General features: G+C 42.1%; 62 protein-coding genes and 1 pseudogene (1 of these 63 cut by a window edge). 32 read left to right on the forward strand and 31 right to left on the reverse strand.

The window, feature by feature from the left end:
• Nucleotides 1-197, forward strand: a 197-nt coding sequence (locus tag LC586_RS09540) for a hypothetical protein (protein WP_229484325.1), incomplete at its 5' end; no start/stop codon positions are given.
• Between the two features lie 2 nt (nt 198-199).
• Nucleotides 200-1,102: an ABC transporter ATP-binding protein gene (locus tag LC586_RS09545; RefSeq protein ID WP_229484326.1), complete on the forward strand. Its 903-nt coding sequence runs from the start codon at nt 200-202 to the stop codon at nt 1,100-1,102.
• A gap of 2 nt (nt 1,103-1,104) precedes the next feature.
• On the opposite strand, the gene LC586_RS09550 is transcribed toward LC586_RS09545, so the two are convergent.
• Entirely contained in the window at nt 1,105-1,785 is a 681-nt protein-coding gene (locus LC586_RS09550) for a tetratricopeptide repeat protein (RefSeq protein WP_229484327.1), read from the reverse strand.
• Between the two features lie 632 nt (nt 1,786-2,417).
• On the opposite strand from LC586_RS09550, the gene LC586_RS09555 reads away from it, so the two are divergent.
• The gene (locus tag LC586_RS09555; RefSeq protein WP_100900674.1) at nt 2,418-2,744 is read left to right on the forward strand and encodes a YbjQ family protein; all 327 of its coding nucleotides are present in this window, start codon (nt 2,418-2,420) and stop codon (nt 2,742-2,744) included.
• A 333-nt stretch (nt 2,745-3,077) separates the two neighbouring features.
• Complete coding sequence (locus LC586_RS09560) at nt 3,078-3,710, forward strand: hypothetical protein (RefSeq protein WP_229484328.1); 633 nt, start codon at nt 3,078-3,080, stop codon at nt 3,708-3,710.
• Nucleotides 3,711-4,089: 379 nt separating this feature from the next.
• Here the strand turns inward: LC586_RS09560 and LC586_RS09565 are convergent, their stop codons facing one another.
• Together LC586_RS09565 and sufR are read right to left on the reverse strand one after the other, a co-directional pair.
• Nucleotides 4,090-4,350 (reverse strand): NDH complex assembly factor CRR9, encoded by a 261-nt coding sequence (locus tag LC586_RS09565; protein WP_229484329.1) that lies wholly within the window; start codon nt 4,348-4,350, stop codon nt 4,090-4,092.
• 64 nt (nt 4,351-4,414) lie between these two features.
• Nucleotides 4,415-5,098 (reverse strand): iron-sulfur cluster biosynthesis transcriptional regulator SufR, encoded by a 684-nt coding sequence (sufR, locus tag LC586_RS09570; protein WP_229484330.1) that lies wholly within the window; start codon nt 5,096-5,098, stop codon nt 4,415-4,417.
• Between the two features lie 247 nt (nt 5,099-5,345).
• Here sufR and sufB point away from each other — a divergent pair, with 247 nt between their 5' ends.
• From sufB to LC586_RS09605, 7 genes are all read left to right on the forward strand, one after another.
• Nucleotides 5,346-6,785, forward strand: coding sequence for a Fe-S cluster assembly protein SufB (sufB, locus tag LC586_RS09575; RefSeq protein WP_109009508.1), 1,440 nt, complete (start codon nt 5,346-5,348; stop codon nt 6,783-6,785).
• Between the two features lie 141 nt (nt 6,786-6,926).
• The gene (sufC, locus tag LC586_RS09580) at nt 6,927-7,718 is read left to right on the forward strand and encodes a Fe-S cluster assembly ATPase SufC (protein ID WP_229484331.1); all 792 of its coding nucleotides are present in this window, start codon (nt 6,927-6,929) and stop codon (nt 7,716-7,718) included.
• Nucleotides 7,719-7,789: 71 nt separating this feature from the next.
• Nucleotides 7,790-9,163: a Fe-S cluster assembly protein SufD gene (gene sufD / locus LC586_RS09585; protein ID WP_229484332.1), complete on the forward strand. Its 1,374-nt coding sequence runs from the start codon at nt 7,790-7,792 to the stop codon at nt 9,161-9,163.
• Between the two features lie 14 nt (nt 9,164-9,177).
• Nucleotides 9,178-10,440, forward strand: coding sequence for a cysteine desulfurase (locus tag LC586_RS09590; RefSeq protein ID WP_229484333.1), 1,263 nt, complete (start codon nt 9,178-9,180; stop codon nt 10,438-10,440).
• Nucleotides 10,441-10,705: 265 nt separating this feature from the next.
• Nucleotides 10,706-11,338 (forward strand): Uma2 family endonuclease, encoded by a 633-nt coding sequence (locus LC586_RS09595; protein ID WP_229484334.1) that lies wholly within the window; start codon nt 10,706-10,708, stop codon nt 11,336-11,338.
• A 164-nt stretch (nt 11,339-11,502) separates the two neighbouring features.
• Complete coding sequence (locus tag LC586_RS09600; protein ID WP_229484335.1) at nt 11,503-12,135, forward strand: Uma2 family endonuclease; 633 nt, start codon at nt 11,503-11,505, stop codon at nt 12,133-12,135.
• Nucleotides 12,136-12,251: 116 nt separating this feature from the next.
• On the forward strand, nt 12,252-12,392 hold the full coding sequence (locus LC586_RS09605; protein ID WP_309143369.1) for a hypothetical protein: 141 nt from the start codon (nt 12,252-12,254) through the stop codon (nt 12,390-12,392).
• Nucleotides 12,393-12,427: 35 nt separating this feature from the next.
• On the opposite strand, the gene LC586_RS09610 is transcribed toward LC586_RS09605, so the two are convergent.
• Nucleotides 12,428-13,126 carry a Uma2 family endonuclease gene (locus LC586_RS09610; protein WP_229484443.1) on the reverse strand — a complete coding sequence of 233 codons (699 nt, stop codon included), beginning with the start codon at nt 13,124-13,126 and terminating at the stop codon, nt 12,428-12,430.
• Nucleotides 13,127-13,239: 113 nt separating this feature from the next.
• On the opposite strand from LC586_RS09610, the gene LC586_RS09615 reads away from it, so the two are divergent.
• The 5 genes from LC586_RS09615 (at nt 13,240) to LC586_RS09635 (ending at nt 19,419) form a co-directional block, all read left to right on the forward strand.
• Nucleotides 13,240-14,814, forward strand: coding sequence for a CPBP family intramembrane glutamic endopeptidase (locus LC586_RS09615; protein ID WP_229484336.1), 1,575 nt, complete (start codon nt 13,240-13,242; stop codon nt 14,812-14,814).
• Between the two features lie 475 nt (nt 14,815-15,289).
• Nucleotides 15,290-15,565: a TM2 domain-containing protein gene (locus LC586_RS09620; protein WP_229484337.1), complete on the forward strand. Its 276-nt coding sequence runs from the start codon at nt 15,290-15,292 to the stop codon at nt 15,563-15,565.
• A gap of 191 nt (nt 15,566-15,756) precedes the next feature.
• Complete coding sequence (locus LC586_RS09625; protein WP_229484338.1) at nt 15,757-15,966, forward strand: hypothetical protein; 210 nt, start codon at nt 15,757-15,759, stop codon at nt 15,964-15,966.
• Nucleotides 15,967-16,101: 135 nt separating this feature from the next.
• On the forward strand, nt 16,102-18,729 hold the full coding sequence (locus tag LC586_RS09630; RefSeq protein WP_229484339.1) for a heavy metal translocating P-type ATPase: 2,628 nt from the start codon (nt 16,102-16,104) through the stop codon (nt 18,727-18,729).
• A 249-nt stretch (nt 18,730-18,978) separates the two neighbouring features.
• Nucleotides 18,979-19,419: an FHA domain-containing protein gene (locus tag LC586_RS09635; RefSeq protein WP_438822884.1), complete on the forward strand. Its 441-nt coding sequence runs from the start codon at nt 18,979-18,981 to the stop codon at nt 19,417-19,419.
• Between the two features lie 72 nt (nt 19,420-19,491).
• Here the strand turns inward: LC586_RS09635 and LC586_RS09640 are convergent, their stop codons facing one another.
• On the reverse strand, nt 19,492-19,839 hold the full coding sequence (locus LC586_RS09640; RefSeq protein ID WP_229484341.1) for a hypothetical protein: 348 nt from the start codon (nt 19,837-19,839) through the stop codon (nt 19,492-19,494).
• A gap of 195 nt (nt 19,840-20,034) precedes the next feature.
• On the opposite strand from LC586_RS09640, the gene thyD reads away from it, so the two are divergent.
• Complete coding sequence (gene thyD, locus LC586_RS09645) at nt 20,035-21,000, forward strand: thylakoid membrane protein ThyD (RefSeq protein WP_229484342.1); 966 nt, start codon at nt 20,035-20,037, stop codon at nt 20,998-21,000.
• A 131-nt stretch (nt 21,001-21,131) separates the two neighbouring features.
• Here the strand turns inward: thyD and LC586_RS09650 are convergent, their stop codons facing one another.
• The 3 genes from LC586_RS09650 to LC586_RS09660 form a co-directional block, all read right to left on the reverse strand.
• A complete protein-coding gene (locus LC586_RS09650; RefSeq protein ID WP_100900656.1) occupies nt 21,132-21,377 on the reverse strand; it encodes a DUF8620 family protein in 246 nt (81 codons plus the stop codon).
• 122 nt (nt 21,378-21,499) lie between these two features.
• Nucleotides 21,500-21,922 carry a tetratricopeptide repeat protein gene (locus LC586_RS09655; protein ID WP_229484343.1) on the reverse strand — a complete coding sequence of 141 codons (423 nt, stop codon included), beginning with the start codon at nt 21,920-21,922 and terminating at the stop codon, nt 21,500-21,502.
• Nucleotides 21,923-22,056: 134 nt separating this feature from the next.
• A complete protein-coding gene (locus tag LC586_RS09660; protein WP_229484344.1) occupies nt 22,057-22,413 on the reverse strand; it encodes an iron-sulfur cluster assembly accessory protein in 357 nt (118 codons plus the stop codon).
• Nucleotides 22,414-22,741: 328 nt separating this feature from the next.
• On the opposite strand from LC586_RS09660, the gene LC586_RS09665 reads away from it, so the two are divergent.
• The 4 genes from LC586_RS09665 (at nt 22,742) to LC586_RS09680 (ending at nt 28,944) form a co-directional block, all read left to right on the forward strand.
• A complete protein-coding gene (locus LC586_RS09665) occupies nt 22,742-24,382 on the forward strand; it encodes a DUF6930 domain-containing protein (RefSeq protein WP_229484345.1) in 1,641 nt (546 codons plus the stop codon).
• Nucleotides 24,383-26,543: 2,161 nt separating this feature from the next.
• Nucleotides 26,544-26,720, forward strand: a complete 177-nt coding sequence (locus LC586_RS09670; protein ID WP_181985004.1) for a ribbon-helix-helix domain-containing protein — start codon at nt 26,544-26,546, stop codon at nt 26,718-26,720.
• A gap of 274 nt (nt 26,721-26,994) precedes the next feature.
• Nucleotides 26,995-28,434 (forward strand): 9,9'-di-cis-zeta-carotene desaturase, encoded by a 1,440-nt coding sequence (gene zds, locus LC586_RS09675; protein ID WP_229484346.1) that lies wholly within the window; start codon nt 26,995-26,997, stop codon nt 28,432-28,434.
• A gap of 66 nt (nt 28,435-28,500) precedes the next feature.
• Nucleotides 28,501-28,944, forward strand: coding sequence for an SRPBCC family protein (locus LC586_RS09680; RefSeq protein ID WP_229484347.1), 444 nt, complete (start codon nt 28,501-28,503; stop codon nt 28,942-28,944).
• A 124-nt stretch (nt 28,945-29,068) separates the two neighbouring features.
• On the opposite strand, the gene LC586_RS09685 is transcribed toward LC586_RS09680, so the two are convergent.
• The 7 genes from LC586_RS09685 to LC586_RS09715 all read right to left on the reverse strand — a co-directional run bounded on the left by LC586_RS09685 (nt 29,069) and on the right by LC586_RS09715 (nt 32,907).
• Nucleotides 29,069-29,287: a type II toxin-antitoxin system HicB family antitoxin gene (locus LC586_RS09685; RefSeq protein WP_229484348.1), complete on the reverse strand. Its 219-nt coding sequence runs from the start codon at nt 29,285-29,287 to the stop codon at nt 29,069-29,071.
• On the reverse strand, nt 29,280-29,492 hold the full coding sequence (locus tag LC586_RS09690) for a type II toxin-antitoxin system HicA family toxin (RefSeq protein ID WP_229484349.1): 213 nt from the start codon (nt 29,490-29,492) through the stop codon (nt 29,280-29,282). Before LC586_RS09690 ends, LC586_RS09685 begins: the two co-directional genes overlap by 8 nt.
• A gap of 144 nt (nt 29,493-29,636) precedes the next feature.
• Nucleotides 29,637-29,948 (reverse strand): HigA family addiction module antitoxin, encoded by a 312-nt coding sequence (locus LC586_RS09695; protein WP_229484350.1) that lies wholly within the window; start codon nt 29,946-29,948, stop codon nt 29,637-29,639.
• An 11-nt stretch (nt 29,949-29,959) separates the two neighbouring features.
• Entirely contained in the window at nt 29,960-30,262 is a 303-nt protein-coding gene (locus LC586_RS09700) for a type II toxin-antitoxin system RelE/ParE family toxin (protein ID WP_229484351.1), read from the reverse strand.
• Nucleotides 30,263-30,362: 100 nt separating this feature from the next.
• Nucleotides 30,363-30,599, reverse strand: a complete 237-nt coding sequence (locus LC586_RS09705; protein WP_069073076.1) for a 2Fe-2S iron-sulfur cluster-binding protein — start codon at nt 30,597-30,599, stop codon at nt 30,363-30,365.
• 96 nt (nt 30,600-30,695) lie between these two features.
• A complete protein-coding gene (gene cobQ, locus LC586_RS09710) occupies nt 30,696-32,174 on the reverse strand; it encodes a cobyric acid synthase CobQ (protein WP_229484352.1) in 1,479 nt (492 codons plus the stop codon).
• A gap of 328 nt (nt 32,175-32,502) precedes the next feature.
• The gene (locus tag LC586_RS09715; RefSeq protein ID WP_229484353.1) at nt 32,503-32,907 is read right to left on the reverse strand and encodes an Npun_F0494 family protein; all 405 of its coding nucleotides are present in this window, start codon (nt 32,905-32,907) and stop codon (nt 32,503-32,505) included.
• Nucleotides 32,908-33,102: 195 nt separating this feature from the next.
• On the opposite strand from LC586_RS09715, the gene LC586_RS09720 reads away from it, so the two are divergent.
• Nucleotides 33,103-33,540, forward strand: a complete 438-nt coding sequence (locus tag LC586_RS09720) for a peroxiredoxin (protein ID WP_229484354.1) — start codon at nt 33,103-33,105, stop codon at nt 33,538-33,540.
• A gap of 202 nt (nt 33,541-33,742) precedes the next feature.
• Here LC586_RS09720 and LC586_RS09725 read toward each other — a convergent pair whose 3' ends face one another.
• From LC586_RS09725 to LC586_RS09740, 4 genes are all read right to left on the reverse strand, one after another.
• Nucleotides 33,743-34,141: a hypothetical protein gene (locus tag LC586_RS09725; RefSeq protein ID WP_229484355.1), complete on the reverse strand. Its 399-nt coding sequence runs from the start codon at nt 34,139-34,141 to the stop codon at nt 33,743-33,745.
• Between the two features lie 36 nt (nt 34,142-34,177).
• Nucleotides 34,178-35,065, reverse strand: a complete 888-nt coding sequence (locus LC586_RS09730; protein WP_229484356.1) for an ABC transporter permease — start codon at nt 35,063-35,065, stop codon at nt 34,178-34,180.
• 123 nt (nt 35,066-35,188) lie between these two features.
• The gene (locus LC586_RS09735; protein WP_229484357.1) at nt 35,189-36,208 is read right to left on the reverse strand and encodes an ABC transporter ATP-binding protein; all 1,020 of its coding nucleotides are present in this window, start codon (nt 36,206-36,208) and stop codon (nt 35,189-35,191) included.
• A gap of 444 nt (nt 36,209-36,652) precedes the next feature.
• Nucleotides 36,653-38,122 carry an aminotransferase class I/II-fold pyridoxal phosphate-dependent enzyme gene (locus LC586_RS09740; protein ID WP_229484358.1) on the reverse strand — a complete coding sequence of 490 codons (1,470 nt, stop codon included), beginning with the start codon at nt 38,120-38,122 and terminating at the stop codon, nt 36,653-36,655.
• 141 nt (nt 38,123-38,263) lie between these two features.
• On the opposite strand from LC586_RS09740, the gene LC586_RS09745 reads away from it, so the two are divergent.
• Nucleotides 38,264-39,187 carry a hypothetical protein gene (locus LC586_RS09745; protein ID WP_229484359.1) on the forward strand — a complete coding sequence of 308 codons (924 nt, stop codon included), beginning with the start codon at nt 38,264-38,266 and terminating at the stop codon, nt 39,185-39,187.
• 103 nt (nt 39,188-39,290) lie between these two features.
• Nucleotides 39,291-39,998: a M15 family metallopeptidase gene (locus LC586_RS09750; protein ID WP_229484360.1), complete on the forward strand. Its 708-nt coding sequence runs from the start codon at nt 39,291-39,293 to the stop codon at nt 39,996-39,998.
• Between the two features lie 153 nt (nt 39,999-40,151).
• Here the strand turns inward: LC586_RS09750 and LC586_RS09755 are convergent, their stop codons facing one another.
• Nucleotides 40,152-40,625, reverse strand: a complete 474-nt coding sequence (locus LC586_RS09755; protein WP_229484361.1) for a TspO/MBR family protein — start codon at nt 40,623-40,625, stop codon at nt 40,152-40,154.
• A 90-nt stretch (nt 40,626-40,715) separates the two neighbouring features.
• Nucleotides 40,716-41,189 carry a TspO/MBR family protein gene (locus LC586_RS09760; protein ID WP_229484362.1) on the reverse strand — a complete coding sequence of 158 codons (474 nt, stop codon included), beginning with the start codon at nt 41,187-41,189 and terminating at the stop codon, nt 40,716-40,718.
• A 688-nt stretch (nt 41,190-41,877) separates the two neighbouring features.
• Between LC586_RS09760 and LC586_RS09765 the strand changes: the two genes are divergently transcribed.
• Entirely contained in the window at nt 41,878-42,447 is a 570-nt protein-coding gene (locus LC586_RS09765) for a DUF3611 family protein (protein WP_229484363.1), read from the forward strand.
• Nucleotides 42,448-42,625: 178 nt separating this feature from the next.
• On the opposite strand, the gene LC586_RS09770 is transcribed toward LC586_RS09765, so the two are convergent.
• Entirely contained in the window at nt 42,626-43,924 is a 1,299-nt protein-coding gene (locus LC586_RS09770; RefSeq protein WP_229484364.1) for an RNA-guided endonuclease InsQ/TnpB family protein, read from the reverse strand.
• Nucleotides 43,925-43,986: 62 nt separating this feature from the next.
• Here LC586_RS09770 and LC586_RS09775 point away from each other — a divergent pair, with 62 nt between their 5' ends.
• Nucleotides 43,987-44,169, forward strand: a complete 183-nt coding sequence (locus LC586_RS09775; RefSeq protein WP_229484365.1) for a hypothetical protein — start codon at nt 43,987-43,989, stop codon at nt 44,167-44,169.
• 400 nt (nt 44,170-44,569) lie between these two features.
• Entirely contained in the window at nt 44,570-44,809 is a 240-nt protein-coding gene (locus LC586_RS09780; RefSeq protein WP_229484366.1) for a hypothetical protein, read from the forward strand.
• Nucleotides 44,810-45,243: 434 nt separating this feature from the next.
• Here LC586_RS09780 and LC586_RS09785 read toward each other — a convergent pair whose 3' ends face one another.
• Both LC586_RS09785 and era read right to left on the reverse strand, forming a co-directional pair.
• The gene (locus LC586_RS09785) at nt 45,244-45,921 is read right to left on the reverse strand and encodes a response regulator (protein WP_229484367.1); all 678 of its coding nucleotides are present in this window, start codon (nt 45,919-45,921) and stop codon (nt 45,244-45,246) included.
• 288 nt (nt 45,922-46,209) lie between these two features.
• Complete coding sequence (gene era, locus LC586_RS09790; protein ID WP_229484368.1) at nt 46,210-47,184, reverse strand: GTPase Era; 975 nt, start codon at nt 47,182-47,184, stop codon at nt 46,210-46,212.
• Nucleotides 47,185-47,464: 280 nt separating this feature from the next.
• On the opposite strand from era, the gene LC586_RS09795 reads away from it, so the two are divergent.
• Both LC586_RS09795 and LC586_RS09800 read left to right on the forward strand, forming a co-directional pair.
• A complete protein-coding gene (locus LC586_RS09795; protein ID WP_229484369.1) occupies nt 47,465-48,547 on the forward strand; it encodes an ATP-dependent 6-phosphofructokinase in 1,083 nt (360 codons plus the stop codon).
• A 150-nt stretch (nt 48,548-48,697) separates the two neighbouring features.
• The gene (locus tag LC586_RS09800) at nt 48,698-49,534 is read left to right on the forward strand and encodes a DUF4351 domain-containing protein (protein ID WP_229484370.1); all 837 of its coding nucleotides are present in this window, start codon (nt 48,698-48,700) and stop codon (nt 49,532-49,534) included.
• Between the two features lie 191 nt (nt 49,535-49,725).
• Here LC586_RS09800 and LC586_RS09805 read toward each other — a convergent pair whose 3' ends face one another.
• From LC586_RS09805 to LC586_RS09820, 4 genes and pseudogenes are all read right to left on the reverse strand, one after another.
• Nucleotides 49,726-50,136 carry a type II toxin-antitoxin system VapC family toxin gene (locus tag LC586_RS09805; protein ID WP_229484371.1) on the reverse strand — a complete coding sequence of 137 codons (411 nt, stop codon included), beginning with the start codon at nt 50,134-50,136 and terminating at the stop codon, nt 49,726-49,728.
• Nucleotides 50,108-50,335 (reverse strand): hypothetical protein, encoded by a 228-nt coding sequence (locus LC586_RS09810; protein ID WP_229484372.1) that lies wholly within the window; start codon nt 50,333-50,335, stop codon nt 50,108-50,110. The genes LC586_RS09805 and LC586_RS09810 overlap by 29 nt, the downstream gene beginning before the upstream one ends.
• A gap of 109 nt (nt 50,336-50,444) precedes the next feature.
• Nucleotides 50,445-50,651 (reverse strand): annotated as a pseudogene (locus LC586_RS42575) (tetratricopeptide repeat protein); the annotation flags it as partial.
• Nucleotides 50,652-50,812: 161 nt separating this feature from the next.
• Nucleotides 50,813-51,940, reverse strand: coding sequence for a succinylglutamate desuccinylase/aspartoacylase family protein (locus tag LC586_RS09820; RefSeq protein ID WP_229484373.1), 1,128 nt, complete (start codon nt 51,938-51,940; stop codon nt 50,813-50,815).
• Between the two features lie 328 nt (nt 51,941-52,268).
• Between LC586_RS09820 and LC586_RS09825 the strand changes: the two genes are divergently transcribed.
• Nucleotides 52,269-52,580 (forward strand): hypothetical protein, encoded by a 312-nt coding sequence (locus tag LC586_RS09825; protein ID WP_229484374.1) that lies wholly within the window; start codon nt 52,269-52,271, stop codon nt 52,578-52,580.
• A gap of 165 nt (nt 52,581-52,745) precedes the next feature.
• Here LC586_RS09825 and LC586_RS09830 read toward each other — a convergent pair whose 3' ends face one another.
• Both LC586_RS09830 and LC586_RS09835 read right to left on the reverse strand, forming a co-directional pair.
• The gene (locus LC586_RS09830; protein WP_229484375.1) at nt 52,746-52,985 is read right to left on the reverse strand and encodes a hypothetical protein; all 240 of its coding nucleotides are present in this window, start codon (nt 52,983-52,985) and stop codon (nt 52,746-52,748) included.
• 186 nt (nt 52,986-53,171) lie between these two features.
• Entirely contained in the window at nt 53,172-54,065 is an 894-nt protein-coding gene (locus tag LC586_RS09835) for a helix-turn-helix domain-containing protein (protein ID WP_229484376.1), read from the reverse strand.
• An 899-nt stretch (nt 54,066-54,964) separates the two neighbouring features.
• On the opposite strand from LC586_RS09835, the gene LC586_RS09840 reads away from it, so the two are divergent.
• On the forward strand, nt 54,965-55,246 hold the full coding sequence (locus LC586_RS09840; RefSeq protein ID WP_229484377.1) for a hypothetical protein: 282 nt from the start codon (nt 54,965-54,967) through the stop codon (nt 55,244-55,246).
• 47 nt (nt 55,247-55,293) lie between these two features.
• Entirely contained in the window at nt 55,294-55,584 is a 291-nt protein-coding gene (locus tag LC586_RS09845) for a hypothetical protein (RefSeq protein ID WP_229484378.1), read from the forward strand.
• Nucleotides 55,585-55,737: 153 nt separating this feature from the next.
• Here LC586_RS09845 and LC586_RS09850 read toward each other — a convergent pair whose 3' ends face one another.
• A protein-coding gene (locus tag LC586_RS09850) for a histidine phosphatase family protein (protein ID WP_229484379.1) crosses the window boundary here: on the reverse strand, nt 55,738-56,359 show its 3' portion. Its footprint extends 17 nt past the window's final position; the window shows 622 of its 639 coding nt (coding positions 18-639); its start codon lies off the right edge, out of view; its stop codon occupies nt 55,738-55,740.

Genomic DNA, 56,359 nt, shown 5'->3' on the forward strand with positions numbered 1-56,359 from the left:
GTCTCGGCGTTTTTTTGTGCCTTTTTTGCTCATTCTCAATCAATTTTAGCGATCGCAACACCTGTCTAGTTTCTCATGTTTCATATCTAGCAAGCTTTTTGCCGTTTTCTATCCGTCGAACTCACGTCTCGCAGGGTTGGTTGGCTTGTGACCATCAAAACTTTGGTGATTTTAAATTTTTTATTGGAGCAAAATAACTATGACTGCTGCTGTCTTTCTAGAAAACGTCTACAAGTTTTACAACAATGTACCTGTAGTCAATGACCTGTCATTCCAAATTGAAGCGGGGGAAATATTTGCTTTACTTGGCCCGAATGGTGCGGGTAAATCAACCACGATTCGGATGCTGACTACACTAACAAAACCCTCCCAAGGACGGATAGAAGTAGGTGGATATGATGTGATGAGCCAAGCAATGTTGGCAAAACAGAGTATTGGCGTAGTCTTGCAGCAAACCAGTGTGGATAACGATTTAAGCGTTTGGGAAAATATGGAACTGCATGGGAGGCTACATCACATTAGCAACCCACAACGACAAAAACTAATTAATCAATGGCTAGAGTATGTTGAGCTAGCAGAAAAACGTAATGATTTGGTAAAAACCCTGTCTGGGGGTATGAAACGACGATTGCAAATTGCGAGAGCTTTATTGCATCAACCGCAAATTCTGTTTTTGGATGAACCAACGGTAGGACTAGACCCCCAAACTAGGCGACGCCTCTGGGAAATTATTCGAGATTTGAATAAGCAGGGAATGACGATGTTACTGACAACCCATTATATGGATGAGGTCGAATTTTTGTGCGATGCTTTTGGTTCTACCAAGCCAGGACGCATCGGTATTATGGATAGCGGTAAGCTGATTTCTTTAGGAACTTTACAACAGCTGCGTTCTGCTCACGGTGAAGGTTTGGTGATGAAACAATTAGGTGTATCTGAAGTGGGAAGTGATAGCGCCCGTAGTTGGGAATATCTGTTTTTCCCATCCTTGGAAGCAGCAAATATTTACTTGAATGAACAGCCCGATAAAACCGGAATGATGGTGCGTCCCTCTAACCTAGAAGATATTTTTGTGGAATTAACGGGACGCCAGTTAGATTAACCTCATCCTCCTAACTGTCGCAGCATGGCTTCTACCCTGTTGACGCCATCTGAGTCATTGCGCCGCTTGTACAAGTCACGGGCTTTCTGAAGCAAGCTGTTGGCTTGTTTAGTTTGTCGTCGCTGTTTATACATCGAACCCATTAACTCATAAGTCTGGGCGTTGTTCTTATCCAAGTCGATTGCTTGTTGGTATGCCCAGCTAGCAGCAGTATAGTCTCCCATCCGAGATTGCGTCACAGCCAATCCTAAATAGGCATTAACGTTGTTACGGTTCAGCTGTATGGCCCGACGGTAGCCTTCTTTTGCCCCACGCGTGTCGCCCAAATTCGCTTTGATGTAACCCACCGCGTAATAAAAATCACTATTGTTAGGGTTGATAGCGATCGCACGACGATAAGCTGTTAATGCCGCCTGGTAATTTCCCTGTTGAGCGTATAAGTAGCCAATACCTGAATGAATTTTAGCATTTTTGGCATCTAGCCTAGCTGCTCGCTGATAAACTGCGATCGCACCACCATAATCGCCCGTATCCACTAACCTCCGTCCTTCTTCTAATAGTTGCTTTAACTCTGGGTTTTTGCCTTGCGCTACTAATACCTGAGCCTGAGCCACTGAAGGTATAGTCAAAGAAAAACATCCTAATAACACCACACTCAGCACAAATGATGTTGGCTTGTACACAGTAAATTTCCTGAAATTTTAGAGGACTTTTTTCTTGTACATTAAAACAAAAATATGGACTTTTGAAAACTGTATTTCTTCGTATTAATTAAGATGTTAATAATTCATTCACTCTTTCCTTTACAATCAGCAGTAGATTACAGAGTTTTTACTGAATGAGAAAGTGTAAGATATCAAGTTTAGATGAAGTTACTTACATATAAATCAGTAGGCTAGCAAAATAACACTTTTTTGTCAGTAGTTATACGTGTCACTCAGAATAACCCAACAGGCGTCTAGCTTAATTTTAGAGAGCGATACGCCAATTTCAGAGGATTTAAGATTCATTACTGTTTGTTATTTTATTTAATAATTTGCAGATGTATCCAATTATTCACACTTTTATACTACCCTTTAAGAAGGCGCCATCCAGGCGTTTATATCCTTTTTTGGACATTATACGGTAAGATAAATTTAACAAGCTAAATGTTTTTTAAAATGTTAGTTTTTAGCCAGCAATTAAGAGCGTAAATGCACTCGCAATCTAAAATTGTGTGAGAGGATGTTTATGAAGCTTGTATCAAGACAAAGTAGTTTTGTATGTGTATTTTAATAAAAAATATCAATTTGTATGCCATTTAGGAGGCTAATTTATGATTATAACTACCACTGATGTGATTCAAGGTGCCGTTATTGAGTCATACTTAGGCATTGTGACAGCAGAAGTAGTCTACGGCAGCAATTTCTTGCGGGATTTTTTGGCGGGTATTCGAGATATTATTGGTGGACGCACTGGTAGCTATGAGCGTCTATTTGAGCAGGGTCAACGCAAGGCATTAGAAGAATTAGAACAACGAGCACAACGTTTAGGAGCAAATGCTGTGATTGGGATTGAAATTGATACTGGCACAATCAATCTTGACCAGTCAGGAGTTCTTTTGCTGATTACTGCCACAGGCACTGCTGTGAGGATGCGTTAATTTTTGATTGATTATTCTTACTTTTGACAATCGTTACAAAGTTTTGTCTTGAGTCTAATTGCATACACAATTAAAGCTGTTTTTTCAGAAATTTTAATAATTAATTGTGTTTTAATTTCAAAATATTAATTAAATTTTATTTACTAAAAAATTATTCAGATATTTAATATTAAAATTTGTTAAAAAAATCTGCTTTTTCTCACTAAAGATATACCTATTAACTCTTTCTATTGATAGATATAAAAGTAGATGATTTAGCTATTTAATTTTAAGCATAAACATGAATATACCTAAGCAGCAACTTTGCTGAAACAGGACTGGAGAACATAAGCTATGTCATACGTAAATCGGACAGGTAATGAAGGTATTGCTACTGAGCCTGTGGTAGCAGGCCGAGTAGCTGAGTATCATGATCTTGTTCGCTGGGGGCCAATTATTTCTGGTTTATTGGTTGCTTTAGCCACTCAATTAATTTTGAGTGCTATGATTGGTGCGTTTGCGGCAGGCACAGTTGAAGGTTCAGGTGCACCGAGATCAATTGCCCCTAACGCCGCGGGTAATGCGGGGCTTTGGTCAACTATCGCTTTACTAATTTCCCTATTTACTGGTGGTTGGGTTACAGCCCGTGCTTGTGGCCCGATGAACCGCAATACAGCTCTTCTTAACGGCGCAATTCTTTGGGCAACGACTTTGGCTGTTAGCTCATGGCTGTTAGCAAATGGAGTATCTGGTGCTTTTGGTGTTGCTGCTTCTAACGCTGGGGAAGTCATAAACCAGGTACAACAGCAAGGTGGTGTTAATGTACCACAAGCAAACATAACTGCCCAACAAGCTCGTGATGCAGCAGCTAATTTACGTTCGGGATTGTGGTGGTTTGTGTTTGGTTCTTTGTTGGGTTTAATAGCCTCAATGATTGGAGCCGCAACTGGAGCTCGTAGTCCTCGGGCTAACAATTACAATGCTTAAATAATTGTTTGATAAACAAAATGTTGTTATCAACTTTAAAAGCACCTTTTTCAAGGTGCTTTTTGTTTATAGCGGTTCCACATAAGTAATATCAATTCTGTATCAAGATGCGCTAAACCTATTTAAGTACAAGAAAGAAGAACGAACCGCAAAGGACGCAAAGGACACAAAGAAAGAAAGAAAGGAAGAAAGAAAGTTAAAAGAGTTTGACGCAGCCTCACAAAGAAATGGTATAAGGTACAGAAAAAAATAATTAATCACAGATAAACATAGTTATTCTTAGGGACACGGCAATGCTATGTCCCTCATTTAAATGAGACTTTTTTAGAAACTGGATATTTTGTATCGCTATTTTTTAAAAGTCAATGAAATGAAAACTTTACCATTTCAGGTATGAACCTTCAATGCCTTGTTCACGTCGAATTTTGCCATCTTTTTCAAACCAGGCAATTACTTGCTGTGTTGTCAAATCTTCAATAGCAACACCGTACTCTTGGGCGATATGCTTCAAAAGCTTAAGTGATGAAATTGTCAATCTTGTTAAAAACTTTTCTGGGGAAGACAACAAAGCCGCGTCTACTTTTGCTGACTCTTCCAGGGTTAAAAATTGTGTTGATGGTTGCTGTGGTGGTACATCCATAAATGAAATGCTATCTCAAAGTTAGTTGGGTATAGGGCATTGGGTATTAGAAAATGACTAATGACTAATGACGAATTTGTACCAAATAGCCACAACGATGTTCGCCATCAATAATCCAGTGGGTGCGTTCTACGGTACAATCTGGTAAGACGGCTGCAAACATTTCTAATTCGTGACCACAAATGCTGGGGAAAGACTCGGCAACGTTGGAAATGGCGCAGTTATGCTCCATTAAGATAAAGCGATCGCTCTCAAAGCAGTCATTCACATCAACAGGGTGATACTCCGCCATGAAGCCTTCCGCTTTTCTCAACTCTACTAAGTTGGCTACACGTTCTCGCAGTGAACCGTTACCGACGCGATCGTGGTATTCTTTGGCTTTGCGCTGCCACTGTTTCTCTAAAATCGATTTAAATTGGTCGTGTCCTACCGTTTCGGCTAAGGTGTCTAGCAACGAAACCGCAAAATTTCCGTGGCCATCACCAAAGCGATCGCTCATTGTTCGATGCAAGCGATCGCGTCCTTGACGACTCAGCTGATAAAGATGCTGCGGACGCCCCATCCCCGCCGCCTGCACTGATGTCGAATACAAAACTAGCTCCTCCGTCTCCAAATCTTTGAGATGGCGACGAATCGCTTGGGGGGTAACGTCTAAAACTTCAGCTAGCTCCAAAGCCGTTGCTTTTTCGTGTTTGTGCAGATACTCTAGGATATCTTGCTTGGTTGAGGACTGGTGGGTAGTCGCCATCTTCTGGTGCGAAACGTTCAGCGAACGTCCCAAAAATTTATTTGAAAATTTGACTTTGACAACATTGTTGTTGTTAATTTAGCGTAAAATGAAGATAGATTAAACAACATAGCTGTTGTTTTACTCTCCACCACTATTCTAGCAGCCGTGTAACCATTCCGTAACGCGAGATGGGAATCGGCTAAAGAAACCCCGTCTCCCATCCTTATAGAGAGATTCAAGTTCCGAACACGAGAGATTATTACTGATGAGTGCCACTGTCAAAACCTTAGTCAACCAACCCTACAAGTACGGCTTTGTCACGGACATTGAGGCCGACACTATTCCGCGTGGACTAGACGAGGACGTTATCCGCTTGATCTCCTCTAAGAAGAACGAGCCGCAGTTCATGCTGGACTTTCGCCTCAGAGCTTATCGCCAGTGGCAAAAAATGACGGAACCAACTTGGCCGAATGTCAAGTATCCGCCAATTAATTATCAGGATATCATTTACTACTCAGCGCCAAAACGCAAGAAAGAAAAACTCAACAGTTTGGACGAAGTTGATCCAACCCTTTTAGAAACCTTCGAGAAGTTAGGCATTTCCCTATCTGAACAGAAGCGGCTGGCAAATGTCGCCGTTGATGCAATTTTCGATAGCGTTTCTGTCGCCACTACATTTAAAGAAAAGCTAGCGGAAGACGGCGTTATTTTCTGTTCGTTTTCGGAAGCGTTGCAAGAACACCCAGAACTGATCAAAAAATATTTGGGTAGCGTTGTTCCTATAGCTGACAATTATTTTGCCGCCTTGAACGCCGCCGTATTTAGCGATGGTTCCTTTGTCTACATTCCTAAAGGCGTGAAATGCCCAATGGAACTGTCTACCTACTTCCGCATCAACTCTGGTGACACGGGACAATTTGAGCGGACTTTGATTGTCGCCGAAGAAGGTAGTTATGTTTCTTACCTCGAAGGTTGCACCGCACCGATGTATGACAGCAACCAACTGCACGCCGCCGTTGTGGAACTTGTCGCCCTTGACAATGCCGAAATTAAATACTCCACCGTCCAAAACTGGTACGCTGGAGATGCCAATGGTAAAGGCGGTATTTACAACTTTGTCACCAAGCGCGGTTTGTGTCAGGGCGTAAATTCCAAGATTTCCTGGACTCAAGTAGAAACAGGTTCGGCAATTACTTGGAAATATCCTAGCTGTGTGTTGGTGGGTGATAACTCTGTGGGTGAATTCTACTCGGTGGCGCTGACAAATCATCAGCAGCAAGCCGATACTGGCAGCAAGATGATTCACGTAGGTAAGAATACCCGCAGTACAATTATTTCTAAAGGAATCTCCGCAGGTAATTCTAGTAATAGCTACCGGGGTTTGGTGAAAGTCAATCCAACAGCGAAAGGGGCGAGAAATTATTCTCAGTGTGACTCAATGCTGATTGGGGATAATGCCCATGCGAACACTTTCCCTTATATTCAGGTGCAAAATAACGGTGCGAAGGTGGAGCATGAAGCTTCTACTTCTAAGATTGGGGAAGATCAGTTATTTTACTTTGCTCAACGGGGTATTTCTTCAGAAGATGCTATTTCGATGATGATTAGCGGCTTCTGTAAGGATGTTTTCAATCAGCTACCGATGGAGTTTGCTGTGGAAGCTGATAAGTTGTTGAGTTTGAAGTTGGAAGGCAGTGTTGGATAAATGGAAGCAAGGATAAACACAGAGACATCGGCGTTCTGTGTTTATTTTTAGGAAGAGTAACGAACCGCAAAGGGCGCATAGACACGAAGTGGCTTCCCGAAGGGTAGGGCGCAAAGAAAGAGAAGAGAGAAGGGAGAGAAGATGATTATTGAAAATAGTGAAGTTGTGCTGTCAGTACGGAATTTGACGGCTAATGTTGATGGAACACCGATTCTTAAGGGTGTGAATCTGGATGTGCGATCGGGTGAAATTCATGCGATTATGGGGCCGAATGGTTCTGGTAAGAGTACCTTTTCTAAGGTGTTGGCTGGGCATCCGGCGTATGAGGTGACTGGCGGTGAGGTGATTTTTCAGGGGCAAAATCTGTTGGAATTGGAGCCGGAGGAACGCGCAAGAAGTGGTGTGTTTTTGGCGTTTCAGTATCCGTTAGAAATTCCGGGTGTGAGCAATTTGGATTTCTTGCGGGTGGCATACAATTCCCGTCGCAAGGCGCAAGGTTTAGAGGAAATAGACGCTTTTGATTTTGACGATTTGATTGAGGAAAAGCTGGATGTGGTGAAGATGAATCCCAGTTTTCTCAGTCGGAGTTTGAATGAAGGGTTTTCTGGTGGTGAGAAAAAGCGGAATGAAATTCTGCAAATGGCGCTACTGGAACCAAAGTTGGGAATTTTGGATGAAACAGATTCGGGTTTGGATATTGATGCGCTCCGAATTGTGGCGAATGGGGTAAATCAACTAGCAACTCCAGAAAATTCTACAATTTTGATTACTCACTACCAACGGTTACTCGATTATATTGTGCCTGATTTTGTGCATGTGATGGCACAGGGGCAGATTATTACGAGTGGTGGTAAGGAACTGGCGCTGGAATTAGAGTCTCGCGGTTATGACTGGGTGCTGGAAGAATTTGCAGCTGCTGAGGTGGGTGTGTAATGTTTCAATCCCTGATAGGGATTTTTAATTCCAGCACTACTTAACATTGTAAACCAGTTTACGAGTATCTAATGAGTATTCAAGTTTCTCCCAGTCCAATACCTAACTCGAATTTAGTCAGTTTGACATCGACTCTCTTAGATAGAGATGATTATCTGGTTGGGTTGTTAAATCAAGTAACGGCAAATAAAACAGAAGGTTGGTTGCAGGAATTACGCCAAAGTGCTGCTAATTGGGTACGTCACTCGATTATCCCGACTACCCGCGAGGAAGAATGGCGGTTTACTGATTTGTCGTCTCTACGAAAGGTGCAATTTAATGTAGAGACGGGAAATTTTGCGTCTTTGCAATTTGATATTTTGCCAGAGGCGGCTAATAGTCGTTTGGTATTTGTTAATGGCGTTTTTGCGCCAGAGTTATCCGCAGTTACAGATTTGCCAGATGGAATTGTGGTAAGTAATTTGGCTGGTTTGTCTGTGGTTGAGCAGGAAGGTGTACAGCAGTATTTAGCTCAAGCTGAGGGAGCGCAGGAAGTTTTTACTGCTCTCAATACGGCTGGGATAACTGATGCAGCTGTGGTGTGGGTGAAGAAGAATGTGGTAGTCGAAACGCCAATTCATTTGGTGTTTATTTCGGTTGCGGGGGAGACTGCGACGATTTCGCAGCCGCGTTGTTTGGTGGTGGCGGAAGGTGGTTCGCAGGTGAGGTTGGTTGAGGAGTATACGAACCGCAGAGGCGCAGAGAGCGCAGAGGAAGGAGTTTACTTAACTAACGCGGTTACGGAAGTTTGGGTGGGTGACAATGCTGAAGTGAGTCACACTAGGGTTGAGCAGGAAGGTGCAGAGGCTTTTCATATTGGGAAGACTGCTGTAACCCAAGCTCGTGATAGTCGATATACAAGTCATGCCATAACTTTAGGTGCGAAGTTGTCACGGCATAATTTGGAGATTTTGCAAACTGGTGAGCAGACACAAACTACTCTCAATGGGTTGACGATAATTTCTGGTAAGCAGTTGTCTGATACTCACAGTGCGATCGCACTCAATTATCCTCACGGTACAAGTAACCAATTGCATAAATGTATTGTAGGCGATCGCGCTCATGCGGTGTTCAATGGTAAAGTTTTTGTACCCAAACCAGCGCAGTTGACAAATGCTGCCCAGTTGAATCGCAATTTACTGCTATCATCTAAAGCCAGAGTTGATACCAAACCCCAATTGGAAATTACTGCGGATAATGTCAAATGCGCCCACGGTGCTACCGTTAGCCAATTGGAAGATGATGAAATATTTTATCTGCAAAGTCGGGGAATTGATGAAAACGATGCTCGGAAGTTGTTAATTAACGCCTTCGCTGCTGAAGTTATCAACCAAATACCGATTCCCTCTCTGCGAGAAATTCTTTTAAACACAGTGAATAATCTCAAGTCCCTGACTAATGAGTAATAACTAATCTACCAATGACTTTCACTCCTACCAAAACCCTTGCTGATAAAGTTCGCGCTGACTTCCCGATATTGCATCAGGAAGTCAACGGAAAACCTCTGGTTTATCTCGATAATGCTGCGACATCGCAAAAGCCTTTGTTCGTATTAAATACCCTGCGGGATTATTACGAGCAATATAATGCTAACGTGCATCGCGGTGCCCATACGCTGAGTGCTAAAGCTACTGATGCTTATGAAGGTGCTAGAGATAAAGTTGCCAAATTTATCAATGCAGCATCGCGTCAGGAAATCGTCTACACGCGCAATGCAAGTGAGGCGATTAACCTAGTAGCTTATAGCTGGGGAATGAATAATTTGCAGCCGGGAGATGAAATTATTCTCTCGGTGATGGAACACCACAGTAATATTGTGCCTTGGCAATTGGTGGCACAAAAAACGGGTGCAGTATTGAAATTTGTGGAATTAACACCAGAAGAAACTTTTGATTTGTCACAGTTTAAAAAGCTGATTTCCGACAAAACAAAGTTGGTGTCGGTGGTGCATATTTCTAATGCTTTGGGTTGCATTAATCCAGTGGAAGAAATTGGTGCGATCGCTCACAGCTACGGTGCTAAATTCTTAGTTGATGCTTGCCAAAGTGTTCCCCACTTCCCTGTCGATGTGCAGAAAATAGATTGTGACTGGTTGGTAGCTTCTGGTCATAAAATGTGTGCGCCAACTGGGATAGGATTTCTGTATGGCAAGTTAGAATTGCTAGAATCAATGCCACCATTTTTTGGTGGTGGCGAGATGATTGCAGAGGTGTATTTAGACCATTCCACCTATGCAGAATTACCGCATAAATTTGAAGCTGGTACGCCTGCAATTGGAGAAGCGATCGCACTTGGTGCTGCGATAGATTATCTTAGCAGTATCGGCATGGATAAAATCCACGCCTACGAAGCAGAATTAACGGCTTATTTGTTCCAACAATTAGAGCAAATTCCCCAAATTAGAATTTACGGCCCCAAACCAAATGCTAACGGTGAGGGTAGAGCCGCTCTTGCGTCATTCACCACTGGGGAAGTCCACGCCAACGACTTATCTACATTATTAGATCAAGAAGGCGTTGCTATCCGTTCTGGACACCACTGTACTCAACCATTACACCGTTACTTAGGTCTTCCTGCAACCGCACGAGCAAGTCTATCTTTCTACAACACCCGCGAGGAAATTGATATTTTCATCAAAGCACTGAAAGAAACTCTCGACTTTTTTGCAGGTTTCGTTGGTTAAAGTTACAAAATATTCAGATAGTGATTGTGCCAAATATCAGCAACATATCTTGCTAATATTTGGCACAATTAGTATCTGGAGGTTAATCAAAGTGAAGGCAATAACATTCAGAAAATTTATGGTATTGTCATCACTAGAAATAACTGGAAGTTTCTCAAGCTCATTGGGCAAGTGCTTGAAATTGATTTGGGCGAGTATTATATTAATGATATATGTAAAATCATCGGGATTTTATCTAATATCCTGATGGAAAAAGGATTGTAATATGCTTGTTAAGTTAACCCTTGCAGAACAAAGAACAGTCTTAGACAACGTTAGCTGGGAAACTTTTGAAGCCTTACTGAGAGATACAGGTGAGGATAGAGGCTCTAGGTTTGCTTACGACTGCGGTGTTTTAGAAATCATGACTCCACTTTTTGAACACGAAAATCCTAAAATTCAGTTTGACCGATTTATATTCGGTTTAGCAGTGGAATTAAAAACTAAAATTAGAAGTGCTGGTTCTACAACATTAAAACGTAAACCAATAGCAAAGGGAATAGAACCCGATAGTTGCTATTATATTCAAAATGAGCCACTAATTAGAGGTAAACAAAAATTAGATTTAACAACAGACCCAGCACCAGATTTAGCAGTAGAAATTGATATTACTAGCAGTTCTGTCAATAAATTTAATATTTATGCGGCTTTAGGTGTCGGAGAATTATGGAGATATAATGGTGAAATTTTAAAATTTTATCAATTAGTAGAAAGCCAGTATATTGAGATTAAATTTAGTATAGCTTTTCCTTTAATTTGTGTTAGTGATATGAATAGATTTATCCAGCAAAGTAAAACTATGGATGAAATTGACTTGGTGCAATCCTTCAACACTTGGGTGCGTGGAAAGATAGGTTAAAGCGTAACTCACTGAGAAATATAATTACTGGCTTATTTTTTTAACTAGTTCCGTGGGTTTAAGTCCCCCGGTTCAATAAAAATTTTGTTTTGTGTTGGCGTTAAATCCCCATTACAAAACAAAATTTACGAATTACGAATTACGAATTACGAATTATTTAATCTATGCTTGTCAAGTCAACGGTTGGTGAACAAAGAACAGTGCTACATAACATTAGCTGGGAAACCTTTGAAGCCTTGTTGAGAGATACAGGTGAGGATAGAGGTTCTCGGTTTGCTTATGACTGCGGTGTTTTAGAAATGATGACTCCACTTTTTGAACACGAAAACCCCAAAATTCAATTTGATCGTTTTATTCTAGTCTTAGCTGAAGAATTACAAATTGAAGTGAGAAGTGCTGGTTCAACAACATTGAAGCGGAAAATATCAAAGCGGGGAATAGAACCAGATACTTGCTATTATATCCAGAATGAACTAGCTATTAGGGGTAAGCAAACTTTAGATTTAGAAAATGATCCGCCGCCTGACTTAGCAATTGAGATTGACATTACCAGTAGTTCAGTTAACAAATTGGGGATTTATTCAGCGTTGGGTGTAACTGAACTTTGGAGATATGATGGGCAAAATTTAAAATTTTATCAGTTGATAGAGGGGCAATATGTCGAGTGTAAGTTTGGTATTGCCTTTCCTATAGTATCAGTGAGTGAGATAAGCAGATTTATTGAGCAAAGTAAAAGTATGGGAGAAATTGCTTTACTCAAATCCTTTCGGGCTTGGGTGCGGGAGAAGTTAGGATAGTTAATCAAGTAATTTGTACTGTAGATAATTGTCCGCCTTGCGAACTAAAATAGGCGTGTAAATTACTACAAATTATGATATATTAATAGCTTTTAAACAGTGGCATCATCGACAGCATTCTTACCACACCTGATGAAATTCCTCTCAACGATGAGCAAAAACAAGAATTAGATAGACGCTTGGAGATGCATGGCCAAAACCCAAACCAAGATTCAACCTGGCAATCCGTGAAGCAAAGACTAGGTTTATCTAAATGAACTGTCAGTTAATAAAGCGATCGCACCCCACAAAATCAACTCAAAGAATCTGGATCTATCCCCAACCTTCGCAATTCTTCTGCTAGCCTTTGAGTGCGTTGTTCAGCAGTGGTAGCGCGTTGTTCAGCAGCGATCGCTCGTTCTTCTGGTGTTAAATATCTGACTCCTTGTTTGTCATACCAATACAACCAATCCCGCGTAATTCCCTGATAGGTTCCCCGTTCATAACCAATTGCTAAACCTATCTCTGATAACCAAACTAGATTTCCTGGCTGCAATACATATTCACCATTTACAAAGCGATAAACTTCTAAAGGTGGTTTTCTTCGGCGTTGGGGATTGTAGACAACATAATACAAAATCTCCATATCCGCATAAAGTTTCTTTTTGCTGGTGTATTCCCCACGCCGTCTGTGAGAAACAACTTCTAATGCCATAATCGGCATCACCTTTTCTTCCCACAACACATAACTTAAACGCAAGTTCTCATCAAAAACTCGCTCGACTCCTAAACTTAAAAACCCATCAGGCACAATCGGCGGTAATTCGGGATCGTAATATATCCCCATATCAACGCCAAAAAACCAATCCATCCGGCTTGTCCACAGCCAAGCTAAGATGGCTTCTAGCAAGCCAGGAATCAAATGTTGTAGTTGATTATCCACAGGTTCATCGTCAGAATCTGGCAGATCCTCGGCGGAGGGTAAGCAGTGCAATGGGTTGTAATTTAACATGGTGGGTGCGATTGCAAACTTATAATATTGATGATATCTATCCACCTCTGACTTTTTCTTGCGATAATTCCCAAGGGGGACGCGCTCTCCACTGGTTAGTAAAAGAGGGATAGATGACACTCAAGCGATTAGTTTTAATTTTTGTACTGACGCCGATAGCAGTTCTGTTGGCAGTTTCGGCTTTATTTAGTAGTTGGCAAGAACCTCAGTTCCAAAGTCGCCTAGAACTATACCAAACCAATATTGCTCTCCAAGCCCAAGCTTGGCAATCAGAAGATAGCAGCGATGACAATCTCAAAGCGATTCAGGAAGCAATACTAGGTGAGCAACCCCTGGAGGGCGCCACAAAGCAGTATCAAGAGGCGCGTCAATCAGTTGAAGCTAATTTAGACAAAGTTAACAATAAACTTGCACAATTACGCTCTCAACCTGAAATAACTCCCATACCTCCGAAACCTCTACCGGATGTTCCTCCCACTACTAAAACTTCTAAACAGGGACAGCAACAGTTACAGCAGTCCCTCAAGCAATTACAAAAATTACTGGCTGAATTAGACTTGCGCCTGGGAATTTTACAAGCACAACAAGGACAGACGGATACAGCCCTCAAAACCTGGAGCGAATTACAACAACGCTCAGATATCAATCCAGAATTTGGAGAAACCGCAGCTGTATTAAGTGGACTGTGGAGCAATCCTCCCCGTCTGCTCCAAAATTCTCAAGAACAGATTCAAAAGAATTTAGAAGGTTGGTTTCGCTCTACTGCTTTGGTTCAGCTATACCAACTCCAGCAACGACAAGACGCGTTATCAGCAGTTAAAGCTGCACAACAAGAATCTGCTGCTCAAGCGGTGATCAAATTAGCAGTTATTGGCACTATCCCCACTTTGGCAGCTTTAACTGGTCTAATACTGCTGATTTTCTTATTTGCTCAACGCTTGTTGAAAGGAAAAGCCTCGTTACTAGCTCAAAATGCTGATGTCCTTTGGTCAACACCTTGGGATGGTGAAACGATTTTGCAGGTTTTTATCGTCGGCTTTTTCTTCATGGGGCAAATTTTTGTCCCTTTATTACTATCGCTACTCCCCATCCCTCGTCCTGTAGGTGATGTACGACTTCAGGCTTTTTATGTTTTAGTTAGTTACTTACTGGTAGCATCGGGTGCGCTGTTAGTGCTGTATTTTTCTCTCAAGCGCTTTTTTCCATTACCAGAATTTTGGTTTCGCTTCCGTTTTCAAGATAACTGGTTTTTGTGGGGACTGGGAGGCTATTGCGCGGCTTTACCTATAGTTGTGGTGGTATCTTTGATTAATCAACAGCTATGGCAAGGACAGGGTGGTAGTAACCCCCTGTTACAATTAGCGCTGGAAAGCCAAGATGCTGTAGCACTTGGCATATTTTTCTCCACAGCAGCGATCGCAGCTCCATTTTTTGAAGAAATTCTGTTTCGCGGCTTTTTACTACCCTCTCTAACTCGCTACTTACCCGTGTGGGGAGCAATTCTTATAAGTAGTTTTTTGTTTGCGATCGCTCATCTCAGCTTGTCGGAAATTCTTCCCCTCACTGCATTGGGGATTGTCTTAGGGGTCGTTTACACGCGATCGCGCAACCTCCTTGCTCCTATGCTCCTCCACAGCCTCTGGAATAGTGGTACATTATTAAGCCTATTTGTTTTAGGTGGTAATTAGCACAAAATTAATACTGTTGCTAAAAACGCAAATATCTGATTTTATCTGCATAGATAAGAACAATTTACTAGTTATATCTCGTCATTGGTGCGATCGCGTTTCACGCCCGATGGAAGCGATGTCTACGCCTACGCAAAAAAATCCGGAAATAATACTGATGGACTTGTAAAAAGTGGTGTAGCAGTTTTCGCTGATTATTGAGGTTCATTCTTTTCAAGATAAAGCAAAATTGCCGCACCAGGGTTTGCGATCGTCAAATCTCCCAAAAGTTATTAAGGATCGCCAGATTTTCTGGCTATGCCAGAAGACATTTTAGCGTCCTCTCTGGAATAGAAGTACGCTGATTTTAGTTATTTGTCTTGGGGCTTACTTGTACTAAAAAAATTAAAAATATATGTATTAAGCACGTAAATGTATTTGCTTTGATTACAAGAAAGACTTTATTTTTATACCTCACTTATCAAGGAGCAGCACTATGTCAAATCTCAACCCCAGTCACCCTACCAAACAACTTCTAGCTGGTTACTGTGGCATTATCCTTGGAGGATTTGGGGTTCATAAGTTTATTTTAGGATACGCTCCAGAAGGCTTTATCATGTTGGTGATTTCTGTAGTCGGGGGTTCTTTCACCTACGGTGTTGCCTTGTTAATTATGCAACTTGTAGGTTTAATTGAAGGCATGATCTACTTGAATAAATCCCCTGAAGAATTTGTAAATACCTACTTTGTGAATAAACAGGGCTGGTTTTAGTGCAAAAAGGCAGTTCATGCTAGAGGCAGATTATATTTCTTTGTATTGATAAAGAGTTTTTGGTACATACCTCACCCCTTCTGGGCGAAAAAAACTAATGATATCGGACTAATTCAAACCACGCCCACCCAACGGCTTGCTCAGGGTATCGCAAGGGACGTGGTTTCTCTTGGATTAATGACTAATAACTAATGACTAACGACTTTGCGAAGCGGTTTGATATGCTCATTCTCAAACCTAAACAGCTTAACTGGGCAATATTCTTCTTGTTGGGCATAGGGTCTTTCAGCGTTATGTCTCATTTGGAAATAAACTATTTCTTAAAAAGCCTGATTGTCCTCATGCCAATGCAGGTTGGAGCTATTATTTATGTAACTTACCTACGCTGGAGCCGTCATTGACCCTCAGCAAGATACGATAAATTAAGAAATTTAATAGGGTTGACATACAGTCGTAGTTCCATATTTCGCCTACGCTCAAATTAGAGACGCTTTTACTCAGGCGTTGAATTTCTGTAGCGAATCTAAACACTTGCCATGCAACTTGTCCCAAAAACTAAGCTAGCCCCAGAATTTGACCCAATCCTAGAGAAAATTATTCTCGATGTTGGGGGTATGAAGTGTGCGGGGTGTGTGAATGCAGTAGAGCGACAGCTAACCCAACATCCAGGAGTCAAGAGTGCCTGTGTGAACCTGGCCACAGAAGTAGCAGTTGTAGAGTCAGAAACTGGTGTGGTAGATGCAGATGCACTAGCACAGAGATTAACAGCCGTTGGATTCCCGACTCAACCCCGAAAACCTAATGGCACAGTCGCAGGCGAGATATCTACCTTACCAGACCCAGCAGAACGACAACGCCGAGAAATGCGCTCTTCTGTTAGGCAGTTAGCGATCGCTGCAATCTTACTATTATTGTCGGGAAGTGGACATTTTGGTAATCTTGGTAGCTCAGTGCTACCAGTGCTAAATAACATCTGGTTTCACTGTGGACTGGCGACAGTAGCCCTATTAATTCCCGGTCGCCCGATTTTAGTAGATGGCTGGCTGGGCTGGCGGCGAAATGCGCCTAACATGAACACCCTGGTGGGATTAGGAACGCTGACAGCCTACATTGCTAGTTTAGTGGCGCTGCTCTTTCCCAAAATGGGTTGGGAGTGCTTCTTTGACGAACCAGTAATGATGCTAGGCTTTATTCTCTTAGGAAGGACATTAGAGCAACAAGCTAGAGGTCGCGCTGCTGCCGCATTTAGAAAATTGTTAGCACTCCAGCCACAGGTAGCGCGATTGATTGCCAACCCAGAGAAAGGAGGAATGGGATCTTCTAGCGTAGAGATTCCTGCTGAACAGGTGCGTGTTGGTGAATGGGTACAAGTGCTGCCAGGTGATAAAATCCCTGTCGATGGTGAAGTGGTGGTTGGTAAAACAACGGTGGATGAATCCATGTTGACTGGGGAAGCCGTGCCAGTGATTAAGCAACCAGGCGACCCGGTAACAGGAGGGACGCTAAACCAGTCAGGAGCGATCGCTATTCAGACAACCCGTACTGGAAGTGATACAACTTTAGCTCGAATTGTCGCCCTAGTAGAAGCCGCCCAAACTCGGAAAGCCCCAGTACAGAAATTAGCAGATACAGTAGCTGGTTACTTTACCTACGGGGTGCTGACAGCATCTGTATTAACATTTGTCTTTTGGTACTTTTTCGGTACTCACATCTGGACTGATATCACCATGTCTGGTGACATGGAAATGATCAGCCACGCTCACCACTCCGTACAGACGCGATTAATCGCGTCTGTACTGGGTAGAGACGCGATTAATCGCGTCTCTACCCACTCCCCTTTATTAATTAGTTTAAAACTAGCGATCGCAGTTATGGTAGTCGCCTGTCCCTGTGCTTTGGGACTTGCCACACCAACAGCCATTCTTGTCGGGACTGCTATGGGCGCGGAACGGGGTCTGTTAATCAAAGGCGGCGACGTTTTGGAAAAAGTACATCAGTTAAACACCGTCGTCTTTGATAAAACCGGCACTCTGACCACGGGTAATCCCATCGTTACAGATTGTCTGTTAATTGGAGGAGATGAGGGAGTAGGGGGAGATGAGGGAGTAGGGGGAGATGAGGGAGTAGAGGGAGATAGGGAAGTAAATTCTTCCTTGTCCTCCTCATCCCCCTCATCCCCCTCATCCCCCTCATCCCCCTCATCCCTAATACAACTAGCAGCAGCCGTAGAAAGCGGTACTCACCACCCCCTAGCAAAAGCGATTCAGCAAGAAGCACAGCAGCAACAGTTATCTATTCCAGAGGCTGTGGAGTTTCACACGGAACCAGGACTAGGAGTATCTGCTGTGGTAGAGGGCAAAGTTGTACTGTTGGGTAACTGGGACTGGTTGAGTTGGCACGGCATTGCCATTAACGAAACTGCACAACAGGTAGCACAGAATTTGGCAACAGATGGTAAAACAGTCGTTTGCGTAGCTGTAGGGGGAATTTTAGCCGGGTTAATTGCTGTTTCTGATACCCTCAGACCAGATGCCCAATCCACCGTAGACAAGTTACATCAGATGGGCTTACGGGTAATGTTGCTCAGTGGCGATCGCCCAGAAGCAGCTAGCGCCATAGCCAAACAACTAGGATTAGATAGTGCTGATGTAATAGCAGGTGTTCCCCCAGCGAAAAAAGCGGCTGCAATACAGTCTCTCCAGTTAGAAGGGACAAAGGGACAAGGGGACAAGAGGAAAAAGAAAACTCCTAACTCCTCACTCCTAACTCCCCACTCCCCACTCCCTACTCCCCACTCAGTAGTCGCAATGGTAGGAGATGGAATCAACGATGCTCCAGCTTTATCCCAAGCAGATGTAGGAATTGCTTTACACTCTGGGACAGATGTGGCAATGGAAACTGCTGAAATTGTCCTAATGCGCGATCGCTTAAACGATGTCGTCGAATCTATTCAACTTAGTCGCGCCACTTTCAATAAAATCCGCCAAAATTTATTCTGGGCTTTTGCATATAATACAGTTGGCATTCCTTTAGCAGCAGGCGTTTTGTTCCCTAGTCTGGGTTTTGTCCTTAACCCCTCTGGTGCTGCTGCATTAATGGCTTTTAGCTCTGTTAGCGTTGTCACAAACTCAATATTATTACGGCGATTAGCTCATCACCCGTAGAATTTCCATCTCAACCATCTCAAGTTAAACTGAGTCGCCCCGTCAGCTTTTACGCAGCGCATAAAGCCTCTTGGGACACTTACCAAAGCTATCATAGCTAGTGGAGTAGAACGAATATGTTCTACTCTTTCAAGGTATTATGCAACTTTAAAGCTTATTTAGATCAGCACCACAGACTTATGGTGCGCGAAAATGGCAAGATACAATACTAAACCAATATTGAGCAATCACAGTTCCACCAATTTGTCAATGGCAGCAGAAACCAATGAAAACCATCTACTGATTATTGAAGACGATCAAGGTCGCAAAGAATTTTCTCTGGAGCACCCCGTCTACTCTATCGGTAGAGATCGTGAGTGTAATATCCGTTTGATGTCGCAGTTTGTCTCCCGCCGCCATGCCACATTAGTGAGATTGCCACGAGATCATAATAGTCATAGCTACTATTACCGGATTGTAGATGGCGATGCCAAAGGCAAGCCTAGTTCCAACGGTTTGATGATTAATGGACGTAAAATACCAGCTCACGATCTTAGAAATGAAGACGAGATCGTTTTTGGCCCTCAAGTACGTGCCATTTATTACCTTTTAAGAAATACTCAGCGTTTGGGACAAACGGATTCGAGTGAGTACGATATTACACTAATAAACCCCGGTATGGCCGAGGATTTAGAGGATGTGGAAGAGTAAATTATAACTATCAATAAGAGCTTGATAATCCCACGACTTGAAAGCGTGGGAGTGTCAATTCAATCACCAAAACTAACCTGCAAGACTTTCAATCAAATGCCAATGGCGGCTACTTTCAATAGCCTGCTTGATGACTTCAAACATTTGTCGGCAGTAATTATCTAGTTGGAGTGGTAGTTCTTCATTTTTAATCACAATGCTCATCCGGGTTTCTGCTTCAGTAGATTTTGATTTATCAATCAATACTTCTGCTGTGATCAATTTAGGAAAAGGAACATGGCCCGGAACCTCACGAGCGATAATATAATCGCCAGTGTAGTATTGAATATCCAACTGACAGTCCTGTAGAAGTTCTACAAGTAACGGCAACAGATGGTCACTAGGAACAGAAACTGTAAATGAACAGGTATAGCGAGCCATAATAGCCCCACGCCTTGCAACACTCTGTCCATCCTATAATACCGAAGTATCTAAACGAAAAGTGATTCAAAAAGCAAAGTTTTTGAGATCAGGCATTACCAGATACACAGTCACATCTGTTCTATCCACAACGAAAGTGCCGTAAGCTGAAAGTTTGATCAAAAACTTTACAATAAAGGTTTGGCGAGGTAGAACATGAAAGTCGCAATTACTGGAGCAACAGGATTTGTTGGTAGTCGTTTGGTACAACAACTCCATGCAAAAGGTCATCAAATAGTAGTATTAACTCGGAACACCACCTTTGCTCAAAAGGTTTTTCCATCTGAGGCTTTTCCAAATGTAGAAATTGTTGCCTATACACCAAATGCATCTGGTTCTTGGCAAAGTGTCATCGCTAGTTGTAATGGCGTAGTTAATTTGGCAGGAGAACCTATTGGTGAAGGACGCTGGACACCAGAACGCAAACAAGAAATCCTCAATAGCCGGAAGCTAGGTACACAAAAAATAGTTGAAGCAATAGCCAACGCTAACCCCAAAACGGCAGTCGCTACAACGGGGGGAACCCCCGCAACGCGCTGCCTCCCAACTGTGTTAATTAACGCTTCGGCTATTGGCTACTACGGCACCAGTGAAACGGCAACCTTTGATGAAACAAGTACATCTGGTAACGATTTTCTCGCCCAAGTCTGCCAAGCCTGGGAAGCAGAAGCGAGAAAGGTACAAGATGCTGGTGTGCGGTTGGTAATTCTGCGTTTTGGGATTGTTCTGGGTAATGGTGGTGCTTTAGGTAAAATGATTCCGCCTTTCAAACTTTTCGCTGGTGGCCCCATTGGCAGTGGTCGGCAGTGGTTCTCATGGATTCATGTAGACGATTTAGTTAGCCTGATTCTGCAAGCTTTAACTAAACCGGAAATAAAAGGTGTATATAATGGCACTGCCCCTAACCCAGTCAGAATGGCAGATTTAAGCCAAACCTTGGGACAAGTGATGAATCGCCCTTCTTGGTTGCCTGTTCCTGGTTTTGCGATCGAAGCTCTTTTAGGAGACGGGGCTATAGTAGTTTTAGAAGGTCAGCAAGTCTTTCCCAAGCGCACCGTGGAAACAGGTTTTGAGTACAAATATCCTAATTTGCAATCAGCATTAAGACAAATTCTTACATAGGTTGAAAGGGAGTGGGGAGTGGGGAGTGGGGAGTGGGCAAGATGAGGGAGCAGGGGAAGATGCGGTTAAATCAGTGCCCAATGCCCCATGCCCAATGCCCCATGCCCAATCCCCAATGCTCAATCCCTTAACTATTGACTAGATAGAAATTTTTTGGAAACCCAACTGATAATACCACTGAGAATAGCACCGCCCATAAGGATGCCGATCGCTGGGTTAAACACGGGTTGCCACAGCTTATGCCACAAATCCAAACCCAAGTTTACTCCTACAGAATCACCGATCGCTGCGATCGCTAACCAGACAAAGCCAAACAAAACCAAAAAAACATCTGCGACTAAAATCGTGTTTAGCCAATTTAACAATTTATCTTTCATCTATCGTTTGGTCTAAATTGCCCAAAATTTTAGGACTGTAGGACTGTTAATTAAGTAAGTTAGAAGTGAGGATTCCCTACTGGAATTTAACTCCTAACTCCTAACTCCTCACTCCTAACTCCTCACTCTTCCAATAGCCAATTTTTTACTTTTGTCAAACTCTGCCAATTTGGTTTTCTACTTAAACCGTCTTCAATACTGGTTTTTATTTCATCGCGCCATTCTTCGTTGACAAAAATTAGCTGTTGTGCTATATCGATATGTTCTCGTAAACCTTTTTGACCTGTGTCCAGCATTGCTAAGGCGAGATTGACTCTAGCCTGTGGGTCTTGTGGATTTAACTTGACTGCTTTCTGTGCAGCTTTGTAAGCCAAATTGGGTTTGTTATCGAGTAAATATAACCACGCCAAACAAATCCAAGCAGCACTAGTTTTGGGAGCGCGATCGCACACTTCTTTAAACACAGGGATTAAAGAATCTACCGCTTCTCCTGCCTTATAGCGTTCTAAACCTGTATCAAACAGGGATTCAACTGTATTAGTCATTGGTCATTAGTCATTAGTCATTGGTGAGCCAGTGCGGTCTTGGGGGTTTCCCCCATGAGCAACTGGTGAACCCGAAGGGTCATTAGTCATTTGTCTTTCGTCCAATGACAAGGGACAAATGACAAATGACAATATTACACCCCAAATGACTTGCCGCAACCACAAGTTTGGTTAGCATTGGGGTTAGTGAATTGAAAGCCACCGCCAATCATGGCATCGCTGTAATCGAGCATTAAACCGTAGAGATATAATAGACTCTTGCGATCGCTGACAATTTTGAAGCCATCATAGTCAAAAACTTCATCATGAGGGGTGATCTTGCTAGTGTCTTCAAAGTCCATCATGTAAGACATCCCTGAACAGCCACCCTGGCGGACTCCTACCCGTAAGCAGAAGTCTGTGCCTTGCTTGTCCCGGAGGGATTTTACCTGGTGCAATGCGGCTTCGCTCAACAGAATTCCGCGTTGTTGAGACTGAATTGCTTGTGTCATCTGCTTTTTTAACTCCTTAATTAGTCTAAGCTTTACCCGATATCGGCTTGTTAATGCCTCTGGGTTGCCGTTGGTGTTTTTGTATTCATTCTAGCGGCTTAGATGTCGCTAGATACCAAATTGTAAACACTCCGTTAAAAGCAGCCAAACATTTTTATTCTAGAATTGAGAGACTCTGTGTGTTTAGAGATTCGGTATTTTTGGAATTCAAGCCTGGCGGCAGTCACCAGAAGCAACTATCTTTCAGGTGCAGCCATAAAAACCTAATCCGAGGCTAGCTATCCCCCAAAGTCTACTTCCAAATTGCTTCTTTTGATTAACTTATTCTATGACAAGTTTTAATCGCTCTACCAGTCGTCGGTTGAAGAAATTAACTCAAATTCCTTCTGTATGGGAGGGCGATCGCCGTCCGTTGTCATCACCAAACCAGTACTCAGACTCAGAGGAAAAGGGAGAATGTATCCTTTGGGTAGATTACTCCCAAGGTGTGGTTCGAGGAATGGACGTGGTAGCTTCAGATATCGGCCCAGAAGCAATAGTTCGGACTTTAATGCAAGCAATGGAGCATCCTCACAGTCCGGCAAGACCTGCCAGACCCCAAAGAATTGTAGTCAAAGACCGCGAGATCCAATTTTACCTGCGGGGGGTGCTGCAAGATTTAGATATTGCCATTGACTATGCACCAGAACTGCCTTTAATTGACGAACTGTTTCGCGGGTTCGCCGACATCCTCGATAGTCAAACCCCCGACTTACCCCCACAGTATGCACAAATCTTGCGAGAAAAAGCATTTGCAATTTGGCAAGCAGCACCTTGGGAATTTTTGGAAGAACAGCAAATTTTGTCAATCGAGATTAATAAGTGGGATGTTGGCACACTCTACGCCTCAGTCATGGGAATGCTGGGAATGGAGTATGGGATTTTGTTTTATCGCTCAGAAGAGTCTTTAAAACAGTTTCGCGCCGCCGTTTTAACGGATGAGGAATCAACGGAGCATCTAGAAGAAGCGTTCCTCAAGCAAGATTGCCTATTTCTCACCTTTGAGAGTACTGACGAAACCGATGAAGATGAGGATGAAGAAAATGATTTGGCGGATCTGCCATTATCAGAAATTGACCCCACTTTCGGTAATATCCACCCCTTAGAAGGGCTACGTTCTGTTTTGTATGAGGAAGAAGCACTTGTAATCTTCGTTGCGATCGAAAGTCTAAGCCGCTTTATTCGCGATCACCGTCGCCACCTTCATGAGGACATCTTCCCTACCCTCAGCCGTCGCTATCGCATTTCTCTGCCGCAGTCAGAAGAATCAACTAAATCAGTGCCTGTTACAGTCTCTACCATGCCGCAATTAGCAGCAGAATTAGAGGAAATGGCAGGCTTTGATGTCGATGATGAGGAAAGCGAAAACCTTGACTCCCCAAATTTCCAATCATTGCAAGATGACTTGATACCAGAAGATTCCTTCCTCAGCTTAGGTGTCGTGTCCTGGGAAATGTTGGAGTACCTGCGTAAAGGGGTCAGCTACCATCCGGCTGGTGAAATCAAACAAGTGGGTGACGGTTTGCCGGTGATTTTAATTCAAACTTCCCGGCCCAAGGCTAAAACTGTAATTGAAAGAATTGAAGCAATAGGGGGACTGAGAGCAATTTGCTTTAATCCAGGTGCTGACCCCTTCGATGGCGATCGCTACGACCTGGGTTTATTGCAAACTCAAAATGGCGAATTGTTCCTATTCGGGGAATTTTTAGATGAAGATCCTATTCATGTAGAAGCCCGGAAAAAATGGAATCAGCGATGTAAAAATACTAAGGGCTACTGTGGCTTAATCATTGCTAAAGGGCTAACCGGAGCTTCCCGTGGCAATCCTCAGTTACGAGATATGATGGCTTTGTTTGAAGCGCGATCGCTTTCACCTAAAGATTTAGGTATTGGCACTCTTCAACTAATGCCCCAACTTAAATTTGAATAGTTGCACGAATTCCCCCAATCCTCAATCTCAAATTGTGGTTATGATAAATTACAACAGTTTTCCTCATGAAGTACAAAACTACGAGTTTTGAGGCAGGAGCTATAAACTCTTTATATTATGATGCGTAAGTCCTGCATTTTGCACCTTACTTACTTGCAAACTGCTGTAAGTTGATGTGTATTTGATTCACATATTGACTAAAACTGCATTCGGGAGAGGAAAAAGGGAAAGCTTTACCTTTTAAGGTTTACAAACTGAGTGCTGAGTAAAGTAAAAAGTACTCAGGATTTTTGCATTTGTATATGCTTCAACCTTTGTAAATGTTCTTTTAACTCACCACTCTTCATAGCTCTTAAGATGCAGCACTTTGCAATCCACATTTACAGTGGATTTCAAGTCGGTGAAGTACACCAACTAGAGCTAATCTTGGAGGAACCTTCAGGATTGCTGAATTGAACAAGAGGCAAGGGGGCAGGGGAGAAAGATTCTGGAATTCTTCTGTCAAGGGCTTGTAAGACCTGTTCGCAGGTTGTGCTTGGTGAAGCGTCAACCCCATTCGGCGACTCGTGGGTCGTAGCGAGGAATCACCGCTCCTTCAGGACGGTGAGGATGTCAATCTCCGAACTTCTAATTCTAAGAAAGCCAAAGATTGAGAAATCCAGAGTGGAGCAAATCTCCGCTCTGGATTTTCCTTTAACTTAGAGTTCTCTTTGAATTCTGCTGTATGTATATGTCAACAACAGTAGATTACCAATGATTAGAAGCTAACTTTACCTCAATTTCATGAAGTAGCTGTATTTGGAAATTTTTCCAGTCATTTCATTTGGATATTTACCAGTATAAATCAGTACAAAACGCCAAAAAATTCTCTGCAAGGTTCTGTTTAATAAAATCTAGGTGAGGTACTTAGATATCAAAATATTTTTTTAATAATTTTCTGAGTTTTTCATCGTGTAATGTATCAATATAATTAAGCAAAATATCAGAATATATCTTTTTCTTTGTATTTTTTTTATAAAGCATGAGAATGAGTTTATTTGTTCTCTAAATGAAGATTATTTAAAGTGTATAAACAATGGCTATAATGAACACATAATGGAAAAAATGAAATATACAATTGCTTTTATGAGTATACTTACTAAATAATAAATGTTTGCAAAATCAAAAGTTTATTGACAGTAATTTTTTAGCTGTGAAAAATTTACTGCCGAATTTATGGTACAAAAATGTGCAAAAAATGAATTGTCTAACCTCCCGATACATAAATACTATGAATCGAAAAACAAACCACTGACTTTAAGACAAACTATATCGCTAGAGAGAAGATAAAACACATGTCAGATTGCATCGTGTTTTTACGGTGAGTTAGTGTACAAGAATGAAACAAAAATAAAATATTGTTATCGACGACAGTCAAGTAACATCATCTCTGTTTGGTGAGCATTTATCTGTGTAAAATTACAGATGATGCTGTTAAAATTTACCAAAAAACTCAGCTATTTACACCCAGGAAACTGAGCCTTATAGCCTTTTTGGTGGTTACTCTATTGCCGCAAAGAAGCAATCAGCTTGATCGAGGATAACCAAAATTCATAAACGTTCAAGTAGCTCTTAACTTCGTGGTTACAGTAATGGGTGCAGATGGCTGTTTGTTTTAGAGCGATCGCTTATTTGCCTACTTTTAAGTGATTATTCACGACCTCTATAGACGATTGGAACCCGCCTGTCAGAAGGCATTTCAGCATGATAATGATTTTGAAGCTTTATTTTCTGGTGTTATCTGAGATGTTCTCTCCAAGTGGGTTTGGCGAACTTGGTTAAGAGAGAAGGTCAAATGCTTTCGATGGAGAATAACTTTGCAAATCTTGATTGATTCAACAGTAGGTGTCTCAATTTCATTTATAAAATTTCATTCTCAGGCTTTACTCATGCTGTTAGTAGCGCTATTATCTTCAAAAGCAACTATGTGTTCTTTATACTGTCACAAGAGTAACAAATAAAGTGTAGTTTTTTATTTTTTTTAGAAAATGATGAATACTTTGACAAAACGAACATATTTAATATTAATGGTATTACTTGTTTCCTGAGACAAATTCTGATAACCTTATCGTTTTCCTCTTTACTTAGAACCTTACGACGATCAAAATATACAGCAGATAGCATGATAATGACAAATAAAAAATGGGCTGTTAAACGTATAACTGTCAATCTCGCAACACAGGAAGCGGAAAAGCTAGAAAAATATTGTCAGCAAACAGGTAGACCCGCAACCGATGTGATTCGGGAACTGATTAGAAGTTTGCCTGTCTCCGATGACGACAAAGATGTAAACAAGTAAGAAGTTGCTTTTACGACTTACCAGATAACTGCTTTGTTACCAAAAAATAGCTATGATACTTTTTTGAGTCCGCCGCTATGGACAAGAGTTTGTCTAGCTGATACAGACGCGTTTTTCTCGCGTCTGATCAATTACCGGGACTAAAACGAGTGATCAAAAAGGTTTTAGTATCGACATTGCGATGGTTGAATATGCTGGTGGAGTTGATATTAGGTAGCAAATTCCGACACCAACCCAGTTACAATCTGTAAAGAAACTGAAAAGGAACGACGGAATGCGTGTTGCAATCGTAGGTGCGGGACTGGCTGGGCTAGCAACCGCAGTAGATTTAGCTGATGCTGGTTGTGAAGTAGAGATTTTTGAGTCTCGTCCGTTTGTGGGTGGTAAAGTTGGCAGTTGGGTTGATGGAGATGGCAACCATGTAGAAATGGGTTTGCATGTATTTTTCGGCTGCTACTACCAACTATTTGACTTGATGAAGAAAGTGGGGGTGTTAGAAAACTTACGTCTCAAGGAACATACCCACACTTTTATTAATAAAGGAGGCCGCACTGGTGGTTTAGATTTTCGCTTCTTTACAGGTGCGCCTTTCAATGGCTTAAAGGCATTTTTCACGACCTCTCAACTATCGTTGCAGGATAAACTGCAAAATGCGATCGCTTTGGGTACTAGTCCCATAGTTCGCGGGTTGGTAGACTTTAACGGGGCGATGAAAACCATCCGCAACTTAGATAAAGTTAGCTTTGCCGACTGGTTCCGCAGTCACGGTGGGAGTAATGGCAGCATCAAACGCTTATGGAATCCCATTGCCTACGCACTGGGATTTATTGATTGCGAAAATATGTCTGCCCGTTGTATGTTAACGATATTCCAGTTATTTGCAGTCCGAACTGAAGCCTCAGTTTTGCGAATGCTGGAAGGTTCTCCATCTGAGTATTTGCACAAGCCCATTCTGGAATATTTGGAAGTCAGAGGCACAAAAGTTTACACGCGTCGGCAAGTTCGGGAAATTCAATTTACTGAGTTAGACGAACAAACCCGCGTCACTGGTATAGTAGTTGCCCAAGGTGATACATTAGAAACTATCATCGCTGATGCTTACGTTTTTGCCTGTGATGTTCCAGGAATTCAACGCATCCTACCCCACGAGTGGCGTAAGTGGTCAGAATTTGACAATATTTACAAACTAGATGCAGTGCCAGTGGCAACTGTGCAGTTACGCTTCGATGGTTGGGTAACGGAACTGAACGATGGAGAGCAACGTAAACAGCTTTTGCACGCGGCTGGAATCGATAACTTACTTTACACAGCCGATGCTGACTTTTCTTGTTTTGCCGATTTGGCGTTGACTAGCCCTGCTGATTATTATCGCCCAGGACAGGGTTCATTGTTACAGTTAGTGCTGACACCGGGAGATCCATTTATTGCACAAAGTAATGAAGCGATCGCACAGCATGTCCTCAAGCAAGTGCATGAACTGTTTCCCTCGTCGCGGGAGTTAAATATGACTTGGTACAGCGTAGTAAAACTTGCTCAGTCTCTCTACCGAGAAGCGCCAGGGATGGATGCGTACCGTCCCAACCAAAAGACACCAGTAGATAATTTCTTCCTTGCAGGGAGTTATACTCAGCAAGATTACATCGACAGCATGGAAGGTGCTACTATTTCTGGACGGCGGGCGGCAAAAGTGATTTTGGAGAGTTTGAAGAGATAACTAACCGCGTACTCCTGCAAAGAAGCAAGCTACGCAAAGCATCTCAAAGAGAAGGAAGAAGAGAGAATGTCAGATTGGTTAGAACATACTGTGCAGGTAGAAGTAGAGGCTCCCATAGATTTAGTATGGAGCCTCTGGTCTGATTTGGAGCAAATGCCCCGGTGGATGAAGTGGATTGATTCGGTGAAAATTCCGCCAGATAATCCAGATATATCTCTTTGGAAACTGAAAACGGGCAGTTTAGAATTTACTTGGAAATCCCGAATTCTCAAAGTCATTCCCAACCAAATTATCCAATGGGAATCGATTGATGGTTTGCCGAATCAGGGAGCGATTCGCTTTTACGATCGCCACAATAGTAGTATTGTCAAAATGACCATTTCCTACGCTATCCCCGGCATTATTGGCAAAATTATGGATAACTTGTTTTTGGGGCGGGTGGTTGAATCGACGATTCAAGCTGATTTGGAAAGGTTTAAAGAATATGCACTGAATGTTAAAGCTAATTAATTGATATATATAGCAAAAACGGGCACTACGAAACAATGTGTAAAAGTTTCTTGCTGCCTGAACATTTGTTCGGGTAAATGGAGTAGCATTAACCGTTAAAATGTCTGTATTAAAGTAAATTGCGTTAGCACACACTACTTACTGTTGGTTTTGGAAGTGGATCACCTACAGCTTCGTAAGCAATAATTAGAGACTCTAAAGCTTCAATTCCATTTGCCACCGCCAACTCGTAAGTATCCCCATGAGTCCGCCAGCGTTGTCCTGGAAAATCAGGGAATCCTACTAAGAAGCAATCATCTTCATCAGACCACTGAATAAACATTTGGTATTTAAGTTTACTCATCTTTTTCTTTCCCTTCTACTTCCTCAATTGCCTGTTTCACTTCCTTCTCTTGGTAGCGTTTAGCATCTGCTCCGTCTTTGCCTGAAATCGTGATTTTTCCACTATAGAGGGGATGCACCCAGTTAGTATGGCTTCCTTTTCCTGGGACTTCTGTAAAACCTACTTGGGAAAGCATTTGCTTCAGTTCCCGGATTTTCTTAGGCATTAATTTTATTAAAAAATGCGATCGCCACAGCAAGAAACAATCGATCAGCCCCAACTCTTGGAGATAAATTCGCGTTCGGGGAAGTCAAAAGTCAAAGTTTCTTGCTGTCTATCCAAAAAATTTAATCATTGATTAGATTTTTGTTTATGCATTGACTTGTTTGTACTCAGGTAATATCCGAGGAGAAATAGTTGCTTGAATTTCTTCACCCATTTTTTCTTCAGCTAGTCTAAGCTCATAATTTTTTTGTAAATTCATCCACAACTGGGCACCAGTACCAAACCATTGCCCTAACCGTAATGCCGTGTCAGCAGTAATTGCCCGTTCACCATTAATTATTTCAGTAATACGATTTGTTGGTACATGAAGAATACGTGCTAACTCACTTGCGCTCATCTGCAATTCATGAAGCTCATCAGCAAGAATTTTTCCAGGATGGATAGGTGGCCGTGCCATGTTATTCTCCTTTAAGGATGATAGTCTGTAATTTCAATGTTGAAAGGTTGAGATTCTTCATCTGGCCAATTGAAACAAATCCGCCATTGCTTATTTATCCGAATGCTATATTGACCTTTTCGATCACCCTCTAAAGACTCAAAATGGTTGCTCGGTAGTTTCATCAGAGATTCTTTGTTAGTAGCGGCTTCTAATATATCAAGTCGTTTATATGCTTGATCTGTAAAAGCGTGAAACTCTTTGACCCTCTCACCTAGAGCAAACCGCTCCGTCCTTTTATCTTTAAACTTTGGATATTTGTCTGACGGAGACATAAATTAGTAATGGTAGATATTATGCGTTACGTAACTCATAATGGAATCTATCATACAATAGCACAATTAATATCCGTATAGCATACTAACAGGGGCGACATTACCAAGTTGGGTCGCTAAACAAATTAATCGTCAATTCCTCGCGTGGTGGTACTGCGGTGATACAAGCACGGATGATCTCTCCATCCTCTAATTCGACGGTGCAAGCGTGACAAGACCCCATCAGACAACCGGTGGGAATAAATACCCCAGCCCGGTCTGCTACATCTAATAGGGCTTCTCCCACTTCGGCATCTACTGTGACATCATCTGGTAAAAAGCGGACACGAACAATCATTGGTCATTGGTCATTGGTCATTGGTCATTGGTCATTAGTCATTAGCGACTAATGACACTGTAATCGAAAAAATGTGCGATTTTTATGCACTTTAGTTTAAGACAAAAACGGAGTTAAGTCTAAATGGCTTTCTACTTCAGTGGCTAGGGAGTCCAAAATCTGCTCTCGCTGTTCCCGGTAGTTAGCAACACCTGTGGGCAAAGATTTTAAACCGCGTTGTTGACGGAGGCGATTTAACCAAGCGCGTCGCCAAGGGCCGTTGTCAAAAAGCCCGTGAAGGTAACTTCCCCAGACTGATTGACAACTATCCACTAACCCTAAATTAATATCGTCAAATAGGGCATGGTACGATTGAGGGTCTATACCTTGCTGTTCGATGCGCGATCGCCCTTGGTGAATTTCAAAGCCATTTACTGGCAAGCCCTGTTGCGGATAATTCGAGCTAACTTGGCGCTGGCGGGCAATTTTTTGTCCGGTAATTACAGTTCTGATTGGTAAAAGATTTAACCCCTGATACCTGCCTGCTTGTCCCTCTATCCCTTCTGGATCAGCGATGATTTGACCGAGCATTTGGTACCCACCGCAGATACCTAAAACTGTTCCCCCAGAAGCAGCATAGTGTTGGATAGCTTCTGCCATACCGCTTTTTTGCAGCAGTAGCAAATCAGCAATTGTGGTCTTTGTACCTGGGATAATTACGGCATCAGGATGTCCTAAATCTTGCTTTGGGCTGAGATATTTCACTGAAACAGTGCTTTCTGATTCGAGTGGGTCAAAGTCGGTGAAATTAGCAATTCTGGGTAAGCGGATGACGGCAATGTTGAGGTCAGCTTGGGCTTTATGGGATTCACGTTCTAGCAAATCAAGGGAGTCTTCTGCTGGAAAAACTTGTTGTAAGTAAGGTATAACACCAATGACCGGGATACCTGTACGTTCTTCTAACCATTTTATCCCTGGATCTAGGAGCGATCGCTGTCCTCGAAACTTGTTAATTACTACACCCTTAATTAAGGCGCGTTCTTCTGGTTCTAATAACTCTAAAGTTCCCACTACATGGGCAAAAGCACCACCCCGATCAATATCAACCACTAACATCGTTGGCGCATTCAAATATTTTGCCACCCGCATATTAGTTAAATCGCGGTGCCTGAGGTTAATCTCTGCTGGACTACCGGCACCTTCACAAACCACCATGTCAAATTCTGTTCCTAAATGCTGTAGCGATTCTTCAATTGTCCGCCACCCCAGGTCAAAATATTGCTCGTAGTAATCTGAGGCACTAACTTTACCAACAGACCTACCTTTGATAATTACTTGGGAAGTCATATCCCCTTGAGGTTTGAGTAAAATTGGGTTCATTTCTACCCAAGGTACGACTCCCGCCGCCCAAGCTTGCACTGCTTGGGCATAGCCAATCTCTCCACCATTGGCAGTGACATAAGCATTTAAAGCCATATTTTGACCTTTAAAGGGAGCCACTCGCCAGCCACGCCGCGACAGAATGCGACAAATAGCTGTAGTTAAAAGTGATTTCCCTGCATGGGATGTTGTCCCCACCACCATAATTGATTTCATAGTTGTTAGTCGTTAGTTTTTCAGGATACAGGGTGAATTTTTAGGAGTTAACAATAGCCGAGCAGGGGGAGATGAGGTAGATGAGGCAGATGAGGCAGATGAGGCAGATGAGGGAGATGAGGGAGATGAGGGAGCAGGGGGAGAAAAACTAATACATCATGCCCAATGCCCAATGCCCAATGCCCAATGCCCAATGCCCCATGCCCACCATAAGCATCACAAATTTTAATTATTAGATGATTATGGTAAAGACTTCATGAATAGATGTGACGTTTCCGTATATATTGTTCCCTTTAATTCCCTAATCCTAACTTTTTAGTTTTTTATTCTAAAAAGGTATCCGCAACCAACGAATTACAGCATCGGATAAACGATCGCGCCATGAAGGTGTCCGCCAATTTTTTCCCTGATATTGTTCCACTAACTGGCGACCCAAGGGAGTGAGGCGAAAACTATCTGTAATCCCCTGACCATCGACTTCTCGGCGTAATACACCCACTTGGATCAGCCAGCCCAAGGCGTTGTCACAGGCTAATTCTGATAAAGGGCGTTTAGTATAGCCCTGCTTAAGGCCATTTTCCAGTGCGATCGCAGTTAATGACACACTCTGGTGTCCCATGACTTCAAATAAAGATAAATTGAAGGGTGAACACACTAGCGATCGCTCGGCTCTGTCTACTGTGCTTTGAGGATAGACAAAAATATTTGCGTTTTGGGAATCAACAGCAGGCATTGTGTATGGGTAGTAATTTTTCTTCTGATAAAAATTAATGTAAGAATATATTTTTTCTTTTACCAACTACCTCATTTAAGCAAAAATTGGTTACCCAAAGTATAGTTATGCTATTTTTTAGTAATTATATTTAATGATTATAAATTAATGTAAAATTTCAAGTGCATCAACAATCTGAAACAGGAAAGGTTAATTATGCCTCTAGCAGTTGGTACGGATGCACCTGCATTTACCGCTAAAGATACAAAGGGCAACACAGTCTCGCTATCTGATTTAAGGGGGAAGACGGTCGTTTTGTATTTTTACCCCAAAGATGACACGCCAGGTTGCACCAAACAAGCCTGTAGTTTTCGGGATGCCCAGGCTCAATATCAAGGTAAAGATATTGTAATCTTGGGAGTCAGTGCAGATGATGAAGTCTCTCATCAAGCATTCACCCAAAAATATGATTTGAATTTTCCCCTACTGGCTGACACCGACAAATCCCTAATCAAAGCTTTCGATGTGGATGGCGGCGGTTATGCCAAGCGTGTCACCTACGTAATTGACCCCAGTGGCAAAATTACTCATGTTGACACTAGTGTAAATACCACCACCCATGCTAGCGATGTTTTAGCTGCACTTGGGCTGTAGTTTTTTACCTGATAACTAAGGATTTTTTAAACAGTCTCAGCCCCGAGCCTCTAGAGGCTTGGGGTTCTTTAGACCTCTTGCATAAATCAAAAATAAAGAACCCCACCCCGCATTTGCTCACGCAAACGCTCCCCTCCCCGCTTGCGGGGAGGGGTTGGGGGTGGGGTGTTAGGGACTTTTGCAAGAGGTCTTTTGTTTGAATTCAGTTACCTGATTGTGGTGTAACCGATGGCGGCGTAGCTGATGGTAGTGTAAACGATGGCAAACTGGGGGTTGCTTGCTGTTGTTCACCTCGAATTAGTTTTTGTTGCCTTGCTTTAAAAGCTGCTGCGGCTGAGTCTAGTTGTTCGTTTTGTTGGTCAGAATTCCAGTTAAGAGTCCCGAAATTCGCCCGATGAATCAGGTCAAACATGTTGAAATTATCTGAGTTCGTGCGGGAGAAAGGATCGGTATTTTGGTCTGTTGTACTATTGCTGGGAAAAGCATCGGCTGGGCTAACTTGTTGAGCCGAACTGGGTTGAGCCATGAGCAAGGAAGCAAAGCTAATTCCTGCCACGGTAGCCACAATGAGTCTAGGAATTTGTAAAAGTGATTTTTTCATGGGATTTTGACCCTAAAATTGCTCTATTTTATCTCTTTAAGCAAGAGTCCGCCGCAGTTGGGGTTGAATACTCAGTAAGGCGACAACGGCAAAGCCAAACAATACCAGCAACGCTCCCCCGAAGGTAACATCACCCCAAGGAGCTTGCATTACTACGCTACCTAGTCCCCAACTACTGTGGAGATACAGATAGCGAATGGGTTCGATCGCATAGCTGAGAGGATTTAGGGTAGCCACAACCTGCAACCACTGAGGCATGAAGGATAGAGGAGCCAAAGCAGTACTAGCAAACAATAATGGTAGGTTAGTGACGAAAATCACTGCAATCAATTCAATGTGTCCGGGTAGAGCGAAAGCTAAACCAAGGGAGATGGCTGTTACACCCAAAGCTAAGAGGAAGACAATTAAAGCGATCGCACATAAGCCCGTTACATCCGGTAGTCCAGCCCCAATAAACGCTGCTGCTGCAACAATCACGGCTGCTTGCAGCAAACTTTGGCTGATGATAAAGATTGCTGAAGCAAAGACAATAGAAAACCGTGATGCTAACGGTGCTACCAGCAAACGATTCAAAAAGCCGAACTCGCGGTCAAACATTACGGGCAAACCAGCATTCAGCGCCCCAGCAAAGGCTGTAAACACAATTACTCCAGCAGCCAAAAATTGTCCGTAATTTGTCGTACTGCCGAACAATCCCTTGGGTGCATTTTGAAATAAAGCACCAAATAGCACCAACCACATCACTGGCTGAATAATTCCGGCAACCAATGTGGAGGGACGGCGTTGCAATTGAATAAACAAGCGACGAGTTAAAGCCAACGTCTCTTGTACCAATTCACCGAAAAAGTTAGGTGCAGCATTAGCATCTGCTTGTGGCGATGTTAACGGCTGCCAATTGATATCAGATTTAGGAGTAACGCTCATAATTAATTGGGGAGTGGGGAGTGGGGAGTGGGGAATTGGGGATTGGGGATTGAAGATTGGGAATTGGGGATTGGTTATTTCTCCCTCATCTCCCTTATCTCCCTCATCTTCCCCATTCCCTATCTATCTCATATTCTGCTTTTTCTCAGCCTTGGGATCGCGAGTGGCAACGGCTGCCAGTTCTGCATCCATCAGTGTGCGTCCTGTAGCGGCGAGGTAAACATCATCGAGGCTGGGGCGAGATTGGGCTATGCCAAATATGGGCAAGCCAGCAGTATTCAACGCTTGCTGTATGTTAATCAGAACATCATTCTGAGGTGTCACCACTAAGTTGAGGGAATTACCTTGAGCGCTGTTGATGATCACTTCTTGCACAAACGGCAAAGGTTGCAAGAGGTTTTTGGCAATTTCTGCTTCCTCAATCGGGGAAAACTCGCGGATTCGCAAAGTGATGCGATCGCCACCTACTTGATCTTTCAATTGTGAAGGTGTCCCAGCAGCAATTACAACGCCGCGATCTATAATTGCCACGCGATCGGCTAAAGCGTCAACCTCTTCTAAGTAATGGCTGGTAATTACTACCGTCGTCCCAGAGGCGCGTAATTTTCGCAGGAAATCCCAAACGACAAAGCGGGTTTCTATGTCAAGCCCTACTGTTGGCTCATCTAAAACTAAAACATCCGGTGAATGTAGTAACCCAGCAGCCAAGTCTAGGCGCTTGCGTAAACCGCCGGAATAGGTTCCTGTCTTTTTATTGGCGTATTCTTGCAAACCGAGTAAATCTAATACAGTCTCGATGCGCTGTTTGGCTACTGCGCCTGGGAGGTGATAAAGTGCAGCTTGCAGTTGCAGCAGTTCTCTTCCAGTCAGCACCTTATCTATAGCGACTTCCTGAGCTACGTAGCCTAATCGTTGTCTTGCCACTCTCGGATTATCTAACACAGAGATGCCAGATACTTCGATTTTGCCAGCATCCGGTGTGGTAAGTGTACATAAAGCACGCAAGGTAGTAGTTTTCCCAGCACCGTTAGGGCCAAGTAAACCAAAAATTTCTCCTGGTTCTACCTGAAAGGAAACATCTTGGACGGCAACCACTGTACCGTAACGTTTTTGCAAATTTTGAATGAAAACGGCGGGAGCCATGACAGCTTATCCCCAACTATACAAATCTCAATAAAGTCTATCTTTATTGTAGAAGGTGAAGACTAGGAAATAGCGCATGAGCGAAAATCGTAAACGAGTTCGCTTCATGCGCCATGCTGCCAAAAATTTCTGCTCATTTTAAGCAAGTTGTTTGATTGCGTTTGTAGCGAAATACACCAAATACTAGAGCTTTGTGACTTGAAAAGCAGCTTTTGAACTCGTAAACTAACTTTTGTGACTTGAAAAGCAGCTTTTGCGACTTGAAAAGCAGCTTTTGCGACTTGAAAAGCAGCTTTTGCGACTTGAAAAGCAGCTTTTGCGACTTGAAAAGCAGCTTTTGCGACTTGAAAAGCAGCTTTTGCGACTTGAAAAGCAGCTTTTGCGACTAGTTTTGTATTAACGGTAGGATGTGGGGCTTCTTTTTGATTTAGCTAAATTAGCACGCTATTTAACAACTTTCAAAGTTTCGAGGCTAGTGTCATTGCAACTACTGATAAATCCTCCCATCGCCTGGATTTGTTGCAAGTAGTCAAGAACGGGTTTGGTGATGAGTTCCCCTGGCATTAATACGGGAATTCCCGGAGGATAGGGACAGACGATTTCGGCACAAATGCGATCGCAAGTCTTTGCTAAAGGTAATATTTCACTAATAGCAAAAAAAGCTTCACGGGGAGACAAATACAAATTAGTACCGAATGTTCTGACAAAATCCTGCCAAATATAGTTTTTAACAGTAGCGTTGGTTGGGCGATATTCTTTGGCGAGAATGGTAAAACTTTGGACTAATTGTTCAATATCGGCTGCGGTATTGCCTAAACTAATGATAAAGGTGAGATGTTGCTGGGAGGGAAATTCAGCAGTAACGGCAAATTTTTCATCCAAAATTTCATCTGCTGCAAATCCAGTTAAACCTAAATTAGAAACAGTCACAGTTAGTCGGGTTTTGTCTAAAGCCACAAAACCAGGATATCGCCCCAACCGAGGCATTTCTAAAACTGATAATCCAGGAATTTCACTGATTTTGGTTCTAGCTTCATCAGCAAGTTGCAAAGTGCGAGACATTAGCATTTTGCCGTGGAGTGCCATTTGCTGACGCGCTGCATCTAGAGAAGCTAAAAGTAAATAACTAGGACTGGTAGATTGTACGAGTTGCAAAGCTTTACTGATGCGATCGCAATCTATCCTGTTACCTTGGATGTGCAGCATCGATGCCTGTGTCATTGCACCAAGTACTTTGTGGATGGATTGTACAGTTAAATCAGCACCTGCGGCTAAAGCTGGAGTGGGTAATTCTGGATGAAAGGCAAAGTGTGCGCCGTGTGCCTCATCTACAAGTAAAGGGATATTATATTGATGTGTGATATTGGCGATCGCACTCAAATTTCCGCAAACGCCGTAATATGTTGGGTAAACTGTCAACACTGCTTTAGCATCTGGATGTTGTTGGAGTGCAGATTTTACAGCATTAGGCGTGATGCTATGGGCAATATCTAAAACTGGATCGTATTCAGGATTGAGAAAAATTGGTATTGCACCGGAGAGAATTAAACCAGCGATCGCAGATGAATGTACATTGCGAGGCAGAATGATTTTATCGCCTGTGCCACAGGTAGCGAGAATTGCTGCTTCAATCCCACAGGTAGAACCATTGACAAGGAACCATGTTTGTGAAGCGCCAAAAGCTGCTGCTGCTAGTTGTTGTGCTTGTTGAATAACGCCTTGGGGGGCAAAGAGATTATCTAAATCTGCTAATTCGGTTAAATCAGCGCGAAAGACAGCTTTACCAAGTAAATCAGCCAAGGGTTGAGAAATTCCCTCACCTTGTTTATGTCCTGGGGTGTAAAAAGGTGTATGGGGTTTTGCTGCATTAGCTTTTAAGGCATCTAATAAGGGTGTTTGGTTTTGATTGAGCATTAAAATAATTCGTAATTGAAGGTACAAAAAAGTTTCTAAAAATGAAACTACTGTTGACAGGTTTTGCTCAAACTCCCGTTTATCTTTACATTGGGAATTGTTTTAACCCTTGTAAAATAAAATACAGGTTGCTTTTTTTACATGACTCGAAAACCCTACGACCAGTTTTCTAAACAATTATTGGAGGAGTTACTGTCTCCTCTAGGCAAAGTAGAAGTCAACAAGGAAGTTACTGATGAAGCTAGATTTGTTGATGTTTTGTTTTCGCCTGCACTACCACCGCAAGAGCTTGCACAAAGTCTGGGATTACTAGGAAGGATTGCTCTGCTGAATACTGCTTTGTTAGAACCGTTTCGCAATCAACCTAGTAAGACGGAGGTACGTAACTGTGTTCTGAAGCTCTTTACGGTAATTGCAGACTCGCAGCGAAAAGCTAAAAGAGAAGACACGAATTTACCAGAAAATGATTTAGCTCGTTTGTGGATTTTAGCGCCATCGGCTTCTCCAGGATTGCTCAACGGTTTTGGCGCTAAACTAGACTTAGAAAACTGGCCTTCTGGAGTTTACTTTTCACCTGAATCTCTGAGAATGGTGATAGTAGCAATTAACGAGTTACCCGTCAGGGATGATACATTGTGGTTCAGGCTTTTGGGGCGAGGAACAGTGCAGATTCAAGCAGTCAAGGAACTCGTTGCGCTTTCACCAGAGAACCTTGTACGTCGTAATGTTCTAGAAATAGTTTACAGGTGGCGTATCAGTGTGATGACACAAACAGATTTAACTGAGGATGACCAGGAGTTGATCATGAATTTAACAGAAGCTTATCAGGAAGCAAGAGCGCAAGCAGTACAAGAGGGAGTGCAGCAAGGAGTACAGCAAGGACAACGCCAGGTTGTGCAAAACTTGTTGAGATTCCGGTTTGGTTCTGTGGATGAGGAATTGACGAGAGTGGTCAATAATTTGTTGCACTTATCACCAGAAGAATTTACTCCGCTATGTCTTCAATTATCCCGTGAAGAATTGCTAGCAAGATTTGATTCACATAGCAATCTTAATAATCAGTAAAACCAATTATTAAGCTCCACTGAAGCGCTTTAATGCCCATCTTTTAGATCGGGGAGTGTCAATCCTTATGCACAGCATGGGGTAATAATTACGAATTATTCACATGAGACCCTATCATCAAATCCCAATTTTAGAGTGTGGTGAACCGCTAATGGAGATTCCTTTAGAATTGTTTGCGGTAAAATTTCCCCATCCTTATGAAAAATTGGGTGCTACTTATGGCGATCGCTCCCCCTATTATCTCCGTCAAAGTGTTATTGAAAATTTGATCCAAGCGCAAAATTATCTTCAACTACTGCATCGCAACTGGCGTATCCAAATTTTTGATGCTTATCGCCCGATCGCAGTCCAGCAGTTTATGGTAGATTACAGCTTCGCCCAAGCAGTGCAGGATAGGGGATTAACTGACGTGGAATTATCCCCAAAGCAACGCCAAGAAATTTGGGAAGCGGTTTATGCAATTTGGGCTTTACCAAGTTTGGATGAAAAAACTCCCCCTCCTCACAGTACAGGCGCGGCGGTGGATGTGACGCTGGTGGATGATATAGGGGAAATAGTGAATATGGGTTCGCCCATTGATGAAATGTCAGAGCGATCGCACCCAGATTATTATGCCAATAGCGATCGCCCAGAAGCCCAAAAGTATCATGCTCATCGTCAGCTATTGCAAGATGTAATGTTAAAAGCCGATTTTCAACGCAATCCTAGAGAGTGGTGGCATTTTTCTATTGGAGATCAAATGTGGGCTTGGCTGAATAATCAATCCAATCCAGCCAATCCTGTCACAGCACGTTATGGGCGTCTTGCATAGATGCGTTATATCATGTCCGCTTGATTGCTTATTAAACCCGAAGAACCCCACCCCGCCAAAGCGTAGCTTTGTCTCCCCTCCCCGCAAGCGGGGAGGGGCTGGGGGTGGGGTGTAATGGCTATGGTTAGCATAACTATTTATGCGGACATGATATTATGCATCTTGAGGATTTAACTCTTTTAACTCGTCGGTAGTGTAAGTACCAATAGGAGTCCAAATTAGATAGGGAAGGAGTAACAGCGCCGCCATTAGAGAAATTGGCAAAAGGCAGATTGCGAGGACAACGCCTGAAATCAAACCGATTAGCCCAAGGATTTCTCCAGCTTTGAGACTGCGAAACCTCAACATTATAGGTATGTAGGCGACGGTGATAATTTCCACCAAGAGGTACAAAGCCATTAGTAGCCAAGTAATTATGCCTCCAGGATTTTTTTCCCAGACAATATAAGCTGAAGCTGCACCGGAAATAAAAATCACAGTCCAGATGAGCGGAATCAACGGCTCAAAAACTAGCCAGCGCGGGCGACTTAAATTTGCAAACCATTTAACATCACGCGGCGTGATCAAGAAACTACCAAGGGCGACGAAGAAAGTTACAGCCCCAATTATTATCCAAGATGGAATCATAATGCACTCAAGTTTTGTGTATTTTGTCAAGTCATACACTGCAAGTTTGACAATTTAGGGCATAGTTTGAATCATTCGCTGGTGCGAATCTTAGGCATCTTGAGGATTGAGACTCATCATCTGCCAAGTGGTATAAGTACCAATGGGACTCCACAGCAAATAAGGAACTAGTAATAGTGCTGCCCAACCAGAAATACTTAAGATTGCAAGTATCAATAAAAGACTAATGATAAAACCTGTGCCACCAAGAATTGTACCGACTTTCAGGCTGCGAAGCCTAAACATTACAGGTGTATAGGCAATGGTTACAATTTCTAAAAGCAAGTATAAACCCATGATTAACCAGGTTGAGGTGGTTCCTGGATCTTTTTCCCAGACAATATAAGCTGACCAAGCACCGCAAATAAATATTACAGTCCAGATAATTGGAATCGCACCTTCAAAAGTTAGCCATCTTGGTCGTTGTAAGCGCTTGAACCATTGGCGATCGCTAGGTGTAATCAAGTTAGCTGCTAAAGCAACTAAGAAAGCGACACCCCCAATCACCATCCAAGATTTAATCATGGCCGTTATTCCTTTACAAGCGCTATCTATCGCTTAATATCACTCTTTATAATGCGATTCTGTCAATTTAGTGCTAATTACTCATCATCCCTGAGTTTGAAACCTTCACATCGTTTGGCAGGATTTTAAATTAGGACTTACGCACGAGTAACGGAAAACGTAGACGCTGCATCGGCAAGCCCTGCGGCTACCACAGAGAAGCCAGTGCGCCCTTGCGGTTAAGAGACTTGAAGCAACTGGCGCGGCGCAGAGAAGCCAGTGCGCCCTTGCGGTTAAGAGACTTGTACCCCTCCGGGGATCTTGCTACGCGCAGCGTCTCCCCGAATCCCATTCGTGAGAGGCTAGCGCCTGCCGTAGGATGCCCGAAGGGCTGTAGGGAGAAGCAACTGGCGCGTCACGGAGCAATGAGAGTTTGAGAGGGTTTTTGCGTAAGTCCTATAAATTATGGGCATTGGGAAAGAGGCAGAGGGGCAGGGAGCAGGGGGCAGGGGGCAGGGGGCAGAAGGCAGAAGTTCTTTAATTTTGAATTTTGAATTGATTTCTCCCCCTGCCTCCCCTGCTCCCTCATCCCCCACTCCCCACTCCCCACTCCCCAGTAAATTATGTCTGAGGATGGGGGTATGGGGTGAAGCTTAGAAATATTCTTGGTAATAAGGACATAAGGCAATTAGGTTTAATGGTAATTTATATGCAAACTAAATCAGAAGCGCGATCGCCAGTACCAGAAACTCGAGGAATTGGTAATACTATTCGGCTTACAGGCTGGATTGCTTTCTGGATACAATTGGGACTTGCAGTGGTTTCTGGTTTAGCTTTGTTATTTGCCTTGACTGGCCGTAGCTTTGCGGAACAACCGAATACTGGTCTTGGGGTAGGTATCTTTTGGGCTGCGTGCGGTGTTGTAGTGTTGTTGTTCTCTGTGTATTGGGATTTTCGTTACACTCGCATAGGCAAAAGTCTAGAAAATGCTAATCCGGCACTGCATCCCAGTAAGGCAGATACAACTAACATAATCCGATTGGGAATAATTGCAGGTTTGGTGGGAATATTATTAACTCTCTTGGGTGCTGGATCAACTGTGTTAGTGCTAGTAGCAAAATCTATATCCCAACCTCCAGGAGTGGCAATTACTGATCCCTACAGGATTATTCGGGCGCTGGATGTTTTTGTGGCTGTGGCAAACATCAACGGGATTGCTGCTCACTTTGGGGGTACTATCGCTTCGTTATGGTTGCTGGAGCGAGTGCATCAACACTAGTACCGCAAGGCGGAAGTCAAAAGTCACGCATTCAAAAGTCACCCATGCTTTAATTTTGCGCTTTCTGGCTGTAATGAAATGGTAGGTTTATTTCCGCCAAACTGTACTACTACCCCTAGCAAAATTTAAAAAGCTTATAATCACATTGACCTCTCCCCGCCATGAATGGACGGGGATTCTAAACTCTTGCTGCACGGAGGGCTGAAGCCACTCCGTTCCGCTTTTTAGTTTTGGTTTCCCAAATTTTAAATTTGGTAGCAAGGGTCAAAACTTGCCTACAGACCTTGACTAGGCATAAGCCTAACTGTGTCTCTACTTTGCGAAGAATATTTGCCGCGCCGTTCAAATCAGCGTTAACTAAAATTCCTTGGCTGGTGCGATATATACCACGTTTAACTCTTTTTCCGCTTGGCTCCCACCCTTCAGGTTTTGCACCGAAAGTAGGTAGAATATCACCATCTAGAAAACTAGTTTTACTGGTGTAGGATTCCTCTGTTTCAACAAACCTAATACCGTAGTACTCGCACAATTGCTTAATTCGTTCCTTGAGCTTTGCTGTTGGTATTTGAACAAAAGATTGAGTTGTTTTACCAAGTGTTACTTGTTGTCGTTGTCCAGGATTCCATCCAAAAACCACTGTCCCAATTTGATGTTCGATGCAGTGGTCAATAATTAACCGTGCTGCTTTGTTTACAGCGTCCCGCATCTGACGATTACGTTTCTCTGTTATGTGGGCTAGCTGTTCATCCCAATATCCTTGTGGTTTACCTTCTTTTAGAGTACTAACACGCTTGTTATACCACTGGTTAAGGCTTTTAACCTTGTGTCCATCAACTATAAAACTAGTTCCAGTATTGGAGACACAGCTTAACCAGTTGTTAATGCCAGGGTCGATTGCTAAAGCATATTGTAGATTAAGGTTTAAGACCTCTGGCGGTTCTTGCTCATAGACAAACTCAGCATAAAAGCACTGATTACGTGGCAGTATCCGCAATTCTTTAATATCGGCGAACTGCAAGTTAGATGGCATCGAAATCATGAAACTATCAAGCTTAAACCATCGCTTAACTGTGTTACCCAAAGGAATTTTAATCTGAGTCCCGATTAATTTTAATGCCTGCTTGGGATATGTCACCAAAGCATACCCATTGCCTTTGCGATAGCTAGGTAATCTCGGTTGAAAATGCAAATCACCTTTGTTGTACTTTTTATCTAATTCCTTGAATGATTTGAACGACTCAGCAACCGACCTTAAAATCTGTTGTGCGGCTTGAGAGTGCAAAACCTGATAATGTTTATTAAACTTGTATTCTTTTTCAAGGTCGTATTTGCCAATTAGCTTGCCAGTCTTGAAAAACAACTGACGGGCATAGTATATTCCACAGTTAGTTAATTTGTGAGACTCAGAACAAATAAACTCTAATATTGCTTTTAGATCGTTGTTTGGGACAATTAAGTTTTGTTGGCATCCGTACAAGAAAGCTTTTCTCCTCCGGTATATGCTACTTATAATAGTATACACATATTTTAAGTCATATAATGGTATTCAAGAAAAAACATAAAAATGGGTTTACTACCAATAGAGAGCATCCATTAATCAGCAATCCAGTTTGTTTGCGAATGGATGAAGAATTAGCCAAAGAGTTAAAAGCCATACCTGACTGGCAAGAACGGCTAAGATTAGCATTACCTGAATTGATCAAAAAATGGAAGGCAGGATAAATCCTGCCGTGTCGTGTTTCATCCCCTCTCTAAAGAGTAGGGGCTTTACACTCCCGCTAATTCCTTTGTAAACTACTTTTCAAACAACCTCTCAATAAGGATTAAAATTTTGCTGACGAGTCTTTGAACTGCGTTCATCCACCTCAGATACTCGTTGACGAGTCTTTGAACTGCGTTCATCCACCTCAGATACTCGTTGACGAGTCTTTGAACTCCGTAAGCCTTTAACCCAAAAATGATAAGTTTAGACTGGCTTCTCCCATGTCTTTAGGTTATTTCTAATTATTCTAATTTTTATCTAAAGATTCACTTTCAAGGCAGTTTCTTATTACTTATGACAGTTACTTTAAATCATTCTGATGAGTGAAAGTATATATACTTAATAACTGAGGTTCAAAGCATGGACTCAACAGGTAAGGTTCAAACTGGGGACTCCTCCTGGTCTCTTCCACTGCCGTTGAAAGAGTATGCAATGAGCCGAGTAACTGTCTACTTTTATAGCGACAGATGGGTTCCAATTAAATATTGTTCTTTGGAAAAGGCAATTTTGCTTCACCAGAAGGCAAACTTAGAAGGCAAGGAAATTTTATTATTTCCTGTTAATTTAGACCCTAATCAACTCTCAAACTCTTTTAACTAAAATGCATTGAGTTAGACTCTTTTTTAAACATTTTGCCAACAAATGAATCGGCTATACAGGTGTACATAAGTACGCCTTTATTTGTAAATGTTAAATATTAGACCTCTTGCAAAAGTCCTTAACACCCCAATACGGTTCGGATAAGACTTGATCCCCCTAACCCCCCTTAAAAAGGGGGGCTAAGAATGCCTCTATGAAATTAAAGTATAGGCATTTTCAATCAGGTGAGGTACAAGTATGCAAATAGACCTAACCCCCTAACCCCCTTCCCGAAGCGGGAAGGGGGAACAATTTTGACCTCTCTCCTAAAAGGAGAGAGGAATGGAAGTGAGGTCAAAATTGTACCTCACGCTTGTCGAGAACCGCTATACCAGCATCACAGATAAAGATTACCAGATCAGGTGTTCATCTACAGCGCTCACAGATTGTAGCAATCAAACCAACCCAGAACGCAGTGCCACAACTGCTGCTTGCACGCGATCGTCCACTGCTAATTTATTCATAATCCCTCGGACGTGAGTTTTGATGGTGTTGGGACTGAGATAGAGTTTTTCGGCAATCTCCGGGTTACTCAAGCCGTCTACCATGAGTTTCAACACTTCTAACTCGCGCCCAGATAAGTTGGCGGTGTTGGTGGTGGGTAAGGGCGGTTTGAGATTATCAATTACTCGCCGCGCAATTTGGGGATCGAGATAGGCTGCACCATCAACTGCGGCTGCGATCGCACTTAACAATCGTTCCACACTTGCACCTTTAATACAATATGCATCTGCACCGCTAGAGAGTGCCGCAATAATTTCTGTCTCCGTTTGATGAGATGTCAGCATCACCACATGAGTTGCTGGCAGCGCCGCCTTAATTTGCTGTGTTGCTGCAATGCCATCCAATCGCGGCAACCCAATATCCATAACCACCAAATCAGGTTTCAGTTGCAGCGCTGCTTGAACTCCCAAATAACCATCTTCTGCTTGTCCGACAATCTCCAACTGAGGATGAGCCATTAACGATTGCTCTAATCCCAGTTGCATCATCGGATCATCTTCGACAATTAACACGCGCAACGGCGGAGCATTGGTGGGTAAATTTAAGGGATAGCGACTATCTAAAGACATTTTATTAATTAAGAGTTGGCGGTTAAGAGTTAGGAGTTAGGAGTTAAGAATAGCTTTTAAGGTTAAGTATTTAGGTTTCCAAAAAATAATTGAGGAATTTCTCAATTATTAAACTGAGATTTAGGGCTTCAGACAATTATGTTGGTTCTCAAGCTCAAGAAATTGGTCTAATCTGAAAAACCTACCAATCATAAACAAAGGAGGAAGTTAGGAGCTATTCATAACTCTTTAATTCTTAACTCCTAACTTCTAACTTCTAACTTCTAACTTCTAACTCCTAACTTAATTTTATTCTTCCACGCGATAGCCTAACTCTGCTAAACTAATCCGCGACTGTCGCCATTTTGGTTGGACTTTGACAAACAATTCTAGGTAAACTTTACCAGAGATTAACTTTTGGATTTGTTCGCGGGCTTCGCTACCAATTGCTTTGAGCATTGCTCCACCTTTGCCAATGAGTATGCCTTTTTGGGAATCGCGCTCGACGTTGATGGTAGCAAGTATACGGGTAATGCTGGGAGTTTCTTCTACTAAATCAATAGCGATCGCAACTGAATGGGGTACTTCTTCACGAGTCAATAATAAAATTTGTTCTCGGATTAATTCACCCATAATAAAGCGTTCTGGTTGGTCAGTTACCAAATCTGGCGGGTAGTATAACGGCCCAATTTCTAAATGTTCAATTAATAATTCTTGAAGTTGCGGTAATCCTGCACTCGTCTTGGCAGAAAATTTCACGATTTCCCATTCATGGGACTGGGCCATCTGAGCGTAACTATCATCTAGAAACTGAGAATCGGACGGTTGTTGGTCGATTTTGTTCACGCCCAAAATCACTGGTGTTTTGCTGCGACACAGCAATTCGGCAATATAGCGATCGCCCGCTCCACAAGCTACCGCTCCATCTACCACAAATAGCACTACATCTACCGATTCAATGGCAATTTTGGCATTTTGCACCAATACTTCCCCCAATTGATGATGGGGCTTATGAATTCCTGGCGTATCTACAAAAATTAATTGCGCTTCTGGTGTAGTTAAAATGCCCCGCAAGCGGTTACGTGTAGTTTGCGCTATTGGTGATGTAATGGCTATTTTTTGTCCTACTAATTGATTCATCAAAGTAGATTTACCGACATTAGGACGACCAACAATGCCGATAAAACCTGATTTGAATTCAGGAGGAGCCTGTGGGATTGTGACTTCTCCTGGAAAGGAGAAGTTGTAATTATCAATACTAGTCACCTTTGGCTCCACCCTCATATTTTACAGCTGGGATAACTTGGTTTTTTCTTAGACACAAAACAAACATAAAATTACCCTGGCATTTTTAGGGATTGCTTTTGCCGAGGTTTAATCTACTACTGGCTCTACACCTAATATTTTACAGCTAAGATAACTTTGTTTTGTTTTTAGATACAAAACAAACATAAAATTACTTTGGCATTTACAAGGAGCGCATTTGCTTAGGTTTAATCTGCTGCTAATGTCTTAAGTTTCATCGACTACTCAATATATTTGGAGCAAAATGTCAATAAAAAATATGGGAGAACCCAAACGCATTGGAATTCTTACCAGTGGAGGTGATTGTTCTGGCTTAAATGCTGTGATTAGAGCTGTAGTGAATTGTGCTGTGGATACTTACGGCTGGGAGGTTTTGGGAATTCGTCAAGCGACTCTTGGATTAATGGCGCGTCCCCCACAATTCACAAAGCTGGAAGTTGATCAAGTTGACTCGCTGTTAACTGCGGGTGGCACAATGTTGGGGACAACCAATAAAGGCGACCCTTTTGCTTTTCCAATGGCGGATGGAAGTGTAAGCGATCGCTCCGAAGAAATCATTGCAGGTTATCATGAGCTAGGTTTAGACGCTTTGATTGGTATTGGCGGTGATGGTAGTTTGGCAATTCTGCGTCGCCTCGCCCAACAAGGAGGCATTAATCTAGTAGGTATTCCCAAAACGATTGATAACGATATTGGCGTTACTGAACATGCTATTGGTTTTGATACAGCAGTCAATATTGCCACAGAAGCACTAGATAGGTTGCATTTTACTGCTGCAAGTCATAGCCGAGTCATGATTTTGGAAGTAATGGGGCGTGATGCTGGACACATAGCAATAGCTGCGGGAATTGCGGGGGGAGCAAATGTAATTTTAATTCCCGAAATCCCTTACACAGTTGAGCATATTTGCCACAAAATTAAAGAACGCCAAGAGAAAGGCAAAAACTATTGTTTGATAATTGTTTCCGAAGCGGTTCGTACCCACGATGGGGAAAATGTGACGATTACAAATCGCTTAGGTCAATCTCGATATGGTGGAATTGGTGAGTATTTAGCAGATAAAATTATTGAACACATTGGTGTAGAAACGCGAGTCACAGTTTTAGGACATATTCAACGGGGTGGAACTGCTTCACCACTAGATAGATTAGTTGCAACTGCTTTTGGCGTTGCAGCAGTTAATCTCATTGCAGAAGATAAATACGATCGCATGGTGACTTGGCAAAATCGCCAAGTATTAAGTGTACCAATTACAGAAGCGATCGCTCAATATAGCGCCGTCGATGCCAATGGTACTTTAGTTAAAACCGCTCGTGGTATGGGTATTTATTTAGGAGACTAAACATACATCATACAGGCACAGCTATGCTGTGCCTATCAAAGTACAAATTCAGCAGGCATTTTTTAACTGCCCTAAATACATCCAGTACCGCGTGGTCTATTTACCTGAAAATAGCTGTAATATAATCATAATATTAGGTCTGTTAATATTGTGAGTTTTGATAATGTTTGTAAGCTGCTGGCAGAAAAATATCCAGCAGATTTTGTTCGGTGGTTAATTGCTGAGGAATCGGCAAATATAAAGGTGCTAAAAACTGAATTAAGCTTGGAACCAATTCGTGCAGATTCTGTGACTTTTATTCAAACTAAAAACAGGATTCTGCATATTGAGTTTCAGACTTTAAGACAGTCTAGCCCTGCAATTCCCTTCCGAATGCTAGATTATTCCGTGAGATTAAAGCGTCAGTATAAATGTCCAGTTGTGCAGGTAGTCATCTTTTTGCAAGAAACAAACGATGAAATTGCTTTTACCCAAGAATATGTGGATGATACGACTGTACACCGCTATCAAGTAATACGGATGTGGGAGCAAGATTCGAGTGTATTCTTAAATAATGCAAATTTATTACCTCTGGCTACTCTGAGTCGTACTGATTCCCCACAAGGTTTATTGTCCCAGGTTGCTGAAAAAGTGGCTACAATTTCAGATAGGGAGACAAAACAAAATATTGCCGGGTATACAGAAATTTTAGCTGGTTTGCGATTCGACAAAACTTTGATTCGTCAATTGTTAAGTGAGGATATTATGCAAGAATCAGTGATTTATCAAGATATTTTGCAGAAGGGACAAGAACAGGGTAAACAACAAGAAGCTTTTTCTTTATGTATGTCTCTGCTAGAAGAACGTTTTGGTGAGATTGATGAATCAATTTATCAAAAAGTTCAAGGTTTGAAAATTGAACAATTAGAGGCTTTATGTCGATCGCTTTTAAGAATGTCTGAGATGGATGATTTAGTAACTTGGTTGGAACACCAACAAAGTAGTTGAAGTTAAATTGATTTTTAGAAAGCGATCGCACCTCTCTACAACCCTAAATGCGTAAACGCAACGCGGCTTTTCATTAGAAATCGCACTCAACTTGTAATCAACCACGGGCGATCGCATTTATAATTTGCTTCCTTGAAGGAAATTTCCGTTTGGGTGCAATCGCTACTCACAAAACCAACTTAGTTTTCGACTTATCTCATTAAAGCTTGAAAACCTGCTTGTACAAAATGCTGATCAAAAGTCAAAGCTTGAGAGACTTCAGCTTGCTTCATAACTACAAACGAAATACAATCAACTAAACCCCATGCTTTATCTTCATGGGTTTTGTAAAGTATGAATGCTTGTGCGAATAATTCTGGAGTGAGTCGCACAATTTCTACTTCATCTGAGCCAAAGAAATACTCGATAATTTCAACAGCCTCATTTTTGTAGTTACGAGCTAGTGCATTACCAATTTCTAAAAGTACTGCATCAGTTGTGATTAAGAGTTGAGTTTCTAAGCTATCGGCTAATTCGGAGGCTCGTTGGTGATATTGGTCACGCTGATTAATTAATGCTACTACAAATAATGTATCAACAAAGATTTTCTTTATCACCCTCATCCCCAGCTAGATAAGAATCAAGATTGCTAGCAAAATCCTCTGGAGCATTTATCTTGATTTGTTTCAATTTTGACATGAAACTCGGTTTTTTCAAATCTTGTTTAGATTGGGCAAAATCTTTGATTAAAAGATATAGTTCATCTAGATATTCTTCGTTAAGGCTATCAATTTCAGCATGAATTTTGTCTTTTGCAGTCATTTCTGCTTTTCCTGTAAATACCATACTCATTGTAACTTTTAAGGATAACGGCAGAGCGATCGCACCTCCCCACGAAACCCAAAACGCGATTGATCGCCCATATCCCCACCTACTCCGGTAAACCCTCTAAAATCTCCTGTGCTACTTTAGCCCAATATTCATCCTGATACTCAATATATATCTCCAACGCTGTCTGCAAATTAGCCCTAGCTTCTGCATAGTTTTCCTCAGCTTGTGCAAGCGTTCCTAATTGTCCGTAAGTGCTAGCACAGGAGTAGCGATCGCCAAATTCGATAAAGATTTCCAGGGCTTGTTGATAATAATCCCGTGTCTAGCCCTATTCTCGCAATTCTTGGGCAACGATTCCCAAGTGGTGGTAAGTACTAGCACAGGAGTAGCGATCGCCAAATTCGATATTGATTTCCAGGGCTTGTTGATAATAATCCCCCAACTTTCATCACTGCGAGAACCTAAAATTTAACTAATAATTCCCAAAACAAACTCGCCTTCATTCACAGCTTGATTGGTTGCGACATCATAAACTAATCCATTATGTTGAGCGTAGACATCAATTACAGTAGGTAACTTACCTTCTTTATTAAAACTGAGAATTTGATACAGTTTTTGTCCAGCTTTGACTTTAGTACCTAATTCTATTCTCGATTGAATCATGCCACCTGCGATCGCATAATATTTTTTCCTGTTGCTGTTAGATGCGAAAGTCATCTCATGGTTTTTTGTGTCATCCGAAAAATCAGGAATTTGCACTACACCTTTTTGTGCTAAATAGTTTTTCACACCCCATACACCTTTGGCGACTGAATCAGAGTTTATTTGCATTCCTGTTCCTAATTCCAGCGTCCAAGCTTCCACATCAAACTTGATTTCTCTACCCAACTTTTTAAAACAAGCTTCCAGTGCTAACCAAGGTTTGATAAAAGCTTCATCAAAAGCGTCACCATCGTATTTATCAAGTAAGATTCCAAAATCAAACCCGAAGTATTTTGCACTGTCTTCTCGATTTCGGAAGTAATAAAGGTAGTCTAAAGCTTGATTTGTAGAACTATGTAAATCAATTAAGTAATCTGCATCTAAACTTAGATTTTGTAGCTTGTAGGCAAAAAGCTCAGTGTAAGGAACACCACTAGAAGAATTAATTTTTTCTAAACCTTTTGCGAATTTCTGCTTAATTGTAGTTAGATAATTTTGTCGAATAACCTCTAGATCAATATGAAATTGAGACTTAGTAAAAGCTACTAAATCATCAGCTTCTTTCTCGTAGTCCCAAAATATGCGATTCCAGTCTTTGGCTTCGTAAATGCAATATCGTCCAGGGGAAAAATGATGAGCGCGTTCATTTGTTCCCATTGGATTACAAACGGGAACCAGCCAAATTTCTCCAGTTAAATCTGTATGATTTACTGTTAATAAAAACTCAATTAGCTGGTGAATTACGGCATTACCAGCAATTTCTGCACCGTGCAGATTAGATTGAATGTAAACCTTTTTACCAGGTTGAGCGCCGATGAATTTGTATAGTTGTAAGTAGAGGCGATCGCCCGAAGCCATTTGACGTAATACAATATTTTCAATAACTGGCAGCATAAAAATTTGAGTAAATTATAACTGTATCTGTACTGAATTAAAAACCACGTAAACTCAAATCATACTAAGTTGCGGGAATTACGAAAACTCAATTTTTCTCTCTGCAACTTTGCATCTCTAGGTGAATTACCCAAATTGCCAGCACAACTGTCTTTATTTTGAGCGGCGATGCCAACTCATTACCATTACATAATTAAGTTATCCATCTTAATAAAGATATTACTAATCCTTGGCAAGAGGCTGGAAGTTGCCTTTTCACACTTGACAGATAATAAAAGTTTACGTTCAGGGCTTGATGCAAGAGAAAGCCCAATAATTCTGGCTTTTATTGAATCATCCACAATGTAATTACTACGCCTGTGGTGATGCCAAGATGGCAGATGATGTCTTTGAGGTGTTTATGGCGATCGCTAAAACAATTGGCCAACTATCCCACATCGAAGCGGTAGAATTCTTTGAGCGCATGAACAAAGAGAACCTTCTCCATACAGATGTTTGGGGTGTGCAATTGCACTTCCAGCAAGCAATTCAACAGGTACAAAAAGATAACTACTCAAAGACTGAAAAATGGCTCAACAGAGTCAAGCAATCAACCAATGAACAAGCTGCAATTGGACAAGGACAACCGTTGACTGTCTAAGCTCTACTTTATCCATTTGTTGGCAACGCTCAAGTTGGGTAAAATTAAGAGCAACCCCGGAAGAGTTGAGCCAACTTCCGGGGGAACATTTGGATTTTTAAAATCCGTAATATGTTTATTTTACCGCTTAAAACAAAGATGTGGTCGCCTTATCTCATTAACACTTCAGCAAACTTTGCCTGGCTGACAATGCCAACCAATTTCGTCAGTGTATTGCCAATTTCTCCATTTTATCACACTAGATGTGCCAGTACTAGGTTCGCTAGTTTTACTACCTAAAACAGCTTTACCACCCACAATTAAGCTAGTTTTAGCATCGCTTAAATCTTGCATAAAGCAAGAAATATCTAAAATTTTAAGAGTACCATTTTTTACATCTTCTTTTTTCGGTTGCTTGCCATTCATTCGATTTTCTCCTTCCTTTTAACTTGAGTAAAGTTTTAAAAGCCCTAGAGGGCTGACACATCTAAGATGGTGCAATCTATCAGAACCCACAGTCAGTAGAGAAAGATTGCCTAAGTGTCTAATTCTCAAGATGACAAACAACGCATCCCCTTTCTTTCACATTCATGTTGTTTTTGCCCAATCTTGCTATAAATTGAGAAAATTTTTAGGTGTTACCCCTGTGAATCGTTTGAAGTGGCGATTGAGGTGGCTTTGATGGGCAAAGCCGCAGACTTGAGCAACATCAGCAATACTCATCTCACCTTTCAACAATAGCTGCTTCGCCCGTTCTACACGCTGTTGAATCACATACTGATGTGGAGTAAGACCTGTAGATTGCTTAAATAATCGGCAAAAGTAATAGCTGCTAATGCCAAGATAATTAGCGATCGCATCGAGAGAAATCTCTTGTGCTAAATTATCCTGGATATAATCAACTGCTTTTTTTAGCTGCTGCTGCGGTAAACCTCCTGCATACTCCGGTATAGAAGATTGTCGATTCGAGTAGTTTTGCAGAAGATGAACAGCTAAAAACGTTGCGGCTGATTCAGCATAAAGACGGCTACCTGAACCATTGGTTCTAAGCTGTGTCTTCAGTCCCAGGGCAATTTGATGAATCAGTATATCTTGAGTTATCAGATGCGGTAGCATCTCATATTGATCTGTATCCAGCAGTTCTACAGCATTGCAAGTCAGTAATTCATGCTCCAAATTGAGCAAAAGAACATTAGCATCTCTATCCCAACGAATTGCTTGGGAAGTATACATCGGACAAAGCCCTACTGCACCCGTAAACATTAACCCTGTTTGCCAGCGCTTACCTAGAGTTCGCTCCACTTGAAAACTCTGGCCAAGATTAATGGTGATCACAAATTGTTCAAGAGAATACTCAGGAGTCTCCCCCGGTGGTAGACAGTGCTGTTCCAGACTCATCCCTCTCCACATTGTCGTACCGCTAGAAAGCATAGACGGTTGCGAGAAAACCTGTGGAAAGGCATTATCAAGGTTTGCACTCATATTTGGTATCTCTTCGTCTGACATCGTTCACCTCGCGGTAATCAGGTATAATTTAATCTTGATTTTCTCTGTTGTGGCGGTAGTACGAATCGCATCTAAAATGATGGATCGAGCAGGATCGCCACATTTGGGCAGCGCGAGATAGGCTAGAAACAGAGTCGTAGGGTGCAATGCAAGATTGATTGCCAACGTCAAATCATTCATAAGTTTTATTTAAGCATTGTTTGCAATCGCACAGAGCGCACTACCCTAAGGAGCGATCGCATAAGCTTTTGTCAAAAAGTTGTAATGTTAAGGCTTAATGTCGTAACGTTAAGCCTTAATCTTATGATGCTGGTGATTAATCTCGTAACCTTAAGGCTTAATGTTGTAACCTTAAGGCTTAATGTTGTAGCGTTAAGGCTTAATGTCGTAACCTTAAGACTTAATGTTGTAATGTTGGTGACGACAAGACATTCACTTATAACTGCGATCGTTGATTCAAGAACTAATAAATTCTCTCTAGGTAATTTTCTAGGAGATATCGATTCTGGTAAATAGAATGTAGGTTGGGTTGAGGGACGAAACCCAACTAGGACTTACGCACTGAAGCCTGAAACCTAGATCCCCCCTAGCCCCCCTTAAAAAGGGGGGAACTTCTAAAGCCCCCTTTTTAAGGGGGTTGGGGGATCTGAGTGCGTAAGTCCTGCCAACACCTCAAAGTTTTGTAATTGTTGGGTTTCACTCCGTTCAAACGCCACTTCACTCAAGTTGGGAAACCCGCCCACATGAGTGGCTCCCCAACCTACGCACCTGTTTTATTTTTTTTGAAATTGGTATTAATCACGACAAAGTAGTTATTCAGAAGTGCGATGTCTACGGCGGGCTACGCCTACGCAATATTTATGCAGTGTTCTATCCTAGAAACAAAAAGGAGCAAAAGTATGCAAGCCTACAAGCTGAACGCCACAATTGATGAATTAGGTCATTTAATTATTGACGAACCTCTGAATATTGCTCCTGGAAAAGTGGAAGTGATTATTTTGCAGCCAGTTCCATCCTTGGAAAATTCTACAACCCCTACTGAGTCACAGCCAGAGAAGCCGAGAAGAAAGTCTAAAGTAAAAGCATTTGAAGGTTTATTTGAAAATGCCCCACCAACACCACCAGACTTTGACCCAGACCAAGCCAGATGGGAAGCTTTAAAGGAGAAACATAATCTGTGAAATTGCCTGAAATATTATTTAATTATATATAGATGAGGAAAACCAATATGCAAGCCTACAAGCTAAACGCAACAATTGATGAATCCGGTCATTTAATTATTGACGAACCTCTAAATATTGCTCCTGGGACGGTAGAAGTGATTATTTTGCAACCAGTTCCATCCTTGGAAAGTTCTAGAGAAAATCAAATTCAGTCCCAGCCTGAAAAGCAAAAAAGAATAGTGGAATGCTCTATACCCATTTTGAAAGAGTGGTTGGAAAGTACAGAGCCGACTCCTTCAGATTTTGACCCTGACCAAGCCAAATGGGAATATTTGAGGGAGAAACATAATCTGTGAGAGTCTTATTAGACACTAATATAATTTTGGATTTTGCTCTTGAACGCCATCCCTTTTACAGCAATACTATACAAGTATTCTCATTTATTTATCAAGAGTAAGGGTAAAAATATATTGTACAGACTCGATTAATCGCGTCTCTCCTACCTCCCCTCACGTTCCTGGTAAATTTCGCAACTGCTCATCTAAATGACTACGGTCTGCCAAAACTTTTAACAGTGGCCCATGTGAGGTAAATTCTACAATACTCACTGAAGCAACAGGGCATCCCAAACGAAAACGGAAGCGTCCCACATCAATCCCCAGTACACTACACAGCATAATTCTGATGGTTGCTTTGTGTGAAACAACTAAAACATTGCCACTAGTGTAATTTTGTTTAATTTCTTCAATTACCTGCAAGGCGCGAGAAGCAATTGTAACAGCCATTTCTCCGCCAGTTGGAGCATTCCAAGCCGGATCTGCTGACCAGCGAATATAATCATCGTGATATTCACGGCTAATTACTTCTGGCGTTCTTCCTTCCCACAAGCCATAGTTGATTTCCTTTAAACCATCTCTGAGTTGTGGTTCTATCTTTATTGCTTCACAAAAGGGTTTTGCTGTCAATACAGTTCGGCGCATTGGACTACAAAATATTGCTGTCCAATCCATAGAACTATATGCGTCTGCAAAAGCCTTGGCCATCTTCAAGCCTTCTGGAGTAAGTTCTGAGTCTATGGAACCGCAAAAGGAATTATTGCGGCTGCATTCTGTTTGTCCGTGACGGAGGAAA

This window comes from Nostoc favosum CHAB5714 (genome assembly GCF_020829495.1).
GTDB lineage: Bacteria > Cyanobacteriota > Cyanobacteriia > Cyanobacteriales > Nostocaceae > Nostoc > Nostoc favosum.

Excerpts from the sequence above, each read along its gene's own strand:
- LC586_RS09545 (WP_229484326.1), top strand. The coding sequence starts at position 200 with ATGACTGCTGCTGTCTTTCTAGAAAACGTCTACAAGTTTTACAACAAT.
- LC586_RS09555 (WP_100900674.1), top strand. The coding sequence starts at position 2,418 with ATGATTATAACTACCACTGATGTGATTCAAGGTGCCGTTATTGAGTCA.
- LC586_RS09560 (WP_229484328.1), top strand. The coding sequence starts at position 3,078 with ATGTCATACGTAAATCGGACAGGTAATGAAGGTATTGCTACTGAGCCT.
- LC586_RS09565 (WP_229484329.1), bottom strand. The coding sequence starts at position 4,350 with ATGGATGTACCACCACAGCAACCATCAACACAATTTTTAACCCTGGAA.
- sufR (WP_229484330.1), bottom strand. The coding sequence starts at position 5,098 with ATGGCGACTACCCACCAGTCCTCAACCAAGCAAGATATCCTAGAGTAT.
- sufB (WP_109009508.1), top strand. The coding sequence starts at position 5,346 with ATGAGTGCCACTGTCAAAACCTTAGTCAACCAACCCTACAAGTACGGC.
- sufC (WP_229484331.1), top strand. The coding sequence starts at position 6,927 with ATGATTATTGAAAATAGTGAAGTTGTGCTGTCAGTACGGAATTTGACG.
- sufD (WP_229484332.1), top strand. The coding sequence starts at position 7,790 with ATGAGTATTCAAGTTTCTCCCAGTCCAATACCTAACTCGAATTTAGTC.
- LC586_RS09590 (WP_229484333.1), top strand. The coding sequence starts at position 9,178 with ATGACTTTCACTCCTACCAAAACCCTTGCTGATAAAGTTCGCGCTGAC.
- LC586_RS09595 (WP_229484334.1), top strand. The coding sequence starts at position 10,706 with ATGCTTGTTAAGTTAACCCTTGCAGAACAAAGAACAGTCTTAGACAAC.
- LC586_RS09600 (WP_229484335.1), top strand. The coding sequence starts at position 11,503 with ATGCTTGTCAAGTCAACGGTTGGTGAACAAAGAACAGTGCTACATAAC.
- LC586_RS09610 (WP_229484443.1), bottom strand. The coding sequence starts at position 13,126 with ATGTTAAATTACAACCCATTGCACTGCTTACCCTCCGCCGAGGATCTG.
- LC586_RS09615 (WP_229484336.1), top strand. The coding sequence starts at position 13,240 with ATGACACTCAAGCGATTAGTTTTAATTTTTGTACTGACGCCGATAGCA.
- LC586_RS09620 (WP_229484337.1), top strand. The coding sequence starts at position 15,290 with ATGTCAAATCTCAACCCCAGTCACCCTACCAAACAACTTCTAGCTGGT.
- LC586_RS09625 (WP_229484338.1), top strand. The coding sequence starts at position 15,757 with ATGACTAACGACTTTGCGAAGCGGTTTGATATGCTCATTCTCAAACCT.
- LC586_RS09630 (WP_229484339.1), top strand. The coding sequence starts at position 16,102 with ATGCAACTTGTCCCAAAAACTAAGCTAGCCCCAGAATTTGACCCAATC.
- LC586_RS09635 (WP_438822884.1), top strand. The coding sequence starts at position 18,979 with ATGGCAGCAGAAACCAATGAAAACCATCTACTGATTATTGAAGACGAT.
- LC586_RS09640 (WP_229484341.1), bottom strand. The coding sequence starts at position 19,839 with ATGGCTCGCTATACCTGTTCATTTACAGTTTCTGTTCCTAGTGACCAT.
- thyD (WP_229484342.1), top strand. The coding sequence starts at position 20,035 with ATGAAAGTCGCAATTACTGGAGCAACAGGATTTGTTGGTAGTCGTTTG.
- LC586_RS09650 (WP_100900656.1), bottom strand. The coding sequence starts at position 21,377 with ATGAAAGATAAATTGTTAAATTGGCTAAACACGATTTTAGTCGCAGAT.
- LC586_RS09655 (WP_229484343.1), bottom strand. The coding sequence starts at position 21,922 with ATGACTAATACAGTTGAATCCCTGTTTGATACAGGTTTAGAACGCTAT.
- LC586_RS09660 (WP_229484344.1), bottom strand. The coding sequence starts at position 22,413 with ATGACACAAGCAATTCAGTCTCAACAACGCGGAATTCTGTTGAGCGAA.
- LC586_RS09665 (WP_229484345.1), top strand. The coding sequence starts at position 22,742 with ATGACAAGTTTTAATCGCTCTACCAGTCGTCGGTTGAAGAAATTAACT.
- LC586_RS09670 (WP_181985004.1), top strand. The coding sequence starts at position 26,544 with ATGATAATGACAAATAAAAAATGGGCTGTTAAACGTATAACTGTCAAT.
- zds (WP_229484346.1), top strand. The coding sequence starts at position 26,995 with ATGCGTGTTGCAATCGTAGGTGCGGGACTGGCTGGGCTAGCAACCGCA.
- LC586_RS09680 (WP_229484347.1), top strand. The coding sequence starts at position 28,501 with ATGTCAGATTGGTTAGAACATACTGTGCAGGTAGAAGTAGAGGCTCCC.
- LC586_RS09685 (WP_229484348.1), bottom strand. The coding sequence starts at position 29,287 with ATGAGTAAACTTAAATACCAAATGTTTATTCAGTGGTCTGATGAAGAT.
- LC586_RS09690 (WP_229484349.1), bottom strand. The coding sequence starts at position 29,492 with ATGCCTAAGAAAATCCGGGAACTGAAGCAAATGCTTTCCCAAGTAGGT.
- LC586_RS09695 (WP_229484350.1), bottom strand. The coding sequence starts at position 29,948 with ATGGCACGGCCACCTATCCATCCTGGAAAAATTCTTGCTGATGAGCTT.
- LC586_RS09700 (WP_229484351.1), bottom strand. The coding sequence starts at position 30,262 with ATGTCTCCGTCAGACAAATATCCAAAGTTTAAAGATAAAAGGACGGAG.
- LC586_RS09705 (WP_069073076.1), bottom strand. The coding sequence starts at position 30,599 with ATGATTGTTCGTGTCCGCTTTTTACCAGATGATGTCACAGTAGATGCC.
- cobQ (WP_229484352.1), bottom strand. The coding sequence starts at position 32,174 with ATGAAATCAATTATGGTGGTGGGGACAACATCCCATGCAGGGAAATCA.
- LC586_RS09715 (WP_229484353.1), bottom strand. The coding sequence starts at position 32,907 with ATGCCTGCTGTTGATTCCCAAAACGCAAATATTTTTGTCTATCCTCAA.
- LC586_RS09720 (WP_229484354.1), top strand. The coding sequence starts at position 33,103 with ATGCCTCTAGCAGTTGGTACGGATGCACCTGCATTTACCGCTAAAGAT.
- LC586_RS09725 (WP_229484355.1), bottom strand. The coding sequence starts at position 34,141 with ATGAAAAAATCACTTTTACAAATTCCTAGACTCATTGTGGCTACCGTG.
- LC586_RS09730 (WP_229484356.1), bottom strand. The coding sequence starts at position 35,065 with ATGAGCGTTACTCCTAAATCTGATATCAATTGGCAGCCGTTAACATCG.
- LC586_RS09735 (WP_229484357.1), bottom strand. The coding sequence starts at position 36,208 with ATGGCTCCCGCCGTTTTCATTCAAAATTTGCAAAAACGTTACGGTACA.
- LC586_RS09740 (WP_229484358.1), bottom strand. The coding sequence starts at position 38,122 with ATGCTCAATCAAAACCAAACACCCTTATTAGATGCCTTAAAAGCTAAT.
- LC586_RS09745 (WP_229484359.1), top strand. The coding sequence starts at position 38,264 with ATGACTCGAAAACCCTACGACCAGTTTTCTAAACAATTATTGGAGGAG.
- LC586_RS09750 (WP_229484360.1), top strand. The coding sequence starts at position 39,291 with ATGAGACCCTATCATCAAATCCCAATTTTAGAGTGTGGTGAACCGCTA.
- LC586_RS09755 (WP_229484361.1), bottom strand. The coding sequence starts at position 40,625 with ATGATTCCATCTTGGATAATAATTGGGGCTGTAACTTTCTTCGTCGCC.
- LC586_RS09760 (WP_229484362.1), bottom strand. The coding sequence starts at position 41,189 with ATGATTAAATCTTGGATGGTGATTGGGGGTGTCGCTTTCTTAGTTGCT.
- LC586_RS09765 (WP_229484363.1), top strand. The coding sequence starts at position 41,878 with ATGCAAACTAAATCAGAAGCGCGATCGCCAGTACCAGAAACTCGAGGA.
- LC586_RS09775 (WP_229484365.1), top strand. The coding sequence starts at position 43,987 with ATGGTATTCAAGAAAAAACATAAAAATGGGTTTACTACCAATAGAGAG.
- LC586_RS09780 (WP_229484366.1), top strand. The coding sequence starts at position 44,570 with ATGGACTCAACAGGTAAGGTTCAAACTGGGGACTCCTCCTGGTCTCTT.
- LC586_RS09785 (WP_229484367.1), bottom strand. The coding sequence starts at position 45,921 with ATGTCTTTAGATAGTCGCTATCCCTTAAATTTACCCACCAATGCTCCG.
- era (WP_229484368.1), bottom strand. The coding sequence starts at position 47,184 with ATGAGGGTGGAGCCAAAGGTGACTAGTATTGATAATTACAACTTCTCC.
- LC586_RS09795 (WP_229484369.1), top strand. The coding sequence starts at position 47,465 with ATGGGAGAACCCAAACGCATTGGAATTCTTACCAGTGGAGGTGATTGT.
- LC586_RS09805 (WP_229484371.1), bottom strand. The coding sequence starts at position 50,136 with ATGAGGGTGATAAAGAAAATCTTTGTTGATACATTATTTGTAGTAGCA.
- LC586_RS09810 (WP_229484372.1), bottom strand. The coding sequence starts at position 50,335 with ATGACTGCAAAAGACAAAATTCATGCTGAAATTGATAGCCTTAACGAA.
- LC586_RS09820 (WP_229484373.1), bottom strand. The coding sequence starts at position 51,940 with ATGCTGCCAGTTATTGAAAATATTGTATTACGTCAAATGGCTTCGGGC.
- LC586_RS09830 (WP_229484375.1), bottom strand. The coding sequence starts at position 52,985 with ATGAATGGCAAGCAACCGAAAAAAGAAGATGTAAAAAATGGTACTCTT.
- LC586_RS09835 (WP_229484376.1), bottom strand. The coding sequence starts at position 54,065 with ATGTCAGACGAAGAGATACCAAATATGAGTGCAAACCTTGATAATGCC.
- LC586_RS09840 (WP_229484377.1), top strand. The coding sequence starts at position 54,965 with ATGCAAGCCTACAAGCTGAACGCCACAATTGATGAATTAGGTCATTTA.
- LC586_RS09845 (WP_229484378.1), top strand. The coding sequence starts at position 55,294 with ATGCAAGCCTACAAGCTAAACGCAACAATTGATGAATCCGGTCATTTA.